This is a genomic window from Cellvibrio sp. KY-YJ-3 (assembly GCF_008806955.1).
Taxonomy (GTDB): domain Bacteria; phylum Pseudomonadota; class Gammaproteobacteria; order Pseudomonadales; family Cellvibrionaceae; genus Cellvibrio.
In genome coordinates, this window is the sequence record NZ_CP031727.1 from 3076446 (window position 1) to 3134116 (window position 57671).

The 57671-nt window shown below is 45.9% G+C and carries 47 protein-coding genes (2 of these 47 cut by a window edge); 32 read left to right on the forward strand and 15 right to left on the reverse strand.

Going from position 1 to position 57671, the window contains the following annotated elements:
- Positions 1-463: the 3' end of a flagellar filament capping protein FliD gene (gene fliD, locus D0B88_RS12980; protein ID WP_151057650.1), read on the forward strand. It extends 1595 nt beyond the left edge of the window; only the last 463 of its 2058 coding nucleotides appear in the window; its start codon lies beyond the left edge, outside the window; it ends in the stop codon at positions 461-463.
- Positions 464-598: 135 nt separating this feature from the next.
- Positions 599-1282, forward strand: coding sequence for a cytidylyltransferase domain-containing protein (locus D0B88_RS12985; protein ID WP_151057651.1), 684 nt, complete (start codon positions 599-601; stop codon positions 1280-1282).
- Positions 1283-1362: 80 nt separating this feature from the next.
- Here the strand turns inward: D0B88_RS12985 and acnB are convergent, their stop codons facing one another.
- Complete coding sequence (gene acnB / locus D0B88_RS12990; protein WP_007641133.1) at positions 1363-3981, reverse strand: bifunctional aconitate hydratase 2/2-methylisocitrate dehydratase; 2619 nt, start codon at positions 3979-3981, stop codon at positions 1363-1365.
- A 373-nt stretch (positions 3982-4354) separates the two neighbouring features.
- Between acnB and D0B88_RS12995 the strand changes: the two genes are divergently transcribed.
- The 4 genes from D0B88_RS12995 to D0B88_RS13010 all read left to right on the forward strand — a co-directional run bounded on the left by D0B88_RS12995 (position 4355) and on the right by D0B88_RS13010 (position 9121).
- Positions 4355-5383 carry an SMP-30/gluconolactonase/LRE family protein gene (locus D0B88_RS12995; protein WP_151057653.1) on the forward strand — a complete coding sequence of 343 codons (1029 nt, stop codon included), beginning with the start codon at positions 4355-4357 and terminating at the stop codon, positions 5381-5383.
- 62 nt (positions 5384-5445) lie between these two features.
- Positions 5446-5928: a DUF1289 domain-containing protein gene (locus D0B88_RS13000; RefSeq protein ID WP_151057655.1), complete on the forward strand. Its 483-nt coding sequence runs from the start codon at positions 5446-5448 to the stop codon at positions 5926-5928.
- 10 nt (positions 5929-5938) lie between these two features.
- Positions 5939-6556: a tRNA-(ms[2]io[6]A)-hydroxylase gene (locus tag D0B88_RS13005; RefSeq protein ID WP_151057657.1), complete on the forward strand. Its 618-nt coding sequence runs from the start codon at positions 5939-5941 to the stop codon at positions 6554-6556.
- A gap of 90 nt (positions 6557-6646) precedes the next feature.
- Positions 6647-9121 (forward strand): glycoside hydrolase family 9 protein, encoded by a 2475-nt coding sequence (locus tag D0B88_RS13010; protein ID WP_151057659.1) that lies wholly within the window; start codon positions 6647-6649, stop codon positions 9119-9121.
- Positions 9122-9200: 79 nt separating this feature from the next.
- On the opposite strand, the gene D0B88_RS13015 is transcribed toward D0B88_RS13010, so the two are convergent.
- Together D0B88_RS13015 and gloB are read right to left on the reverse strand one after the other, a co-directional pair.
- Positions 9201-10748, reverse strand: a complete 1548-nt coding sequence (locus D0B88_RS13015) for a LysM peptidoglycan-binding domain-containing protein (protein WP_007641144.1) — start codon at positions 10746-10748, stop codon at positions 9201-9203.
- 295 nt (positions 10749-11043) lie between these two features.
- Positions 11044-11898, reverse strand: a complete 855-nt coding sequence (gene gloB, locus D0B88_RS13020) for a hydroxyacylglutathione hydrolase (RefSeq protein WP_151057661.1) — start codon at positions 11896-11898, stop codon at positions 11044-11046.
- A 122-nt stretch (positions 11899-12020) separates the two neighbouring features.
- Here gloB and D0B88_RS13025 point away from each other — a divergent pair, with 122 nt between their 5' ends.
- The 7 genes from D0B88_RS13025 (at position 12021) to msrA (ending at position 18885) form a co-directional block, all read left to right on the forward strand.
- Positions 12021-12893 (forward strand): methyltransferase domain-containing protein, encoded by an 873-nt coding sequence (locus D0B88_RS13025; protein WP_151057663.1) that lies wholly within the window; start codon positions 12021-12023, stop codon positions 12891-12893.
- A 37-nt stretch (positions 12894-12930) separates the two neighbouring features.
- Entirely contained in the window at positions 12931-13644 is a 714-nt protein-coding gene (gene dnaQ, locus D0B88_RS13030) for a DNA polymerase III subunit epsilon (RefSeq protein ID WP_151057664.1), read from the forward strand.
- 217 nt (positions 13645-13861) lie between these two features.
- Positions 13862-15568, forward strand: a complete 1707-nt coding sequence (locus D0B88_RS13035; RefSeq protein ID WP_191966431.1) for a pilus assembly protein — start codon at positions 13862-13864, stop codon at positions 15566-15568.
- 2 nt (positions 15569-15570) lie between these two features.
- On the forward strand, positions 15571-16446 hold the full coding sequence (nudC, locus tag D0B88_RS13040) for an NAD(+) diphosphatase (protein ID WP_151057668.1): 876 nt from the start codon (positions 15571-15573) through the stop codon (positions 16444-16446).
- Between the two features lie 21 nt (positions 16447-16467).
- On the forward strand, positions 16468-17118 hold the full coding sequence (locus tag D0B88_RS13045) for a hypothetical protein (protein WP_007641151.1): 651 nt from the start codon (positions 16468-16470) through the stop codon (positions 17116-17118).
- A 66-nt stretch (positions 17119-17184) separates the two neighbouring features.
- Complete coding sequence (sohB, locus tag D0B88_RS13050) at positions 17185-18270, forward strand: protease SohB (RefSeq protein WP_007641153.1); 1086 nt, start codon at positions 17185-17187, stop codon at positions 18268-18270.
- 81 nt (positions 18271-18351) lie between these two features.
- Complete coding sequence (gene msrA / locus D0B88_RS13055) at positions 18352-18885, forward strand: peptide-methionine (S)-S-oxide reductase MsrA (protein ID WP_151057670.1); 534 nt, start codon at positions 18352-18354, stop codon at positions 18883-18885.
- A gap of 88 nt (positions 18886-18973) precedes the next feature.
- Here msrA and D0B88_RS13060 read toward each other — a convergent pair whose 3' ends face one another.
- The 3 genes from D0B88_RS13060 to D0B88_RS13070 all read right to left on the reverse strand — a co-directional run bounded on the left by D0B88_RS13060 (position 18974) and on the right by D0B88_RS13070 (position 24477).
- A complete protein-coding gene (locus D0B88_RS13060) occupies positions 18974-19702 on the reverse strand; it encodes a Crp/Fnr family transcriptional regulator (protein WP_151057672.1) in 729 nt (242 codons plus the stop codon).
- A gap of 70 nt (positions 19703-19772) precedes the next feature.
- Complete coding sequence (locus D0B88_RS13065) at positions 19773-20615, reverse strand: response regulator (RefSeq protein ID WP_151057674.1); 843 nt, start codon at positions 20613-20615, stop codon at positions 19773-19775.
- The gene (locus D0B88_RS13070; protein WP_151057676.1) at positions 20602-24477 is read right to left on the reverse strand and encodes a PAS domain S-box protein; all 3876 of its coding nucleotides are present in this window, start codon (positions 24475-24477) and stop codon (positions 20602-20604) included. The genes D0B88_RS13065 and D0B88_RS13070 overlap by 14 nt, the downstream gene beginning before the upstream one ends.
- Positions 24478-24978: 501 nt before the next feature.
- Here D0B88_RS13070 and D0B88_RS13075 point away from each other — a divergent pair.
- Entirely contained in the window at positions 24979-25488 is a 510-nt protein-coding gene (locus D0B88_RS13075) for a hypothetical protein (protein ID WP_007641163.1), read from the forward strand.
- Between the two features lie 98 nt (positions 25489-25586).
- Here the strand turns inward: D0B88_RS13075 and D0B88_RS13080 are convergent, their stop codons facing one another.
- From D0B88_RS13080 to D0B88_RS13100, 5 genes are all read right to left on the reverse strand, one after another.
- On the reverse strand, positions 25587-26006 hold the full coding sequence (locus tag D0B88_RS13080; RefSeq protein ID WP_151057678.1) for a PRC-barrel domain-containing protein: 420 nt from the start codon (positions 26004-26006) through the stop codon (positions 25587-25589).
- 295 nt (positions 26007-26301) lie between these two features.
- Positions 26302-26673 (reverse strand): YqjD family protein, encoded by a 372-nt coding sequence (locus D0B88_RS13085; protein ID WP_151057680.1) that lies wholly within the window; start codon positions 26671-26673, stop codon positions 26302-26304.
- A 149-nt stretch (positions 26674-26822) separates the two neighbouring features.
- Positions 26823-27245 (reverse strand): DUF2934 domain-containing protein, encoded by a 423-nt coding sequence (locus D0B88_RS13090; protein ID WP_151057682.1) that lies wholly within the window; start codon positions 27243-27245, stop codon positions 26823-26825.
- 23 nt (positions 27246-27268) lie between these two features.
- Positions 27269-27637 carry a termination factor Rho gene (locus D0B88_RS13095; RefSeq protein ID WP_151057684.1) on the reverse strand — a complete coding sequence of 123 codons (369 nt, stop codon included), beginning with the start codon at positions 27635-27637 and terminating at the stop codon, positions 27269-27271.
- 99 nt (positions 27638-27736) lie between these two features.
- On the reverse strand, positions 27737-28252 hold the full coding sequence (locus D0B88_RS13100; RefSeq protein WP_151057686.1) for a DUF4142 domain-containing protein: 516 nt from the start codon (positions 28250-28252) through the stop codon (positions 27737-27739).
- A gap of 398 nt (positions 28253-28650) precedes the next feature.
- On the opposite strand from D0B88_RS13100, the gene D0B88_RS13105 reads away from it, so the two are divergent.
- The 4 genes from D0B88_RS13105 to D0B88_RS13120 all read left to right on the forward strand — a co-directional run bounded on the left by D0B88_RS13105 (position 28651) and on the right by D0B88_RS13120 (position 31848).
- Entirely contained in the window at positions 28651-30000 is a 1350-nt protein-coding gene (locus D0B88_RS13105) for a glycosyltransferase (protein ID WP_151057688.1), read from the forward strand.
- Positions 29997-30575: a hypothetical protein gene (locus D0B88_RS13110; protein WP_151057690.1), complete on the forward strand. Its 579-nt coding sequence runs from the start codon at positions 29997-29999 to the stop codon at positions 30573-30575. The genes D0B88_RS13105 and D0B88_RS13110 overlap by 4 nt, the downstream gene beginning before the upstream one ends.
- Positions 30550-31248 (forward strand): polysaccharide deacetylase family protein, encoded by a 699-nt coding sequence (locus tag D0B88_RS13115; RefSeq protein ID WP_151057692.1) that lies wholly within the window; start codon positions 30550-30552, stop codon positions 31246-31248. The genes D0B88_RS13110 and D0B88_RS13115 overlap by 26 nt, the downstream gene beginning before the upstream one ends.
- 189 nt (positions 31249-31437) lie before the next feature.
- Positions 31438-31848 (forward strand): hypothetical protein, encoded by a 411-nt coding sequence (locus D0B88_RS13120; protein WP_040391702.1) that lies wholly within the window; start codon positions 31438-31440, stop codon positions 31846-31848.
- A 133-nt stretch (positions 31849-31981) separates the two neighbouring features.
- On the opposite strand, the gene D0B88_RS13125 is transcribed toward D0B88_RS13120, so the two are convergent.
- Positions 31982-32704, reverse strand: a complete 723-nt coding sequence (locus tag D0B88_RS13125) for a phosphoadenylyl-sulfate reductase (RefSeq protein WP_151057694.1) — start codon at positions 32702-32704, stop codon at positions 31982-31984.
- 171 nt (positions 32705-32875) lie between these two features.
- Between D0B88_RS13125 and thrH the strand changes: the two genes are divergently transcribed.
- Positions 32876-33493 (forward strand): bifunctional phosphoserine phosphatase/homoserine phosphotransferase ThrH, encoded by a 618-nt coding sequence (gene thrH, locus D0B88_RS13130; protein WP_151057696.1) that lies wholly within the window; start codon positions 32876-32878, stop codon positions 33491-33493.
- Between the two features lie 59 nt (positions 33494-33552).
- Here the strand turns inward: thrH and D0B88_RS19015 are convergent, their stop codons facing one another.
- The 3 genes from D0B88_RS19015 to pabB form a co-directional block, all read right to left on the reverse strand.
- Complete coding sequence (locus D0B88_RS19015; protein ID WP_191966432.1) at positions 33553-33708, reverse strand: hypothetical protein; 156 nt, start codon at positions 33706-33708, stop codon at positions 33553-33555.
- A gap of 133 nt (positions 33709-33841) precedes the next feature.
- On the reverse strand, positions 33842-34594 hold the full coding sequence (locus tag D0B88_RS13135; protein ID WP_151057698.1) for a dienelactone hydrolase family protein: 753 nt from the start codon (positions 34592-34594) through the stop codon (positions 33842-33844).
- A gap of 168 nt (positions 34595-34762) precedes the next feature.
- Positions 34763-36202, reverse strand: coding sequence for an aminodeoxychorismate synthase component I (gene pabB / locus D0B88_RS13140; RefSeq protein ID WP_151057700.1), 1440 nt, complete (start codon positions 36200-36202; stop codon positions 34763-34765).
- Between the two features lie 156 nt (positions 36203-36358).
- Between pabB and D0B88_RS13145 the strand changes: the two genes are divergently transcribed.
- The 13 genes from D0B88_RS13145 to D0B88_RS13205 all read left to right on the forward strand — a co-directional run.
- Positions 36359-36985 (forward strand): DUF4230 domain-containing protein, encoded by a 627-nt coding sequence (locus D0B88_RS13145; RefSeq protein ID WP_007641193.1) that lies wholly within the window; start codon positions 36359-36361, stop codon positions 36983-36985.
- 21 nt (positions 36986-37006) lie between these two features.
- On the forward strand, positions 37007-39808 hold the full coding sequence (locus tag D0B88_RS13150) for a DUF2339 domain-containing protein (protein ID WP_151057702.1): 2802 nt from the start codon (positions 37007-37009) through the stop codon (positions 39806-39808).
- Between the two features lie 161 nt (positions 39809-39969).
- Complete coding sequence (locus D0B88_RS13155) at positions 39970-41391, forward strand: DUF3999 family protein (protein WP_151057704.1); 1422 nt, start codon at positions 39970-39972, stop codon at positions 41389-41391.
- Positions 41391-42854, forward strand: a complete 1464-nt coding sequence (locus D0B88_RS13160) for a P-loop NTPase fold protein (protein WP_151057706.1) — start codon at positions 41391-41393, stop codon at positions 42852-42854. Before D0B88_RS13155 ends, D0B88_RS13160 begins: the two co-directional genes overlap by 1 nt.
- Before the next feature lie 63 nt (positions 42855-42917).
- Positions 42918-43670 carry a ribonuclease H family protein gene (locus tag D0B88_RS13165; protein WP_007641201.1) on the forward strand — a complete coding sequence of 251 codons (753 nt, stop codon included), beginning with the start codon at positions 42918-42920 and terminating at the stop codon, positions 43668-43670.
- 61 nt (positions 43671-43731) lie between these two features.
- Positions 43732-44304 (forward strand): hypothetical protein, encoded by a 573-nt coding sequence (locus tag D0B88_RS13170; protein WP_007641202.1) that lies wholly within the window; start codon positions 43732-43734, stop codon positions 44302-44304.
- Positions 44305-44336: 32 nt separating this feature from the next.
- Entirely contained in the window at positions 44337-45224 is an 888-nt protein-coding gene (locus D0B88_RS13175; RefSeq protein WP_151057708.1) for a hypothetical protein, read from the forward strand.
- Between the two features lie 155 nt (positions 45225-45379).
- A complete protein-coding gene (locus D0B88_RS13180; RefSeq protein ID WP_151057710.1) occupies positions 45380-46231 on the forward strand; it encodes a DUF1080 domain-containing protein in 852 nt (283 codons plus the stop codon).
- Between the two features lie 188 nt (positions 46232-46419).
- Positions 46420-48483: a cellulase family glycosylhydrolase gene (locus D0B88_RS13185; protein WP_151057712.1), complete on the forward strand. Its 2064-nt coding sequence runs from the start codon at positions 46420-46422 to the stop codon at positions 48481-48483.
- 889 nt (positions 48484-49372) lie between these two features.
- Positions 49373-52669, forward strand: coding sequence for a TonB-dependent receptor (locus D0B88_RS13190; RefSeq protein WP_151057714.1), 3297 nt, complete (start codon positions 49373-49375; stop codon positions 52667-52669).
- A gap of 62 nt (positions 52670-52731) precedes the next feature.
- Complete coding sequence (locus D0B88_RS13195; RefSeq protein WP_151057716.1) at positions 52732-54243, forward strand: tryptophan halogenase family protein; 1512 nt, start codon at positions 52732-52734, stop codon at positions 54241-54243.
- 12 nt (positions 54244-54255) lie between these two features.
- Positions 54256-55713 (forward strand): tryptophan 7-halogenase, encoded by a 1458-nt coding sequence (locus tag D0B88_RS13200; protein ID WP_151057718.1) that lies wholly within the window; start codon positions 54256-54258, stop codon positions 55711-55713.
- A 29-nt stretch (positions 55714-55742) separates the two neighbouring features.
- Positions 55743-57671, forward strand: the 5' portion of a protein-coding gene (locus D0B88_RS13205; protein WP_151057720.1) for a glycoside hydrolase family 97 protein. 99 nt of this gene lie beyond the right edge of the window; only the first 1929 of its 2028 coding nucleotides appear in the window; it begins with the start codon at positions 55743-55745; its stop codon lies off the right edge, out of view.

Below are 57671 nucleotides of genomic sequence, written 5' to 3' on the forward strand. Positions count from 1 at the left end.
AGTTAGCGCTGATATGTTGGCTGACTTTGGTATGACTAATGGTGTTGTAGTTTCAAGTGGTACTGATGTGGCAGGTACCGTCGATGGCGTTGCCGCATTTGGTTCAGGCAATATCTTATTGCCTGCAATCGGTTCTAAAGCTGAAGGCCTGAGTATGATGGTAGAGCCTGGAGCAACTACAGGTACGCTGACATTCACTCGTGGTTTCGCGGGCAGTATGAGCAGCCTGGTTAATGAGTTTTTGAAAACCTCTGGTTTGATAAAAGAACGCGAAACTACTATTGATAAAGACATCAAGCGTGTAGAGCAAAATGAAGAAGCGCTGGAGCGGCGTAGTGAAGCCTATCGTGCGCGCTTAATGGCACAGTTCCAGGCAATGGAATCCATTGTTCGTGCGCTGAATACCACGGGTGGTTTCCTCGATGGTATTGTCGACCGCCTGCCATTTACAGCAAAAAGCTAATTGTTGGATTAGCTTTTTGCTGAGGCTTATTTGCCTTCAGGCTTTCACATCTCGCAATTTCATCTAAGCTAAATAAGTTCTCATCAGCGATCAGTTGGGTCGCACCCTATAGCAAGCCAGAATTCTGGAGTCGCTATGTCAAACGTATTTGCACTGATACCTGCCCGTGGCGGTTCAACGGGTATTATTCAAAAAAATATTCAGCCACTACTCGACCAACCGCTACTGGCTTATACGATCATTGCGGCGCAAAAATCGGGGGTTGTCGACGCGGTCTATGTCTCATCGGACGACGATCAGATTCTGGCGATGGCTCACTATTACGGCGCTGAACGCATTAAGCGTGATTACCATTTTGCGCGTGATGATTCCCCTTTGGATCCAGTGGTTGCCGAGTTTATTCATCGCGTAAAACCGGCAGGTAAAGATACGATTATCTTGCTGCAGCCCACCTCGCCACTGCGTCAGGCAAAACATATTGTCGAGGCGCTCGCTGAATACCGCGATTTTCCCTGCTGTCGGCGCCTGATCAGTGTTTATGAAATCAGCAATAAATATATGCGTGCCTATGTGGGGGGTGGTGAGTTTTTACATCTACTCGCAGGTGAGCACACAAGCTTAATACTTCGGGAGGATTTGCCTTCGCTGTATTTACCCAACGGCGCCATTTCAATTTTTAAAGTAGATGATTTTTTGCGCGAGGAGATCATCCCGCGTAGCCACCTGATTCCTTATCTAATGCCCGAAAAAGAAAGCCTGGAAATTCGTAACGAGGAAGATATTCGACAAGCTGAAGCCTATTTACGTGCTAGGTCCTAAGCACAAAATACCAAACGATAAAATGAAAAAACCCGCATCGCTGCGGGTTTTTCGTTTAAGACTTACGTCTTATTTTTTACTTACACTGCAACAGTCTGGATCTCTACCGCTGCAATACGCTTACCTTCATTGGCAGCGTTTTGGTAGCTCTCAATTTCATTGAAATTGAGGTAGCGGTAAATCTCGGAAGACATACTGTTGATTTTGCTTGCGTAGCTTTGATATTCCTCTGGTGTTGGCAGCTTGCCGAGTACCGCAGCGATAGCAGCCAATTCAGCAGAAGCCAAGTACACATTCGCACCTTCACCCAAACGGTTCGGGAAGTTACGGGTAGAGGTAGAAACCACAGTCGATTTCGGAGCTACACGCGCCTGGTTACCCATGCACAGTGAGCAGCCTGGCATTTCGGTACGGGCACCTTTAACGCCGTAGATGCTGTAGTAGCCTTCTTCCATTAACTGGTGCTCGTCCATTTTGGTAGGAGGAGCGATCCATAAGCGCGTGGTCAGCTCGTCTTTAGTGGATGCCAGCAATTTACCGGCAGCGCGGAAGTGACCGATGTTGGTCATGCACGAACCGATAAACACTTCATCAATCTTCGCGCCTTGAACTTCAGACAATACTTTCACATCGTCCGGATCGTTAGGGCAGGCGAGGATGGGTTCTTTGATATCCGCCAGGTCGATGTCGATAACCGCTGCATATTCCGCATCGGCATCAGCTTCCATCAACTCAGGGTTGGCAATCCAGGCTTCCATCTTCTGCGCGCGGCGCTCAAGGGTGCGGATATCGCCGTAACCTTGTTCGATCATCCAGCGCAGCATGGTGATGTTTGATGTCATGTATTCAATGATGGGCGCTTTATCCAACTTGATAGTACAACCAGCCGCGGAACGCTCGGCCGATGCGTCAGAAATTTCAAACGCTTGTTCTACTTTCAGGTCAGGTAAACCTTCTACTTCAAGGATACGGCCAGAGAAAATGTTCTTCTTGCCCTTTTTCTCAACGGTCAACAAACCGGCTTTGATCGCATACAGAGGAATCGCATTTACCAGATCACGCAGGGTGATGCCCGGTTGCAATTCACCTTTGAAGCGAACCAGAACAGACTCAGGCATGTCGAGTGGCATAACACCGGTCGCAGCAGCAAACGCTACAAGGCCTGAACCGGCTGGGAAGGAAATACCAATCGGGAAACGGGTATGTGAGTCGCCACCGGTACCTACGGTGTCAGGCAACAGCATACGGTTCAACCAGCTGTGGATGATACCGTCGCCTGGACGCAGGGAAACGCCGCCGCGAGTCATGATGAAGTCGGGCAATGTGTGTTGGGTTTCGATATCCACTGGCTTTGGATACGCAGCAGTGTGGCAGAAAGACTGCATGGTCAGGTCGGCAGAGAAGCCAAGGCAGGCCAGGTCTTTCAGTTCGTCGCGGGTCATAGGGCCGGTGGTGTCCTGTGAACCTACAGTCGTCATGTACGGCTCGCAGTAGGTGCCTGGGCGAATACCTTTTACGCCGCACGCCTTGCCTACCATTTTTTGTGCGAGGGTATAACCCTTACCGGTGTCAGCCGGTGATTCTGGCAGGCGGAACAAAGTACTTGCAGGCAAGCCCAGTGAAGCGCGTGCTTTGGTGGTCAGGCCGCGGCCGATGATCAACGGGATACGGCCGCCAGCCTGGACTTCGTCCAACAGCACATCGGACTTGAGGCTGAACTCAGAAATCACCGCGCCGGTAGTGGCGTTGAGGATTTTGCCCTCGTATGGGCGAATCTCAATTACATCACCCATGTTCAGGTTATCAACCGGTGCTTCAAACACCAGTGCGCCGGCATCTTCCATGGTGTTGTAGAAAATCGGCGCGACTTTGCTGCCGATACACACACCGCCGGTGCGCTTGTTAGGTACACCCGGGATATCTTCACCGATAAACCAGAGCACTGAGTTGGTCGCTGACTTACGTGAAGAACCGGTACCCACAACATCGCCCACGAATACCAATGGGTAGCCTTTGGTTTTCAATGCTTCGATTTGTTTGATCGGGCCGATTTTGCCTGGTTCATCAGGAGTGATGCCATCGCGCGCCATTTTGAACATGGCGAGTGAGTGCAGGGGGATATCAGGGCGTGACCAGGCATCGGGTGCTGGTGACAGGTCATCGGTATTGGTTTCGCCGGTGACTTTGAAAACGGTGAGTTTGGTGCTCTCAGGGACTTTAGGCTTGCTGGTAAACCACTCGGCATCGGCCCAGGATTGCATCAGTTCTTTCGCATGTGGGTTGCCCGCTTTTACTTTTTCTTCCACATCGTGGAATGCATCAAACATCAGCAAAGTGTGCTTGAGTTCTTTGGCAGCCAAAGGCGCCAGAGTGGCATCGTCGAGCAGGTTAACCAGGGTTTCGATGTTGTAACCGCCGAGCATCATGCCGAGCAGTTTAATCGCGAGAGGCTTATCGATCAGGGGGGAGGAAGCTTGGTCTTTCAAAATCGCGCTTAGGAAAGCGGCTTTAACATAGGCGGCTTCATCGACGCCGGGCGGAACGCGGTTGGTGATCAAATCCAGTAATACTTCAGCTTCACCAGCGGGGGGATTTTTTAACAGTTCGACCAATCCAGCAACTTGTTCGGCGTTCAATGGTTTTGGTGGAATACCTTCTGCGGCGCGTTCTGCGACCTGTTTACGATAGGCTTCAAGCACGGTTTTATCCTCATTAGTGTAGGGGTTACTCCCTCGGCAGGATCTCTGCGTCAGGAGGCTATCCATGGCCTTCATGGATGTCTAAGTGCGCTCAACCAATGTGCGCACTTAATTACTCACTGCCTTTTTCTCTAGCGCAGTGCTGATTTACCAAAAGCGTGTTAAATCGGGCGCAGAGTATAACCCAAGCGATGCGTGCTGTTAATGCGCTCCGCGCTAAGTTCGGCGTGTTTTGAGGTCGGTATTTAAAGGCGACTGTGATAAGGTGACGGCCTTGTTTGGCTAGTCCAGACCGGTCCGCGGCAATAAAAAAAACAGTGATTACAAGTATTGATTAATCACAAGTACCAATTAAAAGTACAAAGGGATCTCTATGAAAACCTTATGCAAACCACTATTTAATATCGGCTTAATGAGCGCAATCCTGGTTGGCCTTTCGGCGTGCGAGCAACAATCATCACAGGTTTCAGCTGCCAGTTCGGCGGCTGCTTCTTCTGTTGCTGATACTACCTTTTCCTCGATGGCAGCTGGTGCTGCGTGTGAAGGTACGGCGCCAGCAGGCGACTTGACTCCAGTGCGTATCGAAGCGGCCAATACTACCCGCACTGAACCCGGCTTATATGAAGGCCCCGTGTGGATCAATGATTCCTTGTACTTTTCCGATTTTGTATTTAGCGAAGGTTTCCCGTCGCGAGTACAAAAGTTAGATGCTTCTGGCCAGATGACAACGGTTATTGAGGACTCTGGTAGCAATGGCTTGGCTGTGGATAACAATAGTTTGCTGGTTGCGGGCACGCACAAGTATAAAAGTGTGTCGCGCTACAATCTTGCAACTGGTGAGCGCAGCACAGTGGCCCAAACCTTTCAAGACAACGTATTTAATTCACCCAACGATATAGCCATCACCGAAGACGGTGTTGTTTATTTTACTGATCCGGCGTTCCAAACGGCCGCCGCACCCGGTGGTCAGGAAAAAACGGGTGTTTATCGTGTGGCGACGGATGGTAGCGTGACCTTGGTTGATGACACTATTAGCAATCCCAACGGTATTACTCTATCGCCCGATGAAAGTGTGCTTTATGTAAATGGTGGTGGCGAGCAGGGTATATTGCGCGCGTATGAAATTGTTGATGGGATTCCGCAGGCGGGTAAAGATCTGGTCACCGGTATTCATATTCCGGACGGCATGGCAGTGGATTGTTTGGGAAACATTTATCTCACTGAACACTTATCGCGCCAATTGCGTGTATTTACCCCTGCCGGCGAACAAATTGCTCAAGCCACAGTAGACGCCAACTTGACCAACGTTGCATTTGGCGGCCCTGAAGGTACCACTTTGTTTTTAACAGGTGCAGGTTCTTTGTGGAAAATTGAGTTGGGAATTACTGGTTCGGCTTATTAATTTTATCTTTTCCATACCCAGTGAACTGCTGTATTCAGCAGTTCACTCATAACGCGATTCGTATGCTTGTATTAAAACCCGTAAAAACTCCCTGTGTGGGAATTTGCTCTACCGGCATTGGCGACAGTGTCTGTCGCGGCTGTAAACGTTTTGGTCATGAGGTGATTAACTGGAATGCCTATACTCATGATCAACGTTTATTGATTGCGCAACGGTTAGAAGCATTTCTTGCGCAAATTGTGCAGAACATGATTCATATCCATGATGAAAAGTTGCTGCTCGCGCAAATTAAACACCAACAAATCCAATTCAAACCCGAACAAAATCCCTATTGCTGGGTATTTGATTTATTGCGCGCTGGCGCCAGCCAGATTCAGGATTTATCGCAATATGGCTTGGCATTGCACGCAAATTGGAAAGGGACTCCCTTGCCGGTTATTCGCGACAATATCGACAAAGATTTTTACGCGCTGTCTTGCGCGCATTACGAACGTTATATTTCACCTTGTTTTATCACTGTTGAAACACTCGAACAACACAAATAGTTTTTACTTTATGAATGCTCTCACCAAAATCCAACAATTTCTGCACTGCGAAACCCCCGATGCTTGGGTAAAAAACGCTTTGGATAATCAAGCATTGTTACTGCTTGATCACGCCAACTGCGAAAAAAAAGCGGCATCAACTGCGATTAATTTGATGTTCCGCTACGTAGGCGATTTTGACATGATGAACAAAATGTCGCGTCTTGCCCGCGAGGAGTTGCGTCACTACGAACAGGTTATGGCAATTATGAAGGCGAGGGGCGTTAGCTATGATCAAATCACTCCTGGTCGTTACGCGGGTGAGCTGCGCAAATTAGTGCGTACTTCTGAACCCGGCCGCTATATAGACACCCTTATCTGCGGCGCCATTATCGAAGCTCGTTCCTGCGAACGCTTTGCCAAAGTCGCTCCATTTTTGGATGAAGAGCTGCAGAAATTTTATCTATCGCTGCTGAAATCCGAATCTCGTCATTACGAAGATTATTTAGTTCTCGCCAAACGAGCAGCAGAGGGCGCGGATATTTCTGCAAGAGTGCAGGAGTTTCTTGCGTTGGAAAAAACCTTGATTGAAGGTAGTGATGAAGAGTTTCGATTTCATTCGGGAGTTGTGAACTCCTTTACTGCGTAAACCTCCGTTATTAAGTGTAAATCTAGTATACCAGTATGTTATGTGCAAATAGACTATAAGTCTTCTGCTAATAATAAACTGGAGATTCACATGGCATATCAACTCGGTCAATGGCGAGGTTTGCTCGCCGTTTTATTTATTTCTCTCACTTTGCCGGTTCAGGCAAAAGACGACCTTACTCTCAACGACAAAGACTATTTCGAAAAACCCGGCTTGAATGTGCTGGTGTTTAGCAATTGGTATGACGGGCTTTTTAGTGATTCCAAAACCAGCGGTGTTGAACTAATTCATCACGGTGAGCGCACCGTTACTAACGGTGATGTGCGCTTGAATGCGACGCCGGAGCAGTGGGATATGACGCCCATGTTCAAAGAGCGAAAAGTGAATCATGCCGATCAATCCATTGAAGCGTTTCTGCATTATCCCGATCAACAGTTTGATTTTTCTATCAAAGTTACTAAAAACGCTGAAGGTGTGCGCTTAACTGTTAACTTGCCAAAACCGCTACCAAAATCCCTTGAAGGTAAAGCCGGGTTTAATCTGGAGTTTTTGCCAGCGGCTTATTTCCATAAGTCATTTTTGATGGATGACACTGCCGGTGGTTTTCCTGTTTATCCCACAGGTTTAAAAGAAATTAATGGTAAAGCTGACCCCATTGCGCTAGCGCAAGGGCAGCATTTGGTATTTGCTCCGGAAGATAATGAACGCCGTGTAAGTATTCGTTCTGCCAGCGCACCGCTCGAACTTTATGATGGTCGTGGCAAAGCGCAAAACGGTTGGTTTGTGGTGCGGAGTAAAATTCCGGCGAATAAAACCGGTGCGGTAATCGAATGGCAAATTGATGCGGCGACTGTGAAAAATTGGATTCGCAAACCTATGATTGCTCATTCGCAAGTGGGTTACCATCCCGCACAGAAAAAAGTCGCGGTGATTGAATTAGATGCGCGCGATAAAAAAGTTCACAAAGCGAGTTTGGTAAAAATTAATGCCGATGGCACGCGCAAAACAGTGCTAACTGAAAAACCCAAAAGCTGGGGCAAATATTTGCGTTACGAATATCGCCAATTTGATTTCAGCAAAATTCAAACGCCGGGTTTATATGCCATCACTTATGGCAAGCAGGAAACTCATAGCTTCCGCATTGATAAAGCGGTTTATCAAGCCGCATGGCACCCCACATTGGACATGTATTTGCCGGTGCAAATGGATCACGTAACGGTTAATGAATCCTACCGTATATGGCATGGTGCATCGCATTTGGACGATGCCTTGCAGGCGCCAGTTAACATTGAGCATTTTGATTTGTATGCGCAGGGGCCAACAACCGACACAAAATACAAACCCGGTGAACATATTCCTGGTTTAAATATCGGTGGTTGGTATGACGCGGGCGATTACGATATTCGCACTCAGACGCAATACGACGTGGTGAATACGCTCGTCACTGCGTGGGAAACCTTCAACCTGAAACGTGACACCACCAGTGTGGACTACGCCAGAAAATTTGTTGATCTTCATACAGCGGATGGCAAGCCCGATGTATTGCAACAAATCGAACACGGAACACTGGCGTTGATTGCGCAACACCGTGCAATCGGCCACGCAATTCCCGGTATTGTAGAAGCGCATATTGACCAGTATCACCACTTGGGCGATGGCATCACCAAAACAGATAATTTAATTTACGATCCCAAAATGGGTGAGCTTGAAACTGACGGCTTTAAAAGCGGTAAATTTGATGACCGCTGGGCATTCACCAGTAAATCCTCTTCGTTAAATTATGGTTCTGCTGCTGCGCTTGCAGCTGCGAGCCGTGCGTTAACAGGGTTCAATGATGAGCTTGCCAAAGAATCTTTGGCAACGGCAAAAAAGGTCTGGGCAGATGAGGCCGCCAAAGTGCAGCCGGACTTGTTTAAACACGGTAATACTACCGGTGGCAAACTTGAGCATGAAAAACTTAAAGCAGCAACGGAATTATTAATCACCACTGGCGAAGCTAAATACGTTCAAGCAATTGAGAATCTTTTGGGTGAAGTTGAGTTTGCGTTTAATGCCTCCTGGTTTATTCGTGCTATTCCCCATATGAATGCCAATTTTAAATTGGTTTTGAACAACAAAGCATTGGCTTACCGTGAACAGCTGAAGGAAATAGAATCAAAAAATCCTTTCGCCGTACCTATTACTGAAGGTGGTTGGGCTGGCAGTGGTGCAGTGATTCGTCATGCGTTGAATAATTATTATATTCACAAGGCATTCCCGGATGTGGTTAGTCGTGAGTCGGTATTGCAGGGATTAAACTTCCTGTATGGCACGCATCCTGCGCATAACCTATCGCTTGTATCTAATGTGGGTACTCGCAGTAAGGAAGTAGCTTACGGCATGAATCGCGCTGACTTCTCATTTATTTCGGGTGGGATAGTGCCGGGTATTCTTGTGCTCAAGCCTGATTACCCTGAGAATCATGAGGATTGGCCTTTCTTTTGGGGGCAAAACGAGTATGTCGTTAATCTGGCTGCTAGTTATATCTTCCTTGTTAATGCTGCCGAAGAATTATTAAAGGAATAGTAAATAACCTATGACCCAATAAAAAAGCCGCAATTTCAAATTGCGGCTTTTTTATTGGGTGTTGATTTGGTTTTTACAATTAATTTTTGGCAGATAAGAAAATAGTTAATTCTTGACCAGGGTGAATATAGCTTTCATTTTTCACTTTGTTCCAGCTCAGAATATCTTGTTTAGATACAGAGAATTTGTTGGCGATCTTATTCAGTGTGTCACCACTTTTTATTTGGTAAGTGATTTTATTGCCATCTTTCTGTGCTATCGCCTTGTCGGCAATCAGTAACTTTTGGCCTGGCTTGAGTTTGGCGTTTGCACTCAAATCATTCCATTGCAGCAGGTTTTTAACACTGGTGTTGTGGCTTTTTGCAATAGTCCAAAAACTGTCACCAGACTTAACGGTGTAATGAATGCCGGTGTTTTTTTGATTGCGCTGGGCAATCTCCTGCTCGGCTTGAATCGCATAAGGAGAATTAACCGGTGTTTGGCCGGGAATGCTCAGGCTTTGACCGACTCTTAAATTCGTAGACTTGAGATTGTTGGCCGCTTGGATGGCAGCAACGCTGGTGCCGTAGCGTTTGGCCAGTGCGCCCAAGGTATCGCCGGATTTCACTTTGTAATCACCAGCAATTTGCATGGGCTTAATTTGGGGGAGCTTGTCGAGTGTTAGGGTGAACTGCGCAGCATCTGCCACGGGTACCAAAAGCTGATGTGGACCCGATGGGTTGGTAATCCAACGGTTATAGCCTGCATTGAGGTTGCGCAATTCTTTTGGATCTATCTCTGCCATGCGTGCTGCCTGTGCCAAATCTACAGGAGTGCTTACATTGACAGTGGTGAAATAGGGGTTGTTTGGTATGGCTGCTAATTCAAGATCGTATTTAGCCGGGTTGGCGACAACTTTGGAGAGTGCAATCAACTGCGGCACATAGGACTGTGTTTGCTGTGATAGGGGTAATGACCAGAAGTCAGTGCCTTTTCCTTGCTTGCGATTTCGTTCAATGGCTCTGCGTACAGTGCCTTCACCTGCGTTATAAGCGGCGACAGCTAAAAACCAATCGCCATTAAACATAGTGTTCAAGCGCTTGAGGTAGCGGACGGCTGCATCTGTTGAGGCAACTATGTCTCTTCTGCCGTCATACCAGTGGTTTTGAGTAAGGCCAAAATTGCGGCCAGTTTGAGGCATGAATTGCCATATTCCCAAGGCGCGACTGGGGGAGGATGCAAAAGGGTCGTAAGCGCTTTCTACGATGGGAAGGAGTGCAAGCTCCAAGGGTAAATCGTTGGCTTTTAATTGGCTGGCTACATAGTGCAGGTAGGGGCGGCTCTGTTGGGTTACCCGATCCAGATAACGCTGATTGTTTGCGAGCCAGCGCAAATTTTTGTTAACTTTTTCATCGCTAACGGTTGGCAGTCCATAACCTTTAATAATGTCATCCCACAGATTTGTGGCTTCTATTGTTTCGGTCGGTTTTTTTACGGCATGCTTTTCGGTCGATTTTTTTACCGTTTTGGTTTTAGCTTCTGCAGTTTCCTGATTTTTATCGGGAAGGCTGCTACAGCCAGTTACCAGTAGGGTGGCGGTGAGCAATAAACTGGTGGACAATCGAATAAGAGGGCGCGGTTTACTCATAGGGTCACTTTTTGCTAGGTGCTTTTGTGGTGTTTAGTTTTCTATACGCTTGTTGGTATAGGGTTTTCACACGTGTTAAAGCCTGTTTATTAAAGCAGCAATTGACAAATCTTTAGGTTATTCATCCTATAAATTGGTTGAATTGCTGCTATTTAGTGATTGCCTTTGCCCTCCTTGGGGCTGCGGATTTCGGATTCTAGGGGCTCAATACTTACCGGTCAATGTCTAATCTGGAATAACAGGGGTACGTCACAGCTGTATTGAGAGCTGGTTTTGATGCCAGATTCGAGAGTAATTACCTTTGCGGCCAGTTATCTTTTGCTTTACGAAGTAAGGCAAATATCTCGACTTCATCCTTCACAACCCGGTTTTCTCGGTTACAAATGAAGTTTTTAATGCCAGATTCTTGACAGCGTAAAAACGGATTCGTTCGTTTTTCAAGCAAAATATTGGTTGGTAAGCTAATGCCATTGTTGCTGCGTAAGATCTTAATTGCTTCATAACGCTCGGCAATTTCCGGGTTGTCGGGTTCTACTGCCTTGGCAAAGGCCAGGTTTGCTAGCGTATATTCGTGTGCACAGTAGACTTGGGTGTTATCAGGTAGCGCAGCCAGCCGACAAAGTGATGCCCACATAACATCGGCCGGGCCATCGAACATTCGGCCGCAACCTGCCGCAAATAGTGCATCGCCGCAAAAAATGGCCGGAAGTTTGGGGGCGGTATTACCACTTTGGTTAGTGACTGGGAGGTAATAGGCGATATGTTCAACCGTGTGCCCAGGTACACCTATTACGTGAAACTCCAATGGCGGCAGCTTAAGTCGATCTCCATCTTTCAGTTTGTGGGTGACTTGAGAGATTGCCGGCGAGTCGGGGCCGAATACCGGTACTGGCCAATGTTGGAGTAGTTCATTAATCCCGTCGATGTGATCATGGTGACGGTGGGTTACCAATATGGCCTTTGGCTGCAATTCGTGCTTTTGTAAATAACCGATTACCGGCGCCGCATCCCCCGGATCGACCAGATAAACAAAAGGTTGATGAATATCAGGTCTTATTACCCAGAAATAATTATTTTCTAGCGCTGCAATGGGTGTGATTGTTATCACTTGGTAGGTCTCCGCTTCACTGTGGGTAAATTCTACGCCCATCAAACCATCAGGGCTAATCGGCCAATTGCTCTGCCGTGCGTGCGCTTGTGGTAAATTGATTCAATCTGTTTGGCGCGGCGTTTTTTACAGGAGTAACTAATGCCTGCAAGTGAGGTTAGTGAATGGACAATAAGATCAAAAAAGTACCGCACCGATTCATGATGCGCTTATCGGTGATGTGGAAAAAACGCTTTGGTGTATTGCCGATGCGTGAATCTATTGTCGATTTGTCGGACTGGTTTGAGTCACCACTAGGGCGCTCCTTGCTCCAGCAGGAGCGGCTGGTTATTGATGATGCATTGCAGTGCGTATTTGGTTACCACTTGCTACAACTGGGTGTGAGTGGTCGCGTTGAGCTATCGGGTGAAAGTCGCATTTCACACCGTTTTTTATTGCATCCTAAAAGCGAATCCACCACACCCACCATCGGCGCGCTGGTGGATTTCAATCACTTGCCACTGGCGGCCGAATCAATTGATGCGGTAATTTTGCATCACGCGCTGGATTACAGCCAAAGCCCTCACCATTTATTGCGTGAGGCCGCACGTGTGGTAATCCCGCGCGGACATTTGCTGGTGGTGGGGTTTAACCCTTGGAGCTTGTGGGGATGTTGCGCCAGCCTGTTGCGTTTTTTTACCGCCAAGCCTCGCTGGCGTTTCCAGTATTTGCGCAAGGGGCGCTTGCTCGACTGGCTTGCACTGGTGGATATGGAAGCCGTTGCGGTCTATCAGGGCTTTTATCGCCCGCCAGTACCCAATGAGGGTGCGATGAAATATTTGCAATGGCTGGATCGCTGGGGTAAAAGACTGCGCTTGCCTTGGGGTGGCTTTTATTTGGTGGTTGCACGCAAGGATCACATTCCATTAACGCCCATCAAACCAGCGTGGCAACAATATCGCCCACTGCGTGGTTTGGCAGTTACGCGTATTCTCGGCCCTGCAGTACATAATCGTTTGCGCACCGGTTTCGCGGTGAAAAATGCTACTCCCCGATAACAGCTCCAGTGAACTCAGAAAAACAGGTTAAAGCTAAATGCGTCAAATTGTATTGGATACCGAAACTACCGGCCTGGAAACATCCCAGGGGCACAGGATTATCGAAATAGGCTGCGTTGAACTATTCAACCGCCGGTTGACTGGTCGTCACTACCATCAGTATATAAATCCCGAGCGGGAAATTGATGCGGGCGCGCAAGCGGTGCACGGTATTAGTAATGCGATGCTGGCAGATAAGCCTGTGTTTGCGCGTATTGCTGACGATTTTTTGAACTTTGTCGGCGATGCCGAGTTGGTGATACACAATGCCGCGTTTGATATCGGCTTTATCAACTACGAATTAAATATGTTGCGCCCAGGGTTTGGCTCAATTGCTGAGCGCTGCCATGTGGTTGATACCTTATTAATGGCGCGCGCCAAACATCCAGGCCAAAAGAACAATTTGGATGCGCTTTGTAAGCGTTACGGCGTAGACAACTCGCAGCGTGAATTACACGGCGCTTTGCTTGACGCCGAGATTTTGGCTGATGTCTATTTATTGATGACGGGCGGCCAGACGGCGTTATCTCTCGGCGGCAACCAATCAAAAGAAGATGGTGGTGATGATCAAAATCAATTGCGCCGGCTTTCTGCGCAACGGAAAAGTCTGCCTGTAATAATGGCGAGCGTTGATGAGTTGGAGTTGCATCAACAGAAACTGGCAGCTATTGCCAAGGCCAGTGGCGATAACTGTGTGTGGTTGCGGGAATAACGCTTCAGCATTCCCCGTTGTCCAGATAATAAGCAACACCGGATATGCAAATGAGAAATATTCGGCAGTCTCAGGTTTGGCTAGTGCTTATTTAGACCGCCACGGTGAAATAGCGCCAAACATGGTATAGAGTCAATCTACCCGGATACGAGTAGATAGCGGCGAGCAGCCTGCGTTGCTCGGCCCCACTAAAATAGATCAATGCCAGGAAGTTATCGTGAGCACAACAGAAACCTTAAATCTTGCTTCACTAAAAATGGTTCAGGACGAGTTGGTTGCAACTATTGAGCAATCCGCTGTTCGTTTGGAGCAATTTGCACAGGACCGGAACAACGGTGAATTGCTGCAAAACTGCATTGAGGGTATCAAGCAAATTCGCGGTATCCTGAGTTTGATTCAGTTGCGTGGCTTGGATTTACTGGCTGATGAACTGGTTACCCATATCACCGATATCACCTTGGGTGATGACCCTAAAACTGATGCCAAGCTAGAGCTGTTGACCTCCAGCTTTTTTATTCTGCCGCGCTACCTTGAGTATTGCTCGCAGACAGCACGCAGCATGGCGATGCTACTTATCCCACATATCAATGAGCTGCGTGTTGCGCGCAAAGCAACACCACTACCAGAAAGCTACTTTTTCCCCTTGGCTAGTGTTAAATGCCATCGCCACCTCACAGTTACAGCACAACAGCTACCAGAAGATTTGAGCGTGTTGGTGCGTCGTTTGCGTCACATGTACCAAACGGCTTTGTTAAATGTACTCAAGTCAGTTCAAGTAAACCCATCATTGGCAATGATGACTCGCGCACTGCAGCGGCTTGAGGCTGCAGCGGCAGGTAGTGCGCTGAGCAATTTTTGGTGGCTGTGTGGTGCAACACTCGCGGCAATCGGCGAAAAAAATATGCGCCTTACTAAAAGTCGCAAAATGGTTTTCAGTGCAATTGAGCGCGAAATAAAACGTTTTCAGTTTGAAGGTAAAGCGGTACTTGAACGCGAAGTCGATCAGTCGCTGCAAAAAGAATTGTTGTACCTCTTGGCGCTTGCTCATTCAGAGCAACCTCACACAATTGCCGTTTTGGCGGCTTATGGTGTTGGGCCTATCGGTTATACCGAGTCTGAATTGGCGCGCGAGATGGAATTCCTAAATGGCCCGAGCGCCAACACCATCAGCTCCATGGTCACTGTATTGACTGATGAGTTACATAGCACCAAAAATATTTTGGAGCGCGCGGCTCAAGGCGGGGCAGAGCTACTGAATGACTCTCCAGAGCTGTTGGAAACCCTGAAAAAAATCGCTGATATTTTATCAATAGTTGGCTTGGTTTCACCCAGCAATAGCCTTAAGCAAGAAATTGAAAAAATCGCCCAATGGCAGGCGAGCCGTAGTGCAGTGACTGCAGATCAATTGCTGCAGGTGGCGGACACCATGTTGTATGTCGAAAGCACAATCGCTGGTTTGCATAACGCCAATTTGTCCGATGATAAATTAGCGCAAATTAATGCCTTATCGCGCGATGCGGCCATGACTAACAATCAAATCGCGGAAGCTGAAAAAATTGTTATCGATGAAGCTGAAGTTGGGTTGGCGACGGTAAAACGCGCGCTGAGTGCATTTGCGGAGTCCAATTACGATAAGGGGCATATTCGCAATATTCCCGGCATTTTGGATTCGGTGCGCGGTGGTATGTTCGTGTTGGGTTTGTCGCGTGCCGCGAAAGTGTTGGCCGGTTGCATGCGTTTTGTGGAGGATGATTTATTGGCCGCGGAGCAGCAGCCTGCTGTACAGCATTTGCTTGAAACCTTTGCCGATGCGGTTATCAGCCTTGAGTATTATCTGGATGCGCTCAAGTTGAATAAAAATGCAGATACAGCGGTACTGCAAATTGCTGAGGAAAGTTTGCAGGCCCTTGGGTACAACATCTAATTATGTCCATTGAGTTTGATCTCACATCATTTGAATTTCATGCCAACCACATAGCGCCGGCTGCAACTCGCAACCGGCGTTTTATTCTTGTAGCCACTTCGAGCAATCTGCGTTGTGATTTATTGTTGTGTTGCGCGGGCAAATTAGTATTAGCTGATGCAAAGACCGCTGCGCTACCCGAGCTTTCCATTCTCAGTGAACACTATTTAGGTTTGCTTGCCGGTGAGGATCTGTGGGTCAGGGTTGTTGACGGTGGCCATTTGCCGAAAGGTTATGAATGGCTGGGGTTGCGCTCACAGTTGGAAATCTTATCGCCCGCCTATTTTCAGTTGGCTGGTCGCGGACTGCAAATTGCGCAGTGGTTTTATGATCATCAATACTGTGGCCGCTGCGGCCGTCCAACACAGCAAGATGAAGCTGACAGGGCCACCTGTTGCGGGAACTGCGGCTTACGGTTTTATCCGCGAATCTCACCTTGCATGATTGTGCTGGTAACTCGCGGCGACGAAATTTTGCTCGCACATCATCAGCGTGCGTCACGGGTTGTTTACAGTACCCTGGCAGGTTTTGTTGAGGCGGGCGAAAGTGTGGAAGACTGTGTGCGCCGTGAAGTCATGGAGGAGGTGGGTATCACCGTTGGGGAGCTTCATTACTTTCACAGCCAACCCTGGCCATTCCCTGCACAATTGATGTTGGGCTTCTTCGCCGCCTATGAATCCGGGGACATAAACGTTGACCCCAAAGAAATTATAGATGCCAAATGGTTCCGTTATGATGAGTTGCCGACTGTCCCGGCAGAGGCTAGTGTAGCGGGGCAGCTCATTGCACATTATGTGCACCAGCGTCAGCAGAACTCCTCAACCACCAACAATAATTAGCCGCTAAACAGGTAGCTCCCTATGATTTTCACCTTGCTCGCGTTCTTTATTGCCTTGATTGCTATTTTTATTGTTTACAAGGCTGGGAAAATGCTTTGGCAAAACTCCTGGTTTGTAGGTTTTTGTCGCGGTCTGTTTGGGTTTTTCTTGATTGGGGTCGCCGCGGTGGTCGCGGTGATGGCATTTGATTTGTACAGCTACAAGCAAGTCCTACAAGAGCAGCCAGTAGCGACCATTAATTTTGACAAAATTGAAGAGCAGCATTACTTTGCGGTGCTCTCCGACAAAAATGGTCGTGAACAGCGTGTTGAGTTGCGCGGTGATCAGTGGCAGTTGGATGCGCGTATTGTTAAATGGAAAGGTTATTTGGCTGGTTTCGGTTTAAAACCGGCGTATCGCTTGGAGCGGCTCAGTGGCCGTTATTATGATATTGAGCAAGAGACTACTGAAAAGCGCACAGCACACAGTGTTCATCCGAGTTTGTATGGTGTTGATGTATGGCAAATAATTAATGATCATCCTGAATGGCTACCGGTGGTGGATGCAGTTTATGGTTCAGCCACTTATTTGCCGATGAAAGATGGTGCGTTATTTGAAATCAGCTTGTCCAATACAGGCTTGGTCGCGCGCCCTGTGAATCAGGTGGCTCGCGATGCGGTCAGTGTTTTTTAGTGGCGAGTGTGTTGACGATGAACCGGCATGGTGTCGGTTCTTTACCTAGTTGTATGGAGTTATCTTTTGGAATTTTTAGCAGAATACGGGTTATTTCTTGCCAAGGTAGTAACCTTTGTGGCGGCCATATTGGTTGTGGTGGTTTTAGCGGTTTCACTGGGTGGTCGTAATAAAAAGTCGGACAAAGGTCATATAGAAGTCACCAAGCTCAATGAGAAATTTGACCACATGCGCGATACATTACGTGATGCCATGATGGATGACGACGCTTACAAAGAATTTGAAAAAGCGGAAAAGAAACGCCTGAAAGAAGAAAAGGCAGAAAAGAAAAAAGCAGCCAAGTCCGCTGAAAAGTCTAAAGCTGAAGCAACTCCAGATGCGGCCACCTCTGCTGATAAAAAACGTATTTTTGTCCTCGATTTTTATGGGGACATAAAAGCATCAGAAGTGGATTGCTTGCGCGAAGAAATCAGCACTGTATTAACCTTGGCCAAGCCAACCGACGAGGTGGTAGTTAAAGTTGAAAGCGGCGGCGGTATGGTGCACAGCTATGGCTTAGCCTCCAGCCAGCTTATTCGTATTACTAACAAAAATATCCCGCTCACCATTTGTGTAGATAAAGTCGCTGCCAGTGGCGGCTATATGATGGCCTGTGTTGCCAACAAAATTGTCGCTGCACCCTTTGCTATTCTGGGTTCTATTGGTGTGGTGGCACAATTACCAAATTTCCATAAATTGCTTAAGAAAAATGACATAGATTATGAGATGTTTACGGCCGGCGAGTACAAGCGCACCGTGACCATGTTTGGAGAAAATACCGAAAAAGGTCGGGCTAAATTTGTAGAGGAACTGGAAGATACACATGTGTTGTTCAAAGAGTTTGTCAGTGAACATCGCCCGCAAGTTGATGTAGTCAAAGTTGCAACGGGTGAAGTTTGGTTCGGGCGCCGCGCCAAAGATGTCAACCTGATTGATGAAATTCAAACCAGCGACGAATACCTGTTTGCCCAGGCGGAAACTGCAGATATTTTTGAAGTGGAATTTACCTACAAGAAATCCTTACCTGAAAAGTTGGGTTTTGCAGCGCAAGCTGCAGTGGATAGATTATTAATGACATGGTGGGAGCGGCTGAATATTAGCCGCTGGTTCTAATCCGATGTTCCAATTGAAAGCGGTGCCTGAGGGCACCGTTTTTATTTGAAGATCTAACATGAGTTAGTAGGGGTTAAATAAATGACTATTCAGAACATAGTGCTTGGTGGTGGTTGTTTTTGGTGTATTGAATCAGTTTTCAATAACATTATTGGTGTTCATTCGGCTATGTCTGGTTATGCCGGTGGGCAAGATGATCATCCCACTTATGAGAAAATCTGTACGGGTAACTCAGGGCACGCCGAAGTGGTGAAGGTTAGTTACGATTCTTCGGTGATCAGTTTGGAAGAGTTGTTAAAGGTATTTTTTACTATTCATGACCCTACCACCTTGAACAGGCAGGGTAATGATATTGGGAGCCAATACCGATCTGTAATATTTTATAACAGTGAAGAAGAGCGGCAGGTGGCAGAACAACTGATTATGGATCTCAATAGGCAGGCTATATTCCAAAATAAAATTGTTACTCAACTTGAAGAGCTTAAAACATTTTTTCCCGCTGAGGATTATCATCAAGAGTATTTCAAAAAAAATCCGGGAAATCCCTATTGTCAGTATTCGATTCCTCCCAAGAAGAAAAAGATACTTGAAAAATTTCCTGATTATTTGAAATAGTTGATCAAATCCAATTTTTGGAGATGATTGCTCAACGTTTCCTTGAGCGCTGTATAAGAAGATATAAACCGAATACTTCGGTCCACAGCTAACGTACACTCGACATGAGCCGATGGAACTCTTCTTTTACTACTGAATAGCATTCACAGACGCTGCGTTCCAGTTTTTGCCGATCTAAAACGGATATGTGACCCCGCCGATAACGTATGCAGCCGGCATTTTGCAGGTTTTTCGCAGCTTCTGTAACACTTTCCCGGCGCACACCGAGCATATTAGCTACTAATTCCTGCGTCATTAGTAACTCCCCCGACGGAATGCGATCTACCGTCAACAATAACCAGCGGCAAAGCTGTTGTTCCACCGTATGGTGGCGGTTACAAACCGCGGTCTGAAACATTTGCGTCATCATTGCCTGGGTGTATCGCAATAAAAGTCGTTGCATTTTTCCAGCAGCGTTAAATTCTTCTTTTAATATATTTTGATCTAGGCGGTAGGCGTGGCCCGCTGTTTGAACTATGGCGGTGTTTGGTGTGGTGTTTCCGCCCAATAATATAGGTAGGCCTAACATACCTTCATTGCCAACCTCGGCGGACTCGGCGCTGGCACCGGTATCCATAATATACTGCAATGAAATAATGCTCGTTGTGGGAAAAAAGGCGGATGTGATGTTTTGATTTGGCCCGTAAAGTACGTCACCCAATTTTAAATTCACCGGCTCAAGGTTTTTACTCAACCGATTAAGCTCATCTTGTTCTAGCGCTGCAAGAATATAGTTGTGCTCGGGTTTTTGAGGTTCAAGGTTGATATTTTTAGTCATTGGTATTCCTTCTTTAATAAAAATATTTAGTTCGTTAAATATTTTTTAAACTAGAACTAACCTTTTCCAGTTAAGGCATTTCTTTGCACTGTATTCCAATTCCGCGATAGCCAATAAAACGGCTGGTGTGATCAAACATAGGGGTGCCGCTGACCCGGTAAAAATTGCGTTCACCGGTTGGTGTTGTGCGGCTGAATGAAAAATCGATAAACGGTTGGCGTGCGGCGATAATCTCTTGTAATTCTCTGCGTTCGTCTTCATTCCATCCTGTTAATTCTTTATTGTTGGTGGAGTAGGTGTCCAGCTCATTATCGGAGAATGAATCCACTTGAATTCCCAGCATTTCCAATACAGGGCCTGATACTTTGGTGAATTTTCCATTTTCATCCTGTTCCCAATACCAGTCAGATGCCAGTTCGGTAAGGCTGCGAAAGCGCGCTTCACTTTCGCGTAATTCTGCAGTGCGTTCTTGTACCGTTTCTTCCAGCAGGCGGTTGTAATCGGCCATTTTTTTATACAGCAAACGAACCTCAAGCATGTTGTGAATTCGTGTTTTAACTTCCACCACATCAATTGGTTTGCTGATGAAATCTTTCGCTCCACATTCCAGTGCCCGCAATTTGTGGCCCGGCTGTGCGGTCAATACGATAACGGGTAAGTAGTCATTCTCCATGTTCACTTTCAGACATTCCATTACCTGAAATCCGTCCATTTCCGGCATTTGTAAATCAAGCAAAATTAAATCGTAAGAATTTTTTCGGTAAAGCGATCCCACCTCCGTTGGGTTCATTGTAGAACTCACATTGGTATAGCCTGCATCACTGAGCAATGTTTCCAGCAGAGCCACATTCGCTTCTTGATCATCAACAATTAGAATGCTGGCATTAAGAATATCTTGCTTAGTTATGTTCATGCTCTGTCCTCTTGTTACGCGTGGTTGTTTTTATCTGTGTAAGCTCGCGTGCGTCATCGAGCGTGCACAAAAATTCGTTAATTCGAATGGGTTTAGTGAGATAGCGAAAAAATCCTGCTTCAAGTCCATTTTCAATATCGTGGGGAATGGCGTTGGCACTCAAGGCAATAACTGGAATGTGAGATGTTAGTGGGTCTTGGGCAATTACTTTGAGCGCCTCAATGCCACTCATTCCAGGCAAATTTATATCCATGAGTATGATGTCAGGTTGCGCCAAGCGGGCCATCTCAACACCCGCAAAACCGTCGCGTGCGGTTAGCAGGCAAAAATCAGTTTGTGCTGCCATTATGTCCTCTACCAATGCAAGATTGGCCGGGTTATCCTCTACATAGAGCAGGGTGCTTTTTGATGAGTTATTTTGTTTATGAGGTTTGGGAATCAGTAGAGATTCATTATTAACCGATACTTTGCGAATATCCTCACCCGGCAATAATTCGATGGTGAATACAGTTCCTCTTCCTATTTCGCTTTTAACAGAGATATTTCCATTCATTAATTTAATTAGGCGTTTGGTCATCACTAAACCTATGCCTGTTCCTTCTTCGTTACTATTTTCTTTTCCAAGGCGATTAAAAGGTTGGAATAACTGTGAAAGTTGTTCTGATGATAAACCTTCACCTGTGTCCTCTACATTAATTCGTACAGACTCTGTTCCACGTTTTTCACAGGTTACTATTACTTTTCCGCTAGGGCGGTTGTATTTGATGGCATTGGATAGAAGGTTAATAAGCACTTGTTTTAAACGGGTATTATCCGCTTTCACGGTAAATACTGAATGGAATTCAGGGAAGTTCAAGGTGATATTGCGGCGCAGTGCTTGCGGTTCAACCATGGCTTTGCATTCACGCATAAGTTCAGGAAGTGAAATAATTTCCATCGATAAAGAAAGTCGGCCGGACTCGATGAGAGTAAGGTCCAGAATTTCGTTAATTAAATCCAGCAGGTACCATCCTGCTTGAAGAATTTGTAATACGCTGCGTTTCTGCGCAGCAGTGATTGGCGGGTTACTGGCATCAATTAGTTGAGCAAACCCCAATATTGCATTTAATGGTGTGCGGAGTTCATGGCTCATATTGGAAAGAAAATCGGATTTTGCACGGTTAGCTTTTTCGGCCAGATTTTTCGCCTTGTTTAGTTCAATATTATTTTCCAGCAATACCTGATCAAGACGTTTTCGTTCTGTAATGTCTATCAGCATATTTATGCCGCCAACAATGTTACCGGCGGTGTCGCGCAAAGGGGTCGGGTGGGCCACAAAGTTTACGCGGGATTTATCCGGTCGCTCGGCAATTGCTTCCACACCAAAGAGGGCGCGGCCTTTTCTCAGAGCGATTGCCATGGGACATTCGTCGTAAGGCATGGGTGATCCATCGGAATGAAATAAGCGCAACTCTTTGCACCACTTGTCACTTCCCAAGTCCGGTATACAACCCGAAAAATCAACTGCAGTCTGATTAAAATGTGTGAGCTTACCCTCGGCATCAGTGGCGTATATGGCGACGGGGAGTGCGTTAATAACTGCGCGCAAATGACGTTCACTTTCCCTAAGCGTTTCTTCCGTTCGTTTAATGTCAGTAATATCAAGATTGGTGCCCACAATTGATTCGACTTTGCCTTTTTCATCCGTGCGCAGGGTTTCAACAGAGCGAATATGGCGAATCGCGTTGGTTCCGCTCTGTTTGATGCGGAATTCTCTGCTACCTCCTCTTTGCATATGGATTGCTTTATCCCAATTTTCCTGCTCGATTTGGTCGTCGGGTAAAAGATGTTTTGGCCATACGTCGCGATTTACAATTCCATCAGGCGTTGGCTCTAAACCGTAAATACGGAACATTTGTGTGTCCCAGCGCATGCGGTTATTGGCGAGGTTTAACTCCCATATGCCTACACCGGTCGCCTCGGTTGCCAAGCGAACCCGTTGGTCACTTTCGCGCAGTGCTTGCTCTGAAACTTTTCGTTGTGTAACGTCGGTAAATAAAATTGCGACTTTATTGTTGCTTTGTTTTCCCAAACGGCAAGTGTAGATATCGAACCAGCGCTGAATGGATGAAACCTGGTATTCGAAGCGAATGGGTTCTCCGGTTTGCAGTACCTGATCGTAAACCGCAAATAGATCGGCGCCCAAGTCGGGAATGAATTCGCTTACGTATTTTCCTTGTGCATTTTTAAAGCCGCTATGTTTTTCAAAGGATGGATTTATTTCGAGGAATAATTGATCGACTGGCTGGCCATCCTTGTAAATAATCTCGGCTACACAAAACCCTTCGTCGATTGTTTCAAATAAATTCCGGTAACGATATTCAGATTCAAGCATTAAGGCTTCTGCGTGTTTGCGCGCTGTTATATTGCGTAATACGCAGGCTAAATAGCGTTCTCCGCCCAACCGCATTTCATTAACGGCGATCTCCAGGGGTAGAAATTGCCCGTCTTTTTGCTGCCCGATAACTTCTTGAACAATTCCCCGGCTACGCTCTTCAAGCGAGGTTTGATAATAATCAAGAGCACCTTTAGAACCATCCAATTCTGGAACAAGGATGCTTATTTTTTTACCTACCAATTCTGCCGCTTTGTAACCAAAGATCTTTTCGGTTGCTGTATTTACGCTTTCAATTATTTGGGTGCGCGCATTAAATGTAACAATTCCATCTATTACCGTATCCAATATCGTTTTAATTCGCGCTGTACTATCGAGCAGGGCTTGTTGCGCCGCATTCTCTGCGGTGATGTTGCGGAACACCAATACCGCCCCAATAATCTGACCGTCGCGGTCGCGAATTGGCGCACAACTATGAGCGATATTGTATTCAGTACCATCCGGTAACATTAATAAATTATTGTTTCCGCCTTGGGTGGAGCCATGCAATAGGGTTTCTAATACGGGGTTTAAGATGGGATCGCGTGTTTCTTTATCCACAATGTGGAAATACTTGCAAATTGAGTTGCCTGCAGCGACCCCAATAGTGAAGGTTGTTAACTCTTCGGCAACATGATTCATTAAGGTCACAGAGCCTTCACAATCCGTTGCTATAACCGCATCGGCGATGGAATTAAGCGTTACCTCAAATTTTCTTTCGCTATCTTGTACGGTAATATAAGCCAGGTTTAATTGTTGGTTCATGGCTTCTTGTTTGTCTAATGAACGTTTTGTTTCCAAATGGATAAGGTTCATCAAGCGCTGGTGAATATTGCGATAAATTCCATAAGCAAACGCTTGCGCAAACAATAATAAAAATATACTTACTAACACAATAAAGGCAAATAGATAACTCATGTATTTGCGATGTTCGCTTCTGTAGTGCTGAAGCTTATTGTTTTGAAGCTGTTGATACTCATTGAGTGCGGTGCGCAGGTTATTCATCCGCTTGGTGCCTTCACCATTGGTAAACCGCAGTATGATATCGTTTGAATGTTCCTTTCCACTATCTGAAATGGTGGTCTCCAAAAAATCCAATTCTTCTTTTATATGGTGGGCAATTTTATCTACTTGTGACTTTGTCTCTGCTGTGCTGGATATTGCACGTAAACGCCTAATTTCATTTTCTATAGTGTCTTTGGTTTCTAAATAGGGTTTTAGGAATTGTTCGTCATAGGTCAAAATGTATCCACGGGTTCCCATTTCAGAATCAACTAAGAGCGATATTATTTTTTGTGCACTGCCAATAGCCAGCGTGGTTTTCATGCGCACATTATCGGCTGTTTTCATTTTCTCAAAAAACCAGAAAAGTGTTGCCGCTATAGCTATTACGATAATAGTGGGCACGCTGAGTAAAAACATATTCCTTCGGGTAACTTTTGCTTTCATAAAATTTACTCTACTACATCGTCACAGGATCACTATCCTGATGTTGGTGGCACTGTTGGGGAATAAGATTTTCAATCTGCTATTTCTGTGATTATGACGATAAAGAATAATCAGCTGTCTTGAAGGATGCTTCTGTGTATTGGAAGAGATTAAATTAACCCCTCTGATTACTGGAGGGAGTATGTGGCGCTTTAGATTACAGATGATCCGGCGATTAACAATTTAGGTCTGTTGGGTAGTTAACATATCAATAACCTCGATCCATTCTGCATAACAATATTCGGTACTTTTGAATCTACTTCACATTATTTGAATCGAGAGGTTTAGTGATAATTGAGTTATGAGAGTTCGATTTTTTGTTGATAGTTCAATTTTTTTTATTATTCCATGTATGCACAGAAAAAATTACCGCAATAAGTACGTAAACGTACAGATAAATATTTGTTTGCAATATTAAAATGATGCATTGCACGCCATTCTATACTTACAGAAAAGGAGAAAATGATGGAAACTTATCGCCATTATGTGTCCGGTGTTTTTGCGCATCGCGATCAGGCTGAAAAAGTGGTATCGGAATTGGTGGTTGCGGGTTTGCCACTGGAACGCGTACATCTTTTTGATAAAGATTCTGCGCCTCCTGCACATACTTCAACAGAAAGTAGTGATGTCGTGTTGAAAGACATTGTTGTGGATGGCGCAATAGGAACCGTAGTTGGTACGGGTGTGGGGGCTTTGCTCACAGTAGCAATGGTTGCGGCTAACGTTACTTTATTTGTTGCAAGCCCACTGATTGCGCCTTTGGTGATGTTGGGGTGGGGCGCCGGTATAGGGGGATTTGTTGGTGCGAGTGTGGGCGCCGCCGAAAAAGCCAAACCTTTATCGGCACTCGTACATGATGCAATAGTGAATGGAAGCCTGGTTGTTGTGACTGAAACCTTATCGGCGGAGGAAACAGAATCCGCGGCACAAATCTTCAAGGCTGCGGTGGGCGATTACACTGATGCTGTATGAATTAGCACTTTGCTATTAAATGGAAAGCACTCTGTTATTAATAAAAAACCCTCGTTAATACGAGGGTTTTTCTGTGAGGCTGGCAATAACCAATATAATTAATCGCGCAAGCGAGCCTCATAAGGTTTGGTGCCGTAATAAGTATGCAGATTGTTAATGAATGTTTTATCGGCCAAATCCGGCCAGTTGTCTTTATCAAACCCAGGGGCATTCTGCAGGCGCTCTTTGTCAATGTCGAGCAAGAAACGTTTGTTTTCAGTGTCGAGTTTTAATGCGCTCCAGGGCACCGCAAATAGTTTTTCGCCCATACCCAGAAACGAACCAAAAGATAACACGGCGTATTCAATATTACCTGTGCCCACATCCAGCATGATTTCTTTAATGTCACCAATATCTTCTTCGGCAAGATTGCACACATCATTACCTATCAAGGTGTCCGCACCCATTAAACGTGGCCCGGGGCCATTGTCATAGGTATTTTTATACATGCCATAAGTGTCGCGAGTTTCGTAGTTCATGGTGAAGTCTCCTGCTAGTTAACGTGAATAAAGCGAGTAAAACGAGAGGCAGCTAAAAAGTGCTTTCGTGTAGCTGGACTATATAAGTGGGAGTTGATTTCATCTGTACGAAAGTTAACACAGAAACTAAAATATTTTAAAATTAATAAAAATATTTTATTTTTTAAAATAACAATTGGTTTAGTTTTATTTTAATAAACGAATGGAAAATATCTGAATAAATATCACTATGAGTTGATAGATGGTGGGATGGCTGATGTAAAAATAAAAGAGGGGTATTTACCCCTCTCGTGTTTTATCTGGTGGATTTTTGATCGTGGTGCGCGAGCAAAACTCCAAGTACAAAACTGACTACCGCACTCGTACCTATGACAGTCCAGGGTTTCTCGTGTACATATTCGTTGGTGCTGGTCGCCGCTTTATTGGCTTGTTGGAGCGCGGTTTCGCTGGCGCTAGCAATGAATTTTTTAGCGCGATTAATTCTTTGGTTAATCATGACTCTTGCTTGCGCTAGCTCATCGCCCGTTAGCGACGCGGCGTGTTTAACCAGATTTTCCAAATCATCGATACATGTTTTAAATTCATCGACAATATCTTGGTACCTTTCAGGTATTTTTTCTTTGCCGTTGTTGAGTTGAGATTTTGAACTATCAGGTAGTGTAGACATAGTAATCACCCTTTAGATTGAAATTTCAGAAAGTTTTAAATCCCGGCAGGTTTTTGTATTGGTGCTGCATTACCCGCCTGTGATTAATACTAAATATTGAATGGGTTTTTGGTCTGTGTGGCACCCAACTTATCGATAAAAACACGACGTTAACGTCGTATGGATTTATTTTCTTGCTGCTGCATGCGCCCGTAAGGTTGTATCGGCTGATCGGGGTTGCCGGGCTGCACCGGGTCAGTGGGGTGGATGGGTTGAGGCGGCGGGGTGGGTGATATATGCGGTGGCGGTTCGGTCGGTGATATAGGGTCCACGGGGACGTTGGGTTTCGCGGGTTGCTCAGGTTTGGGTGGTGCGGGCTCAATTTCCGGTCTTGGGTTGGGGTCAAACGGTTCGTCCGGGGCAATTACACTTTTTATCTCGCTGGTGGTTTGTTCTTCCGGAAACGTATTTTTTTGGGCTTCGGCCAGTTTGCATGCCATTTCCCAATGACGATACTCGTGACCAATAGGGCAGCCTTCGGACTCCCAAATTTGGTGGGCAAATTCGCGGATTCGTTGTTCATGTGTGTTCATAGTAAAGTTCTCATGTTGGATGTTTAATGTCGTCGCAGCGCTTGTATAAGTTCTGCTTTGTTCATGAATGACCGGCCACTAATGTTTTCTTTGCGGGCTTTTGTACGCAGTTGAGCAACTGTTTGTGTTTCCAGTGCATTGGGCTCTGCTTTTGCTTGTTTGGTTTCAGCGGCGTTTTTCGCTGAATCTTTACGTGCGGCTTCTTTTTCTTTTGCGGATGTCGTCGTGCCCGAGCCTGCCAGTTCGCCACCGCCTGATTGCTTGTTTACCGTAGCCCAGGCAATTTCTTCCGCTTTTTTAGGGGAAAAGCCTTTTTCTTCATAACTGTCTTCGATGTGTTTGGCTTTTCGTTTTTGTTTTTCTGTATATTTTTCCTTGCTACCGATAGCCATAATCAGTTCCCCCTTTCTACAGGTATGAAGTAATTTTTCGCCTTGAAATCGGCAGTGCCGCATGCAGTGCAATTGCGCTGCATGCAAGGATTTTCTGGTTTAATCTTTGTCGTGCGCTGCTGCCAGCTCTTTCGCCATTGTTAAATGGTGTTGTAGTTTTGGCAGTGTTTGTTTCGCAAATTTGGCAAGTTCTACATCATCAGACATGGCGGCGCGCTGGAATAATTCGATTGAATCCTCGTGAGCCTCAACTTGATTTTCTGTATAGGCTTCATCAAAGGAGTCGCCATCGCGCTGTTCAAGCATGAATTTTTTAGCTTTGGTGGTGAGTGCTGCTTCATCTGATACATCCAGTTTCTTTTGGCCAGCAATACTGGTGAGCTGAATGTTTACTGCAGAGTGGTCGGTAATCATTTGTTGGGCGAAATTTTGAATGTCGAGTGAGGTTGACTTTTGCAGGGCGAGTTTCGCATTTTCTACTTCTGCAATTGACTTGGCAGATGCCTCCTCAACAAAATCCTCCGCATCAATTTTATCAACAGCAAACGCCAGGCTGGACGCTGCACCAAAAATAAAAATCAAGGTTGTACTGGAAAAAATGTTTTTAATATTCATTGTTGAATACCTCTTTTGAATTAATCCTTAAGGTTAAGGCAAGTAGCAGTGAATGCTGGTACCTGCCACTGACTGATTCTGAATAACAATATTTTGCTTTTCGGTGTGGTATCTAACCTATGGGAATAATTTTTGAAAAAGTATTGTATTTTCCATACAGAAGTTTTTTGAGATAAGCAGGTTTTTACTCAGGAATTAAGGAAATAAGGTGTAGCGAAGATTTAGGTGCCATTGCTGAGTATGGCGCTATGTTGTGTAGCGTACAGAAGCGGATTTGTTCGCTGTTATATCGTGCGCCAATAATGCACAACCATAGCTTATGTGGGGCTCAGCCGCTGTTCTTGGCTGAAAGGCGTTGTGTGTCTATTCAAACCAGGAACTTTTAGAAAGGAAATATTATGAAGTGCTTATTTCTTACCTCTAGCCCCGGATATGGACATACCCGGGCTGCAGAAGCAATCGACGCGGCCCTTCGGTGCCGTTATCCGGATATTGAAACGCAATATTTGGACATTACCAGCCTTATCGACCCACAAGTAAGCGAGGCAATTCAAGGCGGCTACTTGCGGATGACGGCTGAGCAGCCGGATTTGTATCAAAAACTCTATGATTTGGATAAAAATTTCTATCGCCAGCTTGCGGGAAAAATACCGGCGGATAATGCCTTGATTGAATTTTTAGCGCAGCAGCAACAGCAATTTTTTCCGGAAGCCGTCGAGCGCTCCCATTTTACGCTGCCGGTGTCTTACAAAAGTCTCGACAGCGCATTGTTTAATACTTTAATCAACAGTATTTGTAATCGCGAAAAAATTCCTGCCGGGCGTCTGCTTTTGCAGGGTTTGCTTGGTTTGATATATAACATTTTGGCCTCGCGCTTAAAAAAATTCGTGAACGAATATGCGCCTGATTTTTTGATCGCAACCCAAATGTATCCCAATGCATTGTTGGCGCGTTCAATTGAAAAAGGGGCGATTACCCAGCCGGTAATTGGTGTGTTAACTGATTACGGTACACACGGCCTTTGGGTTCGTAATACAACCAGCTTATATTGCGTGAGCCATGACGAAGCGGCTGAATCACTGCGCCGTAAAGGCATAGCGGAAGATCGTATTTGTGTAACGGGTATTCCGTTAATGCCTGCGTTCACCAATATTCCCACGCAAATAAAAGCCCAGCAGGATCTGGGCCTCAATCAACAACCGACCATTTTAATAACCGGGGGCCAGTGTGGTATTGGTGTGCTCGATACCGTTAAACGGTTGCTTGACGATGAATCGCTTAATTATCAAGTGCTGGTTACTACCAGCAACAATACTGCTGAGAAAAAGGTATTAAAGGCGCTTACGCTGGATTATCCATCCCGTTTTCGCGTGTTTGGATGGTGTGATGACATTAGCCATTTAATCTGTGCTGCCGATGTTGTAATTGGTAAGCCCGGTGGATTAACGGTGAGCGAAACCCTCGCATGCGGGCGACCATTTATTGCTACCTGTTGTTTGGGCGGGCAGGAGATGCACAACGTGCAATTTTTGCGGGAGCGAGGAGCCGGGCTTCTGGTTGAGTTAGACCAATTGCCTCAAACCCTGCGCGAAATATTTAGCAATGCAGAGCGTTTGGGGGATATGAAACGAAATGCCTATCGTTTGGGGCGCCCCAACTCGGCCCGCGAATTGGTAGTGGAAGTGGAAAGAATTCTGCGTAAGAAAGAAATGGCTTATTTAGAGGAAGTAAGTTTGGGTGAGCTATGAAAAAATCATTATTTTACCGATTTATGTGTTGGTACGATGGTTATTGGCGCCGCAACCATGGCGTAGAAAAATTCGACGAGCTATTAAGTTTTTCTTTCGAAAAATTTTCGGGTAAGCGGCGCGTAATGAATGATGGAAGTTGGATTGAGCCCGGCGACTGGCTAATCATTTTGCATTTTAATCGTGAATTTTTTATCGGTTCCTCCGCTAACCCTCAGCACTCTATTCGTAATGCCTTGCATTTTCGCAAGCTGTTGCTGTCCTCGTTGGGGAAGTTGGCCAAGCACATTGATGAAAATGAAAAGTTTAAGCGAGTTAAAGTGTTGCATGGAATTAGCTGGTTACCCCCTCACGGAGAAAGATTGGGGTTTTTAATTGAACCGAAACCCAATTCAATTTTTAGCTTTTTTCAAGCCTTGTATTTTAAGCTCTTATTAAAAGTCTTTTTCCCTCATGTTGCTGTATCCGGAAAAAAACCAATACAACCTTATGCTTATTGGTTAACTCGTCGTAATTTACTTAAATACTTTTCCCCGGACTCGCAAGAAAATGAACTTCTTATTGCCCAAAAGTAAACGCGGTGAACTGCAGCCTCTGCCGCATTTACTTTTGCCGCCGCCCATTCGTACTATAAGCCACCTTAATAAATTGGGCATTCCAAATGTCCATGCACGTTGTTCTATTTGTTTAACATTCGATGATGGCCCCGATCCAATATACACACCCAAAATACTTGAGGTATTGGCAAACCATAATGCAAAAGCCACATTTTTTGTATTGGGTGAAGCTGTGGAACAGTTTCCCGGTTTGGTATATGAAATTTTGAAAGCGGGTCATGGGATTGGTAATCATACCTACAGCCACAGTCATCCGTGGATGATGTCACCTTTGCGTGCGCAGCAGGAAGTTAGCAAAACTAACAGCATAATTAAGTCGATTACTGGAATTACACCCCGGTGGTTTCGTCCACCTTTTGGGCGTTTGCGTGCAGCGATGCGTAGGCAGGCACACTTGGAGGGGATGACGACGGTTTTATGGAGCCGTAGTGTTATCGATTGGGGCATGCTAGGCACTAAAGCGGGCATCGCCCGGCGGCTCGAAACCATTGAGCCGGGTGACATTGTACTGATGCATGATGGAAAGCGTGAGGCGAATAACCCGGAGTTTACGGTTGAATGCTTGCCAACATTTTTGCAGTCTCTTGGTGAGAAAGCCTTGGCTGCTTGTACGTTGGATGAGGTTTTTTGATTAACATAAAAATTCTGTTTTTTTAAGTTTGTTGTAACTGTGAAAAATATTGGTTTGCGCGCCAATATCGATGAACAATTAGCATATCGATAGACAACTCATAACGAGGCTCCTATGCTCAACACTTGCTACTCAGTGCGAGGTGGCCTGAGCATCTGACAATTTTTTGACTTAAAAAAGGAGTGAGTTATGGCGGTTTCTAAAATCAAGTTTGTAACCATTGTTGGTGCGCGTGGTGGGAGCTCCTCCAATCAGGATCTCGAATTAACGGTCATGGGAAGTAATTGGGAGTCTGTCAGTGGCCAGCAACCCGGCGCAGTTAAAGAAACTATTATTGATTTACCTGAGCCAGTTTCAATAAATGACTTCAGTTTTAACTTTTTTGATATTTATGCAAGTTCGATGAGTGCAGGTTCATCCTGGCTGTTATTGGAATCCATTTATATTATGGATGCCAGCCCTGGTAGCCCGAGCCAATTATTATTGGGGATTCCCAATTGGCCCAAAAATCTGTGGCTTTGTAATGAGGTTCAATCGATTAGCGGCGGTTACGTGGTGACAGGTTGTAATTTGGGTGTTATCGCCAAAATGTCTAACTAGGTTTTCTTTTACGCTGAGTTTTTCTTTTGCCCCCCCGTTTGTTCGTAAATAAATACCCTAAAGTAAAACGCCCGGTTTTTTAAACCGGGCGTTTTTTTAGGTCTTAATTTTAAAATGTTCCATTCACAAGCGGTTACTTCACATTGCCCGCATGTAAACCACATTCTTTTTTAGTGGCTTCTTCCCACCACCAGCGACCTTCGCGTTCATGTTGGCCGGGTGCAACGGGGCGGGTGCAGGGCTCGCAACCGATGGAAATAAACCCGCGCTCGTGCAATTCGTTGTAGGGCACTTCGCACATACGGATGTAATCCCACACTTCTTTGGATGACCAATTAGCTAGCGGGTTGAACTTGGTCAGTTTGTCGCCAGGGCGGGCAAACAGTTTGTCGTCTTGAATGACGGGGATTTCCGCGCGGGTAGGGCTTTGGTCTTTGCGCTGACCGGTAATCCAGGCATCCACTGTCAGCAATTTTTTACGCAGCGGTTCAATCTTGCGAATACCACAGCACTCTTTGTGGTCGTCCTCATAGAAACTGAACAGGCCTTTCGCTTGCACCAGTGCGCGCACGGCGTCGCCATCGGGTGACACTACATCGATCTTAATACCGTAATGTTTGCGCACTTTTTCAATAAAACGATATGTCTCGGCATGGAGGCGGCCGGTATCCAGGCAAAACACCTGTACATCGGGGCGATAATTGCGCGCCATTTCGATCAGCGCTACATCCTCGGCACCGCTGAAAGAAATCGCGATATTCTCGAATTGGCTCAGGGCGTATTTGATGATTTTCTGGGGGCTTTCCTGCTGCAACTTGGCTTCAAGATCAACAAGATTGATTTGGCTATCGGTCATGGTGGCTACTCACGGTCATTCTTTTTAAGAGGCGGTAAGGATACCAGAGGCGCCGCCTCCAGCCCAAGTAATGCGCGGTATTCAGGTTTGCTTTAGCAGGGTAAAAAGGGTAGATTGCCGCCACTCTTTTTACCCCTAATAGCTTGATTATTAACCGTCTTGGAGGTTGTTGTGGAATTAGCATGTCTGGATCTGGAAGGTGTATTGGTCCCCGAAATTTGGATTGAATTTGCGAAAGTGACCGGCATTGAAGAGCTTAAAGCCACTACCCGCGACATCCCTGATTACGATGTATTAATGAAGCAGCGCCTGCGCATTCTGGAGCAACACAACCTCGGCTTAAAAGAAATTCAGGACGTGATCGCCACTCTCAAGCCGCTCGAGGGCGCAGTTGAGTTTGTGGATTGGCTGCGCGAGCGCTTCCAGGTGATCATCCTCTCGGACACTTTCTATGAATTCTCCCAACCGCTGATGCGCCAATTGGGTTTCCCAACACTGCTGTGTCACCGTTTGAACATAGATGAGCGCGGCATGGTGGTTGGCTACACCCTGCGTCAACGCGATCCAAAGCGTCAATCTGTATTAGCGCTGAAAACCTTGTACTACCGTGTAATCGCCGCTGGCGACTCGTACAACGACACCACGATGTTGGGTGAAGCGGATCAAGGCATTCTGTTCCATGCACCGCAAAATGTGATCGACCAATTCCCGCAATTCCCGGCGGTACACACTTACGAAGATTTGAAGAAAGAATTTATCAAAGCGAGTAATCGTGAACTGAGTTTGTAATTAGGGCTTTAATCGCTATAACGCAAAAAGGGGCAATCATTCATATGATTGCCCCTTTTTTATTGCTGTTGATTGAGTTCTATCAAGGGTGGTGCCCACTGCTGTTTTGTGGCGCCAACACCCAACAAAAATATCCCTTTGAGGAGGATAATAATCAGTGCTCCGATAACCAGTTCAGTAAGGATTTTGTTGTTCTTTTGAGTTGGTATTTTCATCGTAACTCCAAGATGAATCAGGTGTTTTAACGTTTAGTTCAATACCCACTTCACTTGGACGATCATCTAATGATCTTGTTACAAAATATTATGGTTGAGCCATAGCGTGACACCTCCTTTGTCACTATTGCTACTAGTACAGCACTCGCTTAAACATGCCCAGTGCTGTTTGGTAACCCCACAGCTGCAACTCTGCATCGTATCTCTCGCCTTCATCGCGCATAAAAGCATGCACACCATTAACCTCATGCCAAGTGAAGTTCACTCCCTTCGCAACCAGGTTGGCATAAACTTTTGCGCGCCCCTCCGGCGGAATATGCGGGTCTTGTTTGCCCCAAATCATCTGCAATTCACCGGTAATTTCACCGGTGCGGGTCAGGCTTTCATTGCCGGGGTTGGAGGGTGTTAAGCCGGAGTGAATGTCCGTTGCATAAAAACAGCTAGTGGCAGCGATGGCCGGGTTAATGGCCGCGCGATAGGCCAAACCACCGCCCAAGCAAAAACCCATGGCGCCGATTTTGCCGGAGTAATAATCCAGTGTTTGCGCGTAATCGATCATCGCCTGAGTATCGCTGTCGTGTGCTTCCAGGGTTTTGGCGACTTTATCGGCGTTGCCTTTATCGCGGCCGGCATCGTCGTAACCCAGTACGGTACCGATTGGGTTTAACTCATGGAACACTTCCGGAACAATCACAATAAAACCGTGGCCCGCCATAATTTGGGCGCTGCGACGGATCGGTGAGGTCTGTTGGAAAATTTCGGAGTAAAGAATAATCGCAGGGAATTTTTTGCCGGCGGTTTCGGGTGTGTTTTTGGGGCGATATACATAGCAGCGCATAACGCCGGTAGGGGTGTTTAAGTCGATTTGATGATCCTGGATAAGCATTATTTTCTCCTCTATTGATGGGGTAGATGTTTTGTAATTGGCACTGAGTTTTCGGAATTCGGACTCTTCTTTCAAAACCCTCAAGTCAGGGACGACTTGAGGGAGCTACAGGGATGTATTCATGCGTTTTTGAAAGAAGAGTCCGTGTTTCGAAAACGGGCTTCAAATTTAAGAACCAAACTCTTTTTCAAGTGTATCCATCAGCACTTTTACCTTAGCGATGGACTCGCGGTATTCCTGTTCGGTTTCTGAATCTGCAACTATGCCGCCGCCGCCCCAGCAGTGGATTTTGTCGCCATCGCATACCAAGGTACGGATGGCGATGCTGGTATCCATTTGGCCGTCGGCACTGATGTATCCCAGGCTGCCACAATAAAGCGAGCGGCGGGTGGGCTCCAACTCTTCGATAATCTCCATGGCGCGAATCTTCGGCGCGCCAGTAATACTGCCGCCGGGAAAAGCATCGCGTAGCAGGTCAAGGGCGGTGGCATTGGGGGTTAACTCACCGGTCACGGTGCTCACCAGGTGATGTACGTTGGTAAAGGTCTGCAGTTCGCAGAGTGTGGGTACCCGTACTTGTGCGCAGTGTTTGCTCAAATCGTTGCGTAGCAAATCCACAATCATCACATTCTCGGCGCGATTCTTCAGGCTGTTTTGCAGCCATTCGGCGTTGGCGGCATCCTCTTCGGAGGTCGCGCCGCGTTTGATCGTCCCTTTAATCGGTTTGGTCTCCACGCGCTTGTCACGCACCTGAATAAACCGCTCGGGCGATAAACTCAGCACCGCACCATTCTCCAATTGCATAAAACCCGAGAAGGGCGAGGGCAGTGCCTGACGCAGGGCGAGGTAAGCAATAAGCGGATCGCCGCTGAATTCCGCGCTGAAACGCTGGGCAAAATTGACTTGATAACAATCCCCCGCACGAATGTAGTCGTGAATTTTGGCCAGTGCTTGTTGGTATTCTTCTACTTTAAGATTGCTTTCAAACTCACTGATTTTGAACGATTTTTGATCACTCCTAATGCAATTTATAGCTTCGTGGAACGCTGGGTTTTTAGCGGCTGAGGCGCAGAGCTGCTCGATTTCCAAAAAGTTATAAGCACCGCCAAGCCGTTGACCCAGCTCAGTGTTGATGACTAAACAAGCGGTTTTATGCCGGTGATCCTGAATAATCGCCCAAGGATAAATGCCGACTGACATATCCGGCAGCGCTATGTCATTTCGAGCAAGATTAGGCATGGTTTCCAAACGGCGGCCGAGGTCGTAACCAAAATAGCCAAGTGCGCCGCCAATAAAAGGCAGGTCGCTATTTGAATGTTCGGGTAATTGATCGACAGGTAAAAATTGCTTGAGCAGATAAAACGGATCCAGTGCAGATTCGTCTGTGCGCCCATCACCGTAACGAATGGATGTGTTCGCGCCACGTGTTTCCACCAAGCACTGCGGCGCAGCGGCGATAATATCAAAGCGCCCATACGTGCTCTGCGGGCGGCCGGAATCCAGCCAGACAGCATGGGGTAAATGGCGCACCAGAGCGAACCAGTGGGCCGAGTCTGGTTGATAAACAAGCGGAATAATGTGAGGTGTTGTGGCAGTAAAGTCGGGCATGGAATCTCGTCGGGCTATGCCGTTACGGGGGTTGCATTCTACCTTATCAAGCCTCGGCTGCGGCAATTAGACTTTGACGCCAAGCCCGTTTAAGCTGCTGCGACTTCGAGTGTGCTTTTGTCGCTGACAAGTGTTTGTTAATTAAGGACTAACCTGATGGATTTCCTCGTTTTTATAGTGGCCATGTTGATTGGCGGGGTTGCGGCCTGGCAGGCATTTAGCTGGTACTACGCCAAAAAGTTTAAACCTGCCAAGCAGGATGTTGCTGCTGAATCCTTTGTGCTGTTGGAGCGGATCGAAAAGGTGTTTAAGGTGGTATTAGCCGAAGGTTATTTCACCGAAATATACGATCACAAATCCAAAAAAGATTTCTTTGGTATTTTCAAAACTAACAGCAAAGCCTTGGTCGTCGCTAAAGCAAAAGTATCGGTAGGTTACGATTTTGCCAAAATGCGTTTTCGTCGCGATCACCAAAGCCGCACGCTGGTTATCGAGCACTTTGCCGACCCTGAAATCATTTCTATCGATACCGATTACAAGTTCTACGACATCAACCAAGGCTTGCTCAATAAGTTTGATAACGAGGATTACACCGAAATTCTCGCCGAAGCCAAAAAACTGATGCAGGACAAAGCGCAAGCGAGCGATTTACCCGAAATTGCGCAAAAACAAATTCAATTAATGATGCAACAACTCTGCGCGTCCGTCGGTTGGCAGTTGGAGCATGAAAAGGTATTGGAACCGCTGAAAACGGTACAAGTGCTTGTTGATGATAATAAATAAAAATACGCATAAGGAATTTCTATGGTTTTACTGATTATTTTCACCTTGGTCGGGATGGGCTTGGGTGAAGCGGCATTTTATGAAAATGGTTGGCTGATTGGCGGCGCGCTGGGGTTTTTGATCACCAAAATCATTCAACTCAGCGGTCAGGTTACGCGCCTTCAGCGCGATGTAAAACAACTGCAATCCCCGCCGATTTCACCCGCGCCAACTGCGCAACCTGTTACTGCACTGCCGGTGTCGGTAGCGTCGCCTGTTAATGCAGAGCCGGAGCCGCTGCAACAAGCTTCGCAACACCAACCTCCTCAACACCAAACTCTGCTGGATGAGCGCTTAAAGGAGCATGGTATTGAGTTGCCGCCGGCGCAACCGCAATTGCCGCCACAAACTGCCGCACGTCAAACAACAGTGCCGCAATCACAAACTGTTTATCAACCCGCAGCGGCGCGCTATGAGCGCCCGCCTCGCCAGCCCAATGCAGTGGAAAAAGCCGCTGAAAAACTGCAGCAATATCTCAAGGATTTTTTCACCCAGGGCAATCCTATTGTGCGTATCGGCATGGTAGTGATGTTTTTTGGTTTGAGTTTTTTAGTGAAGTACGCCGCGAACCAAGGCATGTTTCCGCTGGAATTACGCATGGCGATAGTGGCTGCCATTGCGCTGGTGTTAATTGGGCTCGGCTGGAAAACCCGTGACCGTGAGGGTGGTTACGGGCTGGTATTGCAGGGCGGTGGTATTGGTGCGCTGTACCTCACGATATTTGCGGCGGCCAAAATGTATGCACTGATGCCTACTGGTGTTGCGCTGGTATTAATGCTGATTATTGTTGCGCTGGGTGTGCTACTCGCCGTTATCCAAAATGCACAAGTACTGGCGCTAATGGCCACCGCTGGTGGTTTTCTTGCGCCCATTCTCACCTCGGACGGTTCCGGGAATCATGTCGGGCTGTTTAGTTTTTATCTGCTACTTAACCTCGGCATTCTCGCCATTGCCTGGTTTAAAACCTGGCGCTTGCTCAATTGGGTCGGCTTTGTTTTTACCTTTGTCATTACCTCGCTCTGGGGCGTGCTGAAATACGAGCCGCATTTATATGCCAGCACCCAACCGTTTTTGCTCGCATTTTTTGCGCTTTATTTAAGCGTATCGATTTTATTCTCACTCAAACAACCGCCCAACTTAAAAGGTTTGGTGGATGGCAGTTTGGTGTTCGGTTTGCCGATTGTCGGTTTTGGTTTGCAAACCGCGCTGCTTAAACACACTGAATACGGCTTGGCGATTAGTGCATTAATTCTGGCGATAATTTATATCACGCTGGCGCGCGTGCTCTGGGCAAAATACCAACAAACCCATCGTGTATTGATTGAATCATTTATTGCCTTGGGTGTGACCTTTGCCACGCTCACCATTCCGCTGGCGTTAGACGCGCAGTGGACATCCGCCACTTGGGCCTTGGAAGCGGCAGGTTTAATTTGGGTCGGCATGCGTCAGCAGCGATTGCTACCGCGCTGTGCCGGTTACTTGTTGTATATCGCAGCGGCGGTGTCATTACTGATTGACGGTATTAGTGCTGGTTCCTTGCCCATTATTCGCGGTGATTTTATCGGCTTGCTGATCCTGTCTGTCGCCGCGCTGGCGATTGCCTTCACTGCAGATCGTTTTATTTCCGTGCTGCGCTCAAGCGAAAAACACCTGGCATCCGTTGCGCAAATTATTGCGTGGCTCTGGTGGTTGCATGCGGGTTATATGGAGTTAAGTGCCCATGTGGCGGGCGAGCAGCATTTTGCCGCGCTGATTGGTTTTTTTGCCGTCTCCGTTGCCGGTGTAATCGGGTTAAGTAAAAAATTAAGTTGGCCGTCACTGGCGTCGCTCGGTTTTTGGTTATTGCCTTTAACGTCACTCTGGGCGCTGCGTAATTTTGGCGAAGGCTTATTTATCGGTTATGGCGTTTATCCGTCGCAGGGGTGGGGTTTATTGGCGCTTGGTTTATTTATTGCGGTGCAATATCGCTTTTTATGGAGCCGCCGCGAATTGTCATCCGGCGGTTTATTAAGTGTGTGGCACATTTTAAGCGCGTGGTTTTTATTCACGCTGGTGTATTGGGAGGCAAGTCATTGGCAGGGTGTTATGCAATGGTATGGCACCAGTGCGGCGGTATTGTGGTTTGCGTGTTTGGTTGTGCCCTTGGTTGCGCTGTTGTATTTCACACCTAAATCCATTTGGCCGTTTGCGGCTTATCCGGCGGATTATAAAAATTATATTCCTGCGCCGTTGTTGCTGTTATTACTCGGTTGGTTTGTTGTTGCTTCACATTATTCCGGTATCACCAATCAATTTTATTTACCCATACTCAATCCGCTGGATTTAGCACAAGCCGCTGTATTGGCGATTGTTGCTTATGCTATTAAGCGCGGCTTTATTAATTTGCACACAGCACCCGCCGAGTTGCGCTACGGCTTGCTCGGTGGTTTGGGTTTTGTGTGGATTAACCTGGTGCTGCTACGTGCAATTCACCATTACGCGGCGGTGGATTATGTCGCCGCAGTCATGTGGGATTCTGCCATCGTACAAATGTCGCTTTCCATTTTGTGGGCGATTTGCGCTTTGGTAGTTATGAACATTTCCCGCCGCCTGCAAGAACGCAAACTCTGGATGCTCGGTGCTGGTTTACTTGCCCTGATAGTCGCAAAACTATTCCTGAAGGATTTAAGCGGCGCAGGCACCTTGGCAGGTGTTGTGTCGTTTATGGCGGTAGGTGCATTGATGTTATTGATTGGTTATTTATCGCCGATTCCGGCGAAAGCAAAAGCGGTAGAGCCTGAGTAAACGCACTCCGAAATCGTTTGCGATTAGGGGCTTTGTTTCGAAAACGCATGAATACATCCCTGTAGCTCCCTCAAGTCGTCCCTGACTTGAGGGTTTCGAAACAAAGCCCCTAACAGCAAACTTATACTCTGCCAATGTGCGATTTGTATAAGAGGTAAAAAATGAATTCCCTTAAAAAGTATTTGACTACTATTGGAATGGCACTGGGTTTTAGTGCGGGATGTAGTGCTGAAATAATACCCGTTTATAAAATTGACGCTGCCACTGGCAGCTATGTGCAAACTACCTTAACCCACGATATTTATCGCTACAGTGCCGATACACAATTAAAAGATTTAATCGTTACCGATCAACAAGGCAATAAGCTGCCGTACCGCATTAGCGCGCCGGATACAAAAATCAGCGTGCAAACGCAACAAACGCCTGTGCGTTATTTCCCGGTGCCCGTCGGTGCATCGCCAGAAACTTTGTTGATATTAAGCAGCGCCTCTATTCGTTTGGCGGATAACGAAATTTCCGTCAGTGTAGAGAAGGGCAACAACCCCTTAGCGGAAAACCAAACTGCCGCTACCGATTTTTATGTGGTGGATTTGAGCGATGTAAGAACCCGTGTTGACAGCTTGGCTATTCTTTGGCCGATTAACGAGGCGCATCAATATCTGGAAGTGGAGGTCAGTGGCACCAATGATATGACCAACTGGACACCTATCACCAACACCACACTGGTGCAATTGCAGAAAGAGGGCGAGTATTTAACGCGCAATAAAATCGCGCTAAACCTGAATGAAATGCAATATGCCTATTTGCGCTTAAAATTTACGCGCGGTGGCGACAATTTAAAACTCACCAGCGTTCATATTGAAAATACCGATAAAATTGCCAACGCACCCACCGCTGACACCTGGGAAGTGCAGGGAGCCTTGGCAGAAAAACAAAGCTCTGCTTTACACGCTGAACGCCACAACAATAATTCAGCCGTCGCCGCATGGGAATTTACCCGCGACGATATCGCTCCGGTTAGTCAAGTGAGCCTGAATTTAGGCAACATTCAATACGGTGATCGCCTCAATGTTTTTTCCCGTCACAGCAGCAAACAACCGTGGCAATTAGTGCATCAAGGTATTTGGTTTAACGCCCAAGTCGGCAGCGAATGGCAGCGCAGCGACGCCATTAGTATTTACAGCAACAGCGATACGCAGTGGCGCGTTGAACTCAACGAATTAGTGCGCACCACGCTAACACCTGCGCTGGTATTTCACCGCACAGCACAGACCTTACAATTTATCGCCAACAACACCGCCCCCTATAACATCGCCATAGACAACCAAACCACCACCGACCACCAAGCCGTTAGCGCGCAAATATTTTCGCAACTTATGGCAGGGAAAGATGTGCAATGGGAATCCGTAACCGCAGAACCCCTGAACCCCAACCTCGGCTCCTTCGCTCGTCACCAAATAGATATCAATTGGAAAACCATTTTATTTTGGTTGGTGTTGATTAGTGCGGTGGGGGCGTTAGTGTGGGTGGCGGTTCGGTTGGTGGGGCAGATGGCTAATACAAAACCTCAGGAGCCTAAATAATGTCGATTAAGGAAGATGATGATATATGGGCAGGAGATCTTCTCGGCAGAAAAGATGATGGCATCTATTTACAACGTTTTATTGAAAATTCGTATCGAATGGACACTGCTCATCAAAATTCATTTGTTTTGAACATAAACTCGGAATGGGGTGCTGGTAAAACTTGGTTTCTTGAACGTTTTGCGAAACAGCTTAAGCAAAATCACCCAGTGATTTACTTTGATGCGTGGAAGAATGACTTTACTAAAGATCCACTCACTTCACTAATTGCCGTCATATGTCAAGGCTTAGAGGAGCAATTTTCTGGCAATGCAACAGCTAGGAAAAAAGTGGCTTTAGTTAAAAAAAATGCACTCAAGTTTATTAAACCATCGCTTCCTGTTGTTCTTGCCGCTCTGGCAAAGCATTACACGGGAATCGCTTTCATGGAAAGTCAAGATGAAGAGGATGTGGATACGGATAAATCTTCAGCGCAAGATTTATCATCTTCGTTGACTAAAATAGCAGCATCAGAGGCAATGAACAGTTTTCATGAACAAAAGAAAGGTATCAACGATTTCATTACAGCAATAAAAGTGTTTGTTGAGCATCTTCGCTCTGTCAAAGGTAAAGATTACTTACCTATTTGCATTTTTATAGATGAGCTTGACAGGTGTAGACCAACATATGCCATTGAATTACTTGAGGCGGTGAAGCATATATTCAGTATTGGAGGCTTGTTTTTTATAATTGCAAAAGATTCAAAACAACTTGCTCATTCAATAAATGCAGTTTATGGACAAGGTTTTAATTCGGCAGCATATCTAAAGCGATTTTTTTATACGGAATATTCGCTATCAACTGTTGACTACGACAAGATGGCTATACATTTGGTTTCAGGATTTGACTTTAAAAATAGAATTTATTTACCTTCGGTCTATTTGGATAAAGTGGGGATTGATGGCTACTTTTCAATGAATTCAAGATTTTTTCAACTAACCCCAAGAGAGCAAGAGCAGGTATTTGTAAATTTAAAAAACTGCATTTTGTCTTCGGATTTAGATACGCTCCATTACCCCTATTTGTTATTCCTTTTGTCTCTAAAATTGAAGCATGAGGATTTATATAAACTCTTAATGGAAGATAAAGACTCAAAAGAGTTTGCAGAATTCATGAAGGCTCGCGGAGGTATAGACAATATTTATGCTGGATTAACCCTTGGGCGCACTATAAATAGACCTCACAGAAAATCAAACCCGGAAAACCTAAATATTCCTAGTGTTATCAATTTTTATATAAAATTGATAGATAAAAAACATGAAGAACTTGATGGTAGTAGCTCTAGTTATATGTTTCAGGATGAGGTGATGGAAGAGCTTTGGAAGGAGCGAAAAAATGAGAATCTTAAGGGGAATAACAAAACAAGTATATCTAGTTATTTTTTTCTGATAACTCAGGCGGGCAGATTGCTAAAGAGTCAGTAACTAGAACTAGCATATTTGTTGTGAATTTTAATAAAACCCTGAAAATTAATTAAAGAGAGTGTAATGGCTTCAAAATTTTATGTGGTATGGGCAGGGCGCGAGACGGGGATTTTTACGGATTGGGCTACGTGTAAAAAGCATATCGATGGTTTTACCGGTGCACGGTATAAATCGTTTTTAACTCGTGAAGAAGCCGAAGCAGCTTTTGGTGGTGCAAAACCGACGGCGGGAACGGGTGGGCGTGCAGCAACTGCTGCGAAGATCAAAACCTATAACGCGGCAGAAGTAAATGCCTTGCCGGTGGATGTGAAAATTTTTACTGACGGTGGTTGTGAACCAAACCCCGGTGAAGCGGGTTCGGGTTTGGCGTTGTATCGCGATAATAAAATCGCTGAGCTTTGGTATGGTTTGTATAACCCGAACGGTACCAATAACACCGCCGAATTAAATGCATTACACCAAGGTTTGCTACTGGCGAAAGAGGAAATCGCCAAAGGTAAAACGGCGGCGGTTTTTTCTGACTCGCAGTATTCCATTCAGTGTGTTGTGCAATGGGCCGTAGGTTGGGAAAAAGCGGGCTGGAAAAAGAAGGGCGGGGAGATTAAAAACCTGGAGCTAATTAAAGAAATTTATTCGCTACACCAAACCCTGAAAGACAAAGTACAAGTGCTGCATGTGAATGGCCACGTAGGTGTACAGGGCAATGAACTCGCCGACCGCATGTCGATCCTCGCCATCAAAACTGGCGAAACTGAATTTGCGCTGTACCGCGAACCGCTGGATATTGCGGCGATTCTGGCGACGCGTGCGGGGTAATTACTGAACAGTAATTGGGGGCAATTACGGCCTCCAACAGTTTTAATACAAGGAAACAATAATGAAATTAGGTACATGCCCTTGTTGCGGCTCACGCGATTTGCAAAAAGTACAAGGGGAAGAATTTGTTTGTCAGGCATGTAAAGCGCCATTGCGTTTTACTTGGAGCGCTGCTCACGGTATTGGTATTGTATTACCACTCACTTTGCCCAATTTGATGCAACAGTTTCCAGAGTTTATTCGCTATGGTGTTCCCGCCGTATTATTGGCGGTGTTATTGGTTTTGTATTTTAAGTATCGCCGCTTTCATTTAGATGAAATCCGCCTTAATGAATTGCTATTGGAATTGCAGCATGACCTACAGTTGGCTGGTAAATTTAGCGCAAGAAAAACTGGTGTGCTTGATTTTATCCAACAAATGAATGGACTAAAAAATACTTACGGTAAAGTGCCAGCAATACAAACGTTATTGCGGGAGCACTTTAATCGGGTTGGTGGCTTTAATATTGAGGAGCAGAGCAGGGCTTTTTCCGGGCTTTATCCTGATATCGATCTAAACCAATTTTCGCAACAACAAATATCTTTTGCTCAAGCAGAAATAGAGCGTTTGCGAGCTTATAGCGTAAAGGCGTGAGCTATTGATATCCACTGTAGATAAAAATAACAATGAACCTGAAAGCCCTGCTAAAAAATAATCACGCACACATGGCGTTAATCATCGGTAACGGTATTAATCGTTACAACAGCGATGCAGGGCTTAGCTCTTGGGATGCGATGCTGCTGGAGCTGTGGGAACGGCATACACACGACGAGCCTAAAGATATCCCGCTGGGTATTTCACTCACTGAATTTTATGACGCGCTGGATTTAAGCAGCAATGCGGTGAGTAAAAATCTGCAAAAAGAATTTTGTTGTTTTCTGGATGGTTGGCAAGCAAAAGAACATCACCTTCGCCTGATGCGCTGGGCGCAACAATATGCGGTGCCGGTATTAACCACGAATTTTGATGAAACCCTCTCTGATTGTGCCGGCCTTCAATTGCACCACACCGATGGTGTCCGCTTTACCGATTTTTATCCCTGGTCGAGTTACTTTGCAGCGCACGCGATTAATGACCCTGCACAAGAATTTGCGATTTGGCACATCAACGGTATTAAGCGTTACTCGCGCAGTATTCGTTTAGGCCTCAGCCATTACATGGGTTCTGTTGAGCGCGCACGCGCTTTAATTCATAAGGGCGGCGATAAGCGCTTGTACTCCGAAAAACCCCAAGGCCAATGGAACGGCTGCAACACCTGGCTGCAGTGTATTTTTAATAATGATCTGGTGTTTGTTGGGCTGGGGTTGGATACCTCGGAAATTTTTCTGCGCTGGCTGCTGATCGAGCGGGCTAAATACTTCAAAACCTATCCCATGCGGCGACGCGCCGCTTATTACCTGCACGCCGGGCGGGATTTGTCGCAAGGGCAGGTGATGTTCCTCAAAAGCGTTGGCTGCGACATTGTAAAACTGCCCAGTTACGATCAGCTCTATGGCGATGCATGGCTTGTGTAGCGGGCTTGTGTGTTGGATTTGTATGGCTGGTCTCTGTGGTTAGTTTGGTTTTGTAAATCTCCTGCCATTTATCCGATAATTGGTTTAGATTTCTGCTCTCAGTGTTAATAAGCATATTAATAACAATATCCATCACAGCAGAAAGAGAGCTATTTATGACAATCCAAGGATTCAAACAACACCTGCTGGCAGCTATGTTGCTGTGTGCAGTGGCAAGCTCGGTACAAGCCGCCCCCGCAAAAACCACCGTAAATGACCCGGACAAAGAAGAATGGATTGAGATGTTCAACGGTAAGGATTTAAGCAACTGGAGCGTGAAAATCAGTGGCTTTGAGTTGAACGACAATGCGTTTAATACCTTTCGCGTCGAAGACGGCATTATGAAAATGCGCTACGACCAGTACAAAGAATTCAATAATCACTTCGGTCATATTTTTTACAACGGCGGCCCATACTCCCATTACCGTATGAAAGTGGAGTACCGTTTTGTGGGGGATCAGGTTAAAAATGGCCCGGCATGGGCGTACCGCAACAACGGCATCATGTATCACACGCAAGACCCCAAAACTATGGGCGTTAAGCAGGATTTCCCCGGCAGCATGGAATACCAATTGTTGGGTGGCGATGGCGTAAACCCGCGCACTACCGGCAACCTGTGTACCCCTGGTACCCATGTGGTCTACAACGGAAAATTTACCGAAGATCACATCATCAACTCCAATAGCGACACCTTCCACGGCGAGCAATGGGTAACTGCCGAGTTGTTAGTACATGGCAGCGAAAAAGCCGAACACTTTATTAACGGCAAAAAAGTATTGGAATACACCGGTTTGCAATGGGACGACCGCACACCCAACAGCGGTGGTTTTATCGCCCTGCAAGCAGAGAGTCACCCTACAGATTTTCGCCGCGTAAGCTTGTTGAATTTGGAAGGTTGTATGGATAAGACCGCGAAGAATTTCAAAAGCTATTTTGTGAAGAATAAACAGGAAGCGTGTGTTTATTAATCGGAGGCAGCATCGCCCCCTTGTCAAACTACCACTAACGTTAAAAAAACTTCCACTTTTTGTTTTTTGGTAACCTTTTTCCGAAAAGCGATATCAGTATTACCAGGGGTTTCAATAGGCTGCGATCAACCGTACTTGCTGTACGGTTGATCGCACATCTATTAATAATAAGTATTGAGATCCCTGTTATGAAAACAATAAATGCATTGTTAGTGCTAAGTATTGCCTCGCTGCTTTCTGCTTGTGGCGGTTCAGGATCAGGCTCGGGTGCCAGTTCGAGTAGTGTCTCGTCAATGGTTGAGTCGGTATCCAGTCAGTCGAGCGCAGTTAGTGTTGATGCTTCATCGGTCGACGCCAGTTCGTCTAGTCTTGCCTCTTCAGTCGCTGATGTCAGTTCGTCTGGTCTTGCCTCTTCAGTAGCTGATGTCAGTTCGTCTGGTCTTGCCTCTTCAGTAGCTGATGTCAGTTCATCAAGCCTTGCAGCTTCCTCGATTGTGGCAAGCTCTTCTAGTCTCGCAAGTTCCTCCAGTCTTGCCGTTTCATCAGCCAGCGCTGCGCTTTATCCGAGCTACAACACCAATCCTATCGCCCCGGATATGACGGGAATGGAAAGTAACGCTATACAGTTGGCGGCCAAAATGACGCTGGGGATTAACGTTGGAAACCAAATGGAAGCGACTGGGTGCAAACCTGCGGCCGAGACCTGCTGGGGTCACCCGAAGGTTTCTGAAGCTTATGTCAAATTGATCAAGGACAGCGGTTTTGACGCGATTCGGCTTCCGGTGTCCTGGGATCAGTATGCTGATCAAGCCACTGGAAAAATCAGTGATGTTTGGCTTAACCGCGTGAAGGAAGTGGTGCAGTATGCGGTGGATAATGGGCTCTACGTGATGGTTAACATCCATTGGGATGGTGGCTGGTTGGAGAGAAGTTTTCACGAAGCCGCTGAATCTGAAACCAAGAAAGAAGCGGTAAAAGCCAAACAAAAAGCTTATTGGGAACAAATTGCCACACATCTGCGCGAATTCGATGAACATGTCATGTTTGCGAGCGCCAACGAGCCTGATACATCTAATGACAACGAGTCAGCCTCTGTGATTGCATCAAGAGTTGCTGTTCTTGATGAGTATCACCAAACATTTGTCGATGCGGTTCGTTCCACCGGCGGTAAAAACGCTTATCGCGTGTTGATAATCCAAGCCCCAAAAACCGACATTGATCTGGCAACCAATAATTGGTTTGTTATGCCATCCGACACTGCAACGGGTCGCCAAATGGCTGAGGTGCATTTTTACCCATTTAGTTTTACCAACCAGGACGCAGATATAGTGGCTGACTGGGGAACCTTACAGTTTTTTTGTTACTGGGGTGAAGGCAACCATTCGGAAACTGATACTTTTCGCAACTCGACTCGCGAGGAAGAGGGGTTTGTTGACGCGAAATTTGCCCAAATGAAAACAAAATTTGCGGACCAAGGCATCCCCGTTGTGTTAGGAGAGTTCGCTGCAAGGCCGCGCTCTGACGAAGCTTGCTCTGACTATCCCAAGCATCTCGCGTCGCGCGCTTATTACGCTCAATATGTCACCCAAGCGTCAATTGAAAATGGCATGCTGCCATTCTTTTGGGATACAGGCGAGGTGTTTGAGCGCGGTACTCCGGCTGTCAATAATCAACAAGTGCTTGATGGGCTATTAATAGGCTCTGGTAAATTGAACGGTAGTTCATCGAGTTCTTCGGCCCAGTCATCAGCTGGAACTTCGAGTTCAGCGATGAGCTCTTCTGTTCAAGCTTCAAGCGTGCCCAGCAGTTCTTCATCCAGCGTGAGTAATCTGGTTGTACTTGATACCAGTCCCGCTAACTGGAATGTGGATAGCGGCGTAGTAAAAAATGAATCGGCTAGCCATATTGAGTTCACTGTAAACGCCAGTAATCAAGGCGCTTCTTATGAATCAGCCACGCCCGTCAATATGACCAATGCCACAATGAGTGTTGTATTTAATTTTGATGAGGCTTTTGTAACTAATCGCAGCGGCGGGATGGATAGCATTATGCAGTTCTATGCCTATTCACCGTCCTGGGCCGACAGTCAATTTACCTGCTGGACCGGTTGGACTGCGCTGGTAGCAAATCAGGACGTTACCTTCACCTGCTCGGATATTAGTTTGGTTGATGCGGTTGGGTTCGGGTTTCAATTCTTCGCAACGGCAGGAACAGTTACGATTAAAAGTGCCACTATTACCTTGGCAGAATAATTAGTGGTTACTACAGGCCGACTTCATGCATGAAGTCGGCCTTTTTCTTTTGGGTTGCATAATAAAACTGGCATGCTAATTCTGTGAACTCACGCTACACCGTGCATCTCACGCCCACTTCCATAAGTATGGAACCCAGCGTGCACCGGCTTCAGGTGTTTTGCCTTTCTTGTGGAGCAGAGCTATGACCCTTTCCAATTGTTTAATCGCAGCCCAGTGGCAATCACAAAACCACAATTGTTAGAGGCTTTATTGATTGGGGTTGGAAAAGCCGTTGTAACAGGCCCACTTTATAAACAAAGCGGGCCTTTTTCTTTTGAACAGATTATTTTGGAGCTAAATCAATTGTTGAGTTGATAGGGTTATCGAGAAATCCAGTTATGAATCAAGCGATGCCGAATGTGCGATTAAGGGCAGGGTTTGTGCAGCTTGCTGGAAAATGATGAGGTATGGAATCTCCAACCAAAACCGCTTATCACGATAACAATATTTTTTATTTTTATAACAATAAATAAAAAATGAATTAAATAGACAATTTTCCGCATTCTCTGTACGCGATGAATTTGGTCGGCTTTTCAACCTCTGCTGTTTATTTGTAACTTTTATTCTCACAAGTTTGGGTTGGAAGTGCAGAATCGACTGTAAAAATAGCAAATTTTGAAATTTTTATTCATATATTTGAAATTAAAAAAAAATTAAGAAAACACGCTATTCAGGATTTATATAAAACCCGCCTAATTGTGTAGAAGGGCAAAAGAAGTTTTAAGCGCCCTTTGGTTTCCCAGGTATGGCAAAAACCTTCTGCAAGGTCGAGAACCTTGCTTGAGGTCTTGCCCTGGACTTGGAGAGCGACAAAACCATATAAACATAAATTAGGTGGTATTTAGAGATGTCGAATAACAATAGTTATAACTATGGTCGGTTCAAGAAAACACTACTTGCAGCAAGTATTATGGCGATTGGTTCTGCGGCTTATGCGGCTGACGATTCCAAAACTACGGGCGCCAAAGATGATGATATTGAGGAGATCGTTGTTTCTGGTATTCGCCGGAATATTGAATCTGCCCAGGAGTTAAAGAGAAATGCTAATACTGTAATCGATTCCATTACAGCAGATGAGTTGGGAGACTTCCCGGACAAATCGGTTGCCGAAGCATTGATGCGTGTTCCTGGTGTAATGATTGAGCGCTTTGCTACGCGAACAGATACAGGCGCATTCTCCGTGGAGCCATCTGGCGTCATCATCCGCGGTCTACCATTTGTGCGCAGTGAATTTAATGGGCGCGATACTTTTAGTGCAGATTCAAGTCGCGGTTTGAGTTGGGGTGATGTATCCCCAGAGCTTATGGGTGGTGTGGATATTTATAAAAACCAAACCGCGGAACTGATCGAAGGTGGTATTTCTGGTCTTGTAAATCTCAAAACCCGCCTGCCTTTTGATAGCGATAGCAGCGTAAATGTTGTCACCTTAGGCGCTAACTACAGTGACTTGTCAAAATCCAGCACCCCGGAGCTTTCAGGTATACATACCAGTCGTTTTGATACAGACGTCGGTGAATTTGGTGTGATGGCTAACTTTGCCTATTCCGATGTGGATGCTACATCGCAAAGCTCCAGAATGGCTCGCGTCAACCGCTTCCGGGATGTCTACGCTGAAGACTCGCTTTATTTTATTCCCCAAGGTGTTTCCTTTGGCGATAGCCAATACAGCCGTGAGCGCAATGGCGCCGCCTTAGCTTTCCAGTGGCAGGATAACGAAGGCCGTTACCTCGCAACGCTACAATACAACCGCTCCCAATATGAGAATACATCTGAAGGGCGTGGTATCGGCGTGGGTTGGGCTGGTCTTGGTGGCGGCGACAGCTTGTTCCTCGAGATTAAAGAGGGTGGCACTGGTTCTGGTGCAATTATTCGACCTGCTCCGGGTACTGACGCATTTACTTTTGCTGAAGATGGTTTGTTTTCCCACGGCACTGTTGTGCAAAACCACGGTTGGTGGGGCGCTAACAATAATGATTCAAAACTGGTTGCGGCCAATGCAAACGGTGAAGCCTTGGTTGAGACTTGCGCTAGTCTGGATTCATGGGCTGGTTGTGGTGAAGGCGCAGTTGTAACGGATTTTATTGGTGGCAACCTCAGCACCAATGCGGATGTGAGCGATTCCAAAAGTGTTACCGAAGATATTAGTTTGAATTTTAAATGGAATGTGACTGATAAATTCCGTGCAAATTTTGATGTGCAGCATGTAAATTCCGATTTGGATGAGTATCGGGTCAATACCGGTTTCAATACCTGGGCAAATCCAGAAGTTGACTTGCGTCATGACCTCAACAGGGTCGTTTTGAACGCGCCTACCAACGTTAACCTTCTGGACGCTGGGCAGGGCATATTTGCCAATCCTAATAGTTATTATCCCACCAGTGTGCTGGAGTTTCTTGGCGATAATCACGGTGAAGAATTTGCCACAAAAGTAGATTTAATTTACGACGTAGATTCCGGTTTTGTTGAGCGTATTAAAACTGGTGTGCGATACGCTGATCGTGATCAACAAGTGAATCAGGCCGGCAACTGGCAAGCTATGTCCACCTCCTGGAATCAGAATGCAGGCTGGTTCAACATCGACAGCCCAGCACATACTGGAATTTATGACGGCGAGGAATACACTTTTAACGGATACAAAGATGCTTTTGTTGTGGATACCTGGAAGTCTAACTACGGCAGTATAAGCATTGCTGATGGTGGTAACTTTTTTGTATTCCCTAACACCAGCACTATGCGCGATTGGAAATACACTAACAGCGCTATGACGACTGGCCAACCGGTTAATGGTTTTTATCCGATCTGTTCTAATTTGGGTGGTCGCTTAACAGAAGTAGAGGGGACTTGTTTCCGTCCGAACGAGTCACTAAACGTATCGGAGGAGACTGAAGCATTTTATGTTCAGATCGATTTTGGTGGAAATGACCTCACACTCTTTGATCGCCCTGTAAGTGGCAACATTGGTGCTCGTTACGTTAAAACCGAAATCGCAAGTGCGGGTGGAGAGCAATTCCCTGAGTACGATCTTGCAAGCCGTCCATGTGAAGAGACTACTCCAACCGATCCAGACGCTCCAGAGACCCGTCCCCCGGTTCCATTTACGGTTACCTGTTATTTAGGCGCTGATGAGATTGCGTTTATGAACAATGGCGGTAACTTGGGAACTTCCAAAGCAACTCATCACAATGTGTTGCCGAGCTTTAACATCAAATATGATGTGACCGATAATTTTGTTACACGCTTCGCTCTTTCACGAGCCATGTCTCGACCAGATATTGGTAGCTTGAGAAATTACATTACCGTTAGTTCGAATTTACCCAGCGTGGATGACGAAACAGGATCTTTGTGGGTTAAGGACGCTAGTGGAGAAATTGTGGGTGCCAATGTCGCCTACACCGCGAGTGCTGCCAATCCCTACTTGAAACCGACTATTGCTGATCAAGCAGACATCAGTTTCGAATACTATTCAGGGCCTAACAGCATTTCTTTTGCTTTGTATAAAAAGTCATTTGAAGATTACATCCAAACAGGAACCTATTTCCGCAAAATGACCAATAACGGCGTCACGAAAGATGTTGTAGTTACTGGTCCAATTAATGGCGATGGTGCAGAGGTTCAAGGGTTTGAAGTTCAAGGAACGCATTTGTTCCACTATTTGCCAAGTTTCTGGAGTGGCTTTGGTATTCAGGCGAACTACACCTATGTTGAAAATAAGGGCATCGAGAATACCGGTGTAAATAGTTCCTCTGAAAATGGTTCGAGCGGCTCCAGTGGTGCATCTGATCGTGTGCAAGTCGATCAGTTAGAAGGCATGTCTAAAGATGCTTATAACCTCGGTGTTTTCTATGAGCGTAATAAGTTTTCTGCTCGTTTATCCTATAACTGGCGCGCTGAATATCTCGTTACCGTTCAGGATTGTTGTATAGGCACACCTGTTTGGCAGGATGATTACGGCCAACTGGATGCTTCATTGCGTTATCGCATCAATGATATGTTTGAGCTGAGTTTATCCGGTAGTAACTTGACGGATCAAAAAGCAGTACTGACACAACAAATGGAAAATAGCGAAGATGGTGGAAAGCGTCTGAAATATTCCATCAATCAAAGTGATATTCGCTACACCTTGGGTCTCCGGGCGCAATTCTAGGTTAGTTGTCCATGGAGCTACCGTTTGTAACGGTAGCTCCAGTTTTTTCTGGAGCACGAGCGATGCAACAACCTTTTAGAATAATAATTGTGGGCGGCGGTACGGCAGGCTGGATGACAGCGGCTGCTATTTCCTCACTTTATAAAGATCGATCACGTTTTCAAATAACGCTGGTTGAGTCGGAAGAGATTGGCAGTATTGGTGTAGGTGAGGCTACTTTGCCCTCTATAAAAAGCTTCAATGACCAGCTAGGTATTGATGAAGTTGAAATGATGAGGCGCACCCAGGCGACCTTTAAGCTCGGTATTCAATTTAATGATTGGGGCAGGTTAGGGGCTAGTTATATTCACCCATTTGGTTTGTATGGCAGCTTGAAAAACTCTTCGGATTTTTACCAGTATTGGTCTCATGTGGCTTCAAAAAAAACCATCCCCGATATATCAAAGTATTCCTTTGCTGTGCAATTGTGCGAGCGCAACCAGTTTACATTTCCTTCCAAAGATTCGGGCCAGATTGAAAGTACTTTTTCTTATGCTTACCATTTTGATGCCGCGCTCTACGCTGCCTATTTGCGCGAGATAAGTGAACGCGCTGGTGTATTGCGTGTGAATGGCATAGTTGAAGCAATTAACAATGACCCTGATACAGGCAACATTACTGCTGTTTTTCTTCGTGATGGAAAAACGTTGAGTGGCGACTTTTTTATCGATTGCTCGGGTTTTCGCTCACTGTTATTACATAAAAATCTACAATCCGAATTTGAAGATTGGTCTCATTGGCTCTTGTGCGACAGAGCAGTCGCTATGCAGTCTGAGCAGCCAAAAGACATTCCTCCTTACACTATGTCAACTGCAAAAGAAGCTGGCTGGCAGTGGCGAATCCCTCTACAGCACAGAGCTGGTAATGGTTATGTATATTGTAGCAATCTAATCAGCGATGATCAGGCTCATGATTCTTTGCTTAAAGGGCTTGCTGGAAAACCCTTGACCGATCCTAGATTTATTAAATTCAAAGCGGGACGGTATAAAAAATCCTGGCAAAAAAATTGTGTTGCTATTGGTTTATCAAGTGGATTTCTAGAGCCGCTAGAGTCAACCAGTATTTATCTAATACATATAGCGATTATTTGTTTATTGCGTGTCTTTTCCTTCCAGTCAAATAAAAACCTATCTATCTTATCCGATGAATATAATCGGTTGATTGATAATGAGTACGAGCGGATACGGGATTTTCTTATTCTGCATTACCGTTTAAATGATCGCACTGATTCAGAATTGTGGCGGCATTGTCAATCTATGAAAGTGCCAGACAGCCTTATGCAAAAAATGGATTTGTTCAAGCGTCGCGGTTATTCAGAAAGCTTCAAGTATGGCTTATTCAGTACGCCCAGTTGGCTCGCTGTTTTTCACGGTCAAGGACTTTTCCAGCAGGGCATTGATCCGTTTATCTCATCTATTCCAACAGAAAAGATCGAGCCGATACTCGCAGAGGTTAGCGGTATGATTGATAAAGGGCTGCAGGCTGCTTCAACTCATGAGCATTTCATCAAACAACACTGTAACGCCGCCACATGACGGGTAATTTTTATGAACGATGGAATTAAAAAAATTGTAATCGTTGGGCGGGACTTGGATGCGTGGATAACAGCCTTTTTCCTTAAGTCTGTACTCGATAAGTCCAGAGACTCATACGAAGTTACTTTAGTGGAGCTAGGGACGCTGTTAACAGAGCATGACATTTTTGCAGTTCTCCCTAGCTACAAAATGTTACACAAAACGCTAGGCGCTAATGAAGATAAATTACGCCAAACCGCAAAAGCTCGCCCTTTTTTTGGTCAGAGATTTACGGGTTGGAACCCGGAATTGCCAGAATTTTTCCATGCCTACGATCGACTGGGTATAAATTTTAATGGTGTAGATTTCTTTCAGTATTGGATGAAAGCTGTTAACAATGGGCTGAAACTTCCTTTGGAGGATTTTTCTCTGGGGGTTGCGGCTGCCAAGCATGGCCGCTTTGTGGCTAGCACTGGGCAGGCCGACTTCTCTCATCTAGCGTATGGCTACCACCTAAGCGCTATTGAATATGTCAATGCAATCGCCCGGGCGGCGATGGAAGTAGGGGTAAAACGAGAGAATGGAAATATCATAACGATTAATAGAAACAATGATGTGATTGATTCTTTAAGCTTGGATGACGGAACGGTTCTTAAGGCTGATTTTTTTATTGATGCATCAGGTGCGGACGCATTATTGATAAATTCGTTAACGGATAATAATTTTGAAAGTTGGGAAGATTGGTTCCTGTGTGATCGAATCATTACTGCATCCAGCGCTCCTTTATCTCCTGCTCCAGCATTTAGTCAGGTCACTGCGTTTTCAAGTGGCTGGTGTGGTCTATATCCGTTAAACAACAGAACGGCCATTCAAACACTCTATTCTTCCCGTCATACAGATTTTTCCGGTGTTGTGGCAGAAATGAAAATGCGTGTAGGTGTGAATATTTCACAGGGAGTCGAGCGACCTATTAAATGCGGCATGCTAAGCCGACCATGGATTGGGAACTGTTTAGCTGTGGGAACTGCGGCAGCAAATATGGAGCCTTTGGATGCACTGCAAGAGCACTCGTTAGTTATAAGTATGGTTATGCTCAAACAGCTATTTCCAAACAGTAACGAATATCAAAATGAAAGGGATGTTTATAACAAAAAAATGCATTCTTTTATAGAGAACTTGAGGGATTTTCAGATTGTTCATTATGCGCTTAATTCCAGAGATGAGTTGTTTTGGGAGGCCTGTAAAAACCTTGAATTACCTCATGTTTTAAAAGAAAAGATTGATATTTTTAAGTGCTGTGGTTACGCCTCGGTCCGCGAGGATGAAACATTTCAAGAGGAGAATTGGATAAGTGTTTTCAATGGTCATGGGTTAGCTCCCGAGTTTTACAGCCCTTTGGTGGATAATATGAGTGATGATGAAATGATACAAAACTTTCAAAAAATCTTGAGGATGATTAAAGAACGAATTAATTCTTCGCCGTTAGTGTAAACCTGAAATTTACTTTTATTTGAGAATAAATGATGTTGAAAAAATTATTATTGTTGGTGATATCTACAATTCCTATGTTGGCTTTTGCCGATACCTATAACCTAAGCTCACCTAATGGCAGGATTTCCGTTGCTCTTGAAAATGGCGAAAAAGGGTTAAGCTACAGCGTTAAAGTCGATAATAAGTCCATTATTGAAGATTCTGCCCTTGGGCTGATAATTGATGATGCACCGCTGGGCGGTGCCAAAATGAATTTCCTGGGAGAGACGCGAGGTGAAGTTCGTGACTCGTTTGAATTGTTTGCCGGGCGCGCCAAACAAGTGAAGGATTTCTATAATTCTGGTCTGTTTCAATTTGCTTCTGCGAGCGAGAAAAAATTGAAATTGAATCTGGCTGTAAGGATTTATGACGAGGGCGTTGCTATTCGTTACATACTGCCGAATCAAGCGGGTTTAAAAACATTCACCATCCAAAATGAACTCACTCGTTTTTCATTTGCTGCCGATTACACCTGTTACGGTTTAAATCTGGGTAAGTTTGCAAATAGTCACGAAGGTGAGTTTGATCCAATAAAGTCATCATTTATTCGTGAACACAACCTTTACGATAATCCGTTGGTGTGTAAAACGGGAATAGGGCAAGGCGTTTTTGCGCTGGCGGAATCTGATGTGCGTGATTATCCCGGCAGTTGGTTTATGGGCCGCGGTGACGGCGGTTGGGGAGTTGATATCAAACTGACGCCGCGTTTTGATTCCCGTCCAGATGGACTTGAAAAAGCGGCAGTGCGCGCGACTATGTCTGCTGCTGGTGTGCAGTCACCCTGGCGGGTAATTATGCTTGGCGATACGCCCGGCAGTTTGACTGAATCTTCCTTAATTGCTGCGCTTGGCGCTCCTTCCGAAGTAAAAGACACCAGTTGGATCAAGCCAGGCAAGGTAGCCTGGGATTGGTGGAACGATAATCAGGTGGTGCTTGAAGGTACAGATGTCAAACCGGGAATGAATACCGAAACTTATAAGGCCTATATCGATTTTGCGGCAACTCTCGGGCTTGAATACATTCTTATCGATTCCGGGTGGCATGAAGGCGCCGCTTGGACCAGCTCTCCCGGTGCAGACTTGATAAAACCCATTCCAGCGATGGATATGCCCGAGATTTTTCGTTATGCCAAAAGTAAAAATGTTGGCGTTTGGCTGTGGGTTCAATGGCAGCAATTGGATTGGCAAATGGAAGAGGCGCTAAGCACTTACAACAAATGGGGTGTGAAAGGCATTAAAGTGGATTTTATGGATCGTTCAGATCAGGAAATGGTTGCCTATTACCATAAGCTGCTACAAATGACGGCCAAGTACAAAATTATGGTTAATTTACACGGTGCCTATCCACCCAATGGATTGGTTAGAACCTATCCTCACTTTTTAACGCAGGAAGGTGTAATGGGCGCGGAATACAACAAGTGGAGCGCGCGCGTGACAGCGACACACAACGTTACACTTCCATTTACTCGAATGATCCTTGGGCCAATTGATTACACGCCGGGCGGATTCCGCCACACCACACCGGAGGAGTTTCCAGCGCTTCGTCGCAATACTTTGCCTTACGTAAAAACAACACGTGGACATGGCTTGGCAATGTTTGTTGTTTATGACAGCCCGTTACAAATGTTGGCAGATTCGCCAATTACCTATAGCAAGACGGATGGCAAATGGCCGCAACCTGAAAACGAGTGGGCTGATGGTTTGGAATTCATAAAGGATGTACCCGTAACTTGGGATGAAACCAAAATTATTCAGGGGGATATTGGGCAATACATTATTTCTGCTCGTCGGAAAGGAAGTGATTGGTATATAGGTGCCATGACTAACGAGATGGAGCGCAATGTGAAAGTGCCGCTGGACTTTCTGGGGGAAGGACTTTACACAGCAGTCATTTGGGAGGATGGAAAGAACCCCTCCTCA

Bases quoted from the DNA above. Each gene is read 5' to 3' on its own strand.
- D0B88_RS12985 (WP_151057651.1), top strand. From the start codon at position 599: ATGTCAAACGTATTTGCACTGATACCTGCCCGTGGCGGTTCAACGGGT.
- D0B88_RS12995 (WP_151057653.1), top strand. From the start codon at position 4,355: ATGAAAACCTTATGCAAACCACTATTTAATATCGGCTTAATGAGCGCA.
- D0B88_RS13000 (WP_151057655.1), top strand. From the start codon at position 5,446: ATGCTTGTATTAAAACCCGTAAAAACTCCCTGTGTGGGAATTTGCTCT.
- D0B88_RS13005 (WP_151057657.1), top strand. From the start codon at position 5,939: ATGAATGCTCTCACCAAAATCCAACAATTTCTGCACTGCGAAACCCCC.
- D0B88_RS13010 (WP_151057659.1), top strand. From the start codon at position 6,647: ATGGCATATCAACTCGGTCAATGGCGAGGTTTGCTCGCCGTTTTATTT.
- D0B88_RS13015 (WP_007641144.1), bottom strand. From the start codon at position 10,748: ATGAGTAAACCGCGCCCTCTTATTCGATTGTCCACCAGTTTATTGCTC.
- gloB (WP_151057661.1), bottom strand. From the start codon at position 11,898: ATGGGCGTAGAATTTACCCACAGTGAAGCGGAGACCTACCAAGTGATA.
- D0B88_RS13025 (WP_151057663.1), top strand. From the start codon at position 12,021: ATGGACAATAAGATCAAAAAAGTACCGCACCGATTCATGATGCGCTTA.
- dnaQ (WP_151057664.1), top strand. From the start codon at position 12,931: ATGCGTCAAATTGTATTGGATACCGAAACTACCGGCCTGGAAACATCC.
- nudC (WP_151057668.1), top strand. From the start codon at position 15,571: ATGTCCATTGAGTTTGATCTCACATCATTTGAATTTCATGCCAACCAC.
- D0B88_RS13045 (WP_007641151.1), top strand. From the start codon at position 16,468: ATGATTTTCACCTTGCTCGCGTTCTTTATTGCCTTGATTGCTATTTTT.
- msrA (WP_151057670.1), top strand. From the start codon at position 18,352: ATGACTATTCAGAACATAGTGCTTGGTGGTGGTTGTTTTTGGTGTATT.
- D0B88_RS13060 (WP_151057672.1), bottom strand. From the start codon at position 19,702: ATGACTAAAAATATCAACCTTGAACCTCAAAAACCCGAGCACAACTAT.
- D0B88_RS13065 (WP_151057674.1), bottom strand. From the start codon at position 20,615: ATGAACATAACTAAGCAAGATATTCTTAATGCCAGCATTCTAATTGTT.
- D0B88_RS13070 (WP_151057676.1), bottom strand. From the start codon at position 24,477: ATGAAAGCAAAAGTTACCCGAAGGAATATGTTTTTACTCAGCGTGCCC.
- D0B88_RS13075 (WP_007641163.1), top strand. From the start codon at position 24,979: ATGATGGAAACTTATCGCCATTATGTGTCCGGTGTTTTTGCGCATCGC.
- D0B88_RS13080 (WP_151057678.1), bottom strand. From the start codon at position 26,006: ATGAACTACGAAACTCGCGACACTTATGGCATGTATAAAAATACCTAT.
- D0B88_RS13085 (WP_151057680.1), bottom strand. From the start codon at position 26,673: ATGTCTACACTACCTGATAGTTCAAAATCTCAACTCAACAACGGCAAA.
- D0B88_RS13090 (WP_151057682.1), bottom strand. From the start codon at position 27,245: ATGAACACACATGAACAACGAATCCGCGAATTTGCCCACCAAATTTGG.
- D0B88_RS13095 (WP_151057684.1), bottom strand. From the start codon at position 27,637: ATGGCTATCGGTAGCAAGGAAAAATATACAGAAAAACAAAAACGAAAA.
- D0B88_RS13100 (WP_151057686.1), bottom strand. From the start codon at position 28,252: ATGAATATTAAAAACATTTTTTCCAGTACAACCTTGATTTTTATTTTT.
- D0B88_RS13105 (WP_151057688.1), top strand. From the start codon at position 28,651: ATGAAGTGCTTATTTCTTACCTCTAGCCCCGGATATGGACATACCCGG.
- D0B88_RS13110 (WP_151057690.1), top strand. From the start codon at position 29,997: ATGAAAAAATCATTATTTTACCGATTTATGTGTTGGTACGATGGTTAT.
- D0B88_RS13115 (WP_151057692.1), top strand. From the start codon at position 30,550: ATGAACTTCTTATTGCCCAAAAGTAAACGCGGTGAACTGCAGCCTCTG.
- D0B88_RS13120 (WP_040391702.1), top strand. From the start codon at position 31,438: ATGGCGGTTTCTAAAATCAAGTTTGTAACCATTGTTGGTGCGCGTGGT.
- D0B88_RS13125 (WP_151057694.1), bottom strand. From the start codon at position 32,704: ATGACCGATAGCCAAATCAATCTTGTTGATCTTGAAGCCAAGTTGCAG.
- D0B88_RS19015 (WP_191966432.1), bottom strand. From the start codon at position 33,708: ATGAAAATACCAACTCAAAAGAACAACAAAATCCTTACTGAACTGGTT.
- D0B88_RS13135 (WP_151057698.1), bottom strand. From the start codon at position 34,594: ATGCTTATCCAGGATCATCAAATCGACTTAAACACCCCTACCGGCGTT.
- pabB (WP_151057700.1), bottom strand. From the start codon at position 36,202: ATGCCCGACTTTACTGCCACAACACCTCACATTATTCCGCTTGTTTAT.
- D0B88_RS13145 (WP_007641193.1), top strand. From the start codon at position 36,359: ATGGATTTCCTCGTTTTTATAGTGGCCATGTTGATTGGCGGGGTTGCG.
- D0B88_RS13150 (WP_151057702.1), top strand. From the start codon at position 37,007: ATGGTTTTACTGATTATTTTCACCTTGGTCGGGATGGGCTTGGGTGAA.
- D0B88_RS13155 (WP_151057704.1), top strand. From the start codon at position 39,970: ATGAATTCCCTTAAAAAGTATTTGACTACTATTGGAATGGCACTGGGT.
- D0B88_RS13160 (WP_151057706.1), top strand. From the start codon at position 41,391: ATGTCGATTAAGGAAGATGATGATATATGGGCAGGAGATCTTCTCGGC.
- D0B88_RS13165 (WP_007641201.1), top strand. From the start codon at position 42,918: ATGGCTTCAAAATTTTATGTGGTATGGGCAGGGCGCGAGACGGGGATT.
- D0B88_RS13170 (WP_007641202.1), top strand. From the start codon at position 43,732: ATGAAATTAGGTACATGCCCTTGTTGCGGCTCACGCGATTTGCAAAAA.
- D0B88_RS13175 (WP_151057708.1), top strand. From the start codon at position 44,337: ATGAACCTGAAAGCCCTGCTAAAAAATAATCACGCACACATGGCGTTA.
- D0B88_RS13180 (WP_151057710.1), top strand. From the start codon at position 45,380: ATGACAATCCAAGGATTCAAACAACACCTGCTGGCAGCTATGTTGCTG.
- D0B88_RS13185 (WP_151057712.1), top strand. From the start codon at position 46,420: ATGAAAACAATAAATGCATTGTTAGTGCTAAGTATTGCCTCGCTGCTT.
- D0B88_RS13190 (WP_151057714.1), top strand. From the start codon at position 49,373: ATGTCGAATAACAATAGTTATAACTATGGTCGGTTCAAGAAAACACTA.
- D0B88_RS13195 (WP_151057716.1), top strand. From the start codon at position 52,732: ATGCAACAACCTTTTAGAATAATAATTGTGGGCGGCGGTACGGCAGGC.
- D0B88_RS13200 (WP_151057718.1), top strand. From the start codon at position 54,256: ATGAACGATGGAATTAAAAAAATTGTAATCGTTGGGCGGGACTTGGAT.